This window comes from Pelagimonas sp. KU-00592-HH (assembly GCF_040369695.1).
Classification (GTDB): Bacteria; Pseudomonadota; Alphaproteobacteria; order Rhodobacterales; family Rhodobacteraceae; genus Shimia.
The window spans coordinates 1230924-1287474 of sequence record NZ_BAABWM010000001.1 but is presented as its reverse complement, the minus strand read 5'-3'; the positions used below and the strand labels follow the sequence as shown (position 1 = coordinate 1287474).

The following is a 56551-nucleotide window of genomic DNA, read 5'->3' as shown; positions in this document are numbered from 1 at the left end:
TCCGGGGTTCGGGACGCAGGGCAAGTTGCATGGCAAGCTGGTGCGCCTTGGACGGGCGGCCTGGGTCGGGGCGCAGCCTCTGGCGCAGACCTCGGCTTTCCTGTCGATGGGTGAAGATGCATCGCGGGCCTTTACCTTCTCGGATGCGCTGCGCGATGGCGCGGAAGAGTCGGTTCGCGCGTTGCTGGAGGATGGCAAGGACGTGATGCTGATCTCGGGCGACAGCACCGGGGCGGTTGAAGCCTTGGCCAATCGTCTGGGCATCCAGAAGTGGGTGGCAGAGGCGCTGCCGGAAGACAAGGCCGCGAAGGTGCAGGCACTGGCGGAGCAGGGCAAGCATGTGCTGATGGTGGGCGATGGTCTGAACGATACGGCGGCCCTTGCGGCGGCGCATGTGTCGATCTCGCCGGCATCGGCGCTGGATGCGGCGCGGGTGGCATCGGATATCGTGTTGCTGGGCAGTGACCTGAGCCCGATTGCCGATGCGCTCAACACCGCGCGCAAGGCGACCAAGCGGATCCGGGAGAACTTCCAGATCGCGACGGTTTACAACGTGATTGCCGTGCCGCTGGCGATTGCCGGTCTGGCGACGCCGCTGATTGCCGCCTTGGCCATGTCGTCCTCTTCGATTACAGTCTCTCTCAACGCGTTGCGCCTGAGGTAATCCATGTCTGTGCTGTCCTATCTGATCCCGATCTCGCTAATACTTGGGGGCGTGGGCCTTCTGGCCTTTCTCTACACGGTGCGGTCGGACCAGTATGAAGACCCCGAAGGGGATGCGCAGCGTATCCTGAGCGGCGAGTGGGACGACCGCCCGAAACCGTGAGGAATGGCCGCGGGGGCGGGATGCCTCCGGCGGGAGTATTTCTGTGTGCATTGAAGCAGGGCTGGTTTTGTGACCGGCCCTTTTCTTATGGCTTGAAGATGACTGTCGCGGGGGAGAGGCCCGCGATTTCGACGCGGCAGGTTTGGCCGGGGGTGATGGGGCCGACGCCTGCGGGGGTGCCTGTCATGATCAGGTCGCCGGGGGCGAGGGTGACGAGGCGTGAGAGGAAGGCGATCACGTCACTGGTGGGCCAGATCATTTCCGAGAGATCGCCGGTCTGGCGCAGGTCGTCATCGACATGGGCGGTGATCGCGCCCGAGGTCAGTGGTCCGGTTTCGGTGATCGGGTGCAGCGGGCCGATGATGGCGGAGGCGTCAAAGCCCTTGGCCATGTCCCAGGGGCGGCGCATCTCCTTGGCGCGGGCCTGCATGTCGCGGCGGGTGAGATCGTTGCCGGTGGCATAGCCCCAGATGTGGCGGTCTGCGTCTTTTGCCGCAATATCGCGGCCGCCGGTGCCGATGGCGACGACCAGTTCCGCCTCGTGGTGGAGGTTTTCGGTGGCGGGTGGGAAGGGCAGGGTCAGGCCGGAGGGCACGGCTGCATCGCCGGGTTTGGTGAAGAAGAAGGGCGGCTCGCGGTCCGGGTCGTGCCCCATTTCTCGGGCGTGTTCGGAGTAGTTGCGGCCCACGCAGAAGATGCGGCGGACAGGGAACAGCGCGTCGCTGCCGTGGACCGGCAGCAGCGTCGGGGCGGGGGCGGGGATGATCGTTTTGCTCATGTCGCCAGTCTTGTCTCAGACGGGCGGCGGGGGCAAGCGATCAGGACGGGCCGATGGTGAAACAGGCGATCTGGCGGGCCTGAAGGCGGCGGCAGGCGAGGTCGGCGGTTTCGCGGGTCATGCCGACGAAGTTGGCCTCGAAGCCGCGCGAATTCTTGACCACCTTGCGCAGGGTGCCGTCGAGCGTGCTCATCTCGGTGAGCGCGGTTTTCAGGAGCACCTTTTCGGCGGCGTAGCGGCTGGCGTAGCGACCGACGTTGATGCCCCAGTGACGCCCGCCGGAGGTGGAGATACGTGTCACGACCTGCGGGGTGTCGATGTCTTCCTCGGGGAGGGCGGCGGCAGGTTTGTCGCCCTGGGCTTCGATGAGGGCGGTCTGGATGTCGAACTCGATGCTGCTGGCGCTGGCGACAACCGTATCCTGTGTTTCGGGCGTCTCGGGCTCGGTGCGGAACAGGGTTTTGGGGCGCAGTTGTGGGCGCAGGCTTTTCTTGACGGCGGTGGCGACGCGGATGGTTTTGCCGGCTGGCGCGCTGGTGCCGTAGTTCGGCAGTTTCGGTTTGCGCAGGGCGACGCGGCTGGGCGCGCGGCGGAAGCCGAGGTCGAGGAGTTCGGCGACCTTGGCGTTGCGCGAGGCGGTGGAGCGACCGCCGAAGACGGTAGCGATCACCCGTTCGCGGCCACGTTCGGCGGATGCCACGAGGTTGAAGCCCGCGGCGCGGGTATAGCCGGTCTTGATGCCGTCGGCGCCGCGATAGGCGTTCAGCAGGCGGCGGTTGGTGTTGTTGACGGTTTTCACGCCGGCGTGGGTCGAGCGGCGCGAGAACAGGTTGTAATACTGCGGGTAATCATAGAGCAGGTGCCGCCCGAGCGTTGTCATGTCGCGGGCGGTAGACAGGTGCCCCGATTCGGTCAGGCCGTGGGCGTTCTTGAAGGTGGTGTTGGTCATCCCGAGTGCCCGCGCGGTGCGGTTCATGCGGCGGGCGAACTTGGCCTCGGAGCCGGAGATGGCTTCGCCGATGGCGGTGGCGGCATCATTGGCGGACTTCACGGCGGCGGCGCGGATTAGGTAACGCAGGGCGATGCGTTGACCGGAGCGCAGGCCGAGTTTCGATGGCGGTTCGGCGGCGGCGTTCTTGGAGATGCGGACCTTGGTATCAAGGGAGATTTCGCCGTTTTTCACCGCCTCGAAAGCGATGTAGAGCGTCATCATCTTGGTCAGGGAGGCCGGGTGCAGACGGGTGTCGGCATTGCGGGAATGGAGGACTTCGCCCGAGCGCGCATCCACGACCATCGCGGCATAGGGTGCTGCGATTGCCGATAGGGGGAGGGTTGCCAGGCTCATCAGGAGCACTAGCGCAACGACACCGAAACGAGCCGGCGAACTGAGCCGAACCTTCACGATAAACTGCCTTCTCTGCCTCAAGCCGCCGGTTCTCCGGTTCGGCCTTATTATTTGACGTCACGCTAACACAGGGTGTCTTTTCGATAAAGCCTTTGTTTTCAGCAGGTTTGGCAGCGTGACCGGAAAAACAACCAAGATGTGGGGTATTTTTTCGGGGCGACCACTAGAGCGGGGGGAATGTGGCGGGAATAAGGCAGGTCAGCCGATGTCGTTTACGAGGTCGGCAAGCCCGGCCAGTGATTCCAGTTCGGCAAAGCGGGGCGCGTCGTTGGGGGCTTCGGCATGTTCGAGGGCCCAGACCAGACCGTGCGGGACGTAGACGCCCCAGCCGCCGGCCTCGATTGCCGGGACAACGTCGGAGCGCATGGAGTTGCCGACCATCATGGCGCGGTCAGGGCCGTCGCCGTGGCGGTCAAAGAGCGTGCGGTAGATGTCGGGTGTCTTGTTGGAGACGATTTCGACCCAGTCAAAGAGATCGCCAAGGCCGGATTGCGCCAGTTTGCGTTCCTGATCCAGAAGATCGCCCTTTGTAATCAACACGATACGGTGGCTTCCGGCCAGTGCTTCGACGGCCTCGCGGGCGTGCGGCAGGAGTTCGATGGGGTGTTGCAGCATGTCGCGTCCGGCGGCCATCAATTCGGCGATGACGCTGGCGGGAACCTGTTCTTCGGTGACCTCGATGGCGGTTTCGATCATCGACAGGACGAAGCCCTTGATGCCAAAGCCGTAGTGGCCGATGTTGCGCTTTTCGGCTTCGAGAAGGCGTTCCTCGAGATGGTCCTTGTGGGTGTAGTCGGCCAGCAATTCGGCAAAGCGATCCTGGGTGATGCGGAAGAATCGCTCGTTGTGCCAGAGGGTGTCATCGGCGTCGAAACCGACAGTGGTGAGGGTTCTGGACATGTTTCGCCTTGATTTCGTGGCCTGAAGCTCTTTTCTAGAACTAAAGACAGGTTATATAAACCCGCTAAGGCGACACCCTTAAACCAGACGCGGATACCCATGCACGATTATGCTTTGCACATGAGCGCCGATAACGGCGATGACGACGGCGATTTCGGCGTCGCGCTGCAGACGCGTACGCGCACGCGGCGTCCGCCTTTGTACAAGGTGCTTTTGCTGAACGACGACTATACCCCGATGGAATTCGTGGTTCACATCCTTGAGCGGTTCTTTGGCATGACCCACGCGCAGGCGTTCGAGATCATGTTGACCGTGCACAAGAAGGGTGTGGCGGTTGTTGGCGTGTTCAGCCACGAAATCGCGGAAACCAAGGTGACACAGGTGATGGATTTCGCCCGTCGTCACCAGCATCCGCTGCAATGCACAATGGAAAAGGAATGATCGGCGACGCGCCGGTTATCTGACCTCTGAATGTCCCATTCCCGTCTGACCCTGGCCATTGAGGACAATGGCCTGACCCTGCCCGAGGCGGGGGAGATCGCAGTTTTTGCCCCGCGTGCGGGGTTTGACCTATCGGCCCTGCCGCGCGAGCGGTGTCGGGTGATCCAGCCCCTGCGGCCCGACTATGAGGCCTATGAGCGGGCGGGATATGCCTGTGATGTTGCCGAGAACGGGCGCTATGCGGCTGCGCTGGTGTGCCTGCCGCGCGCCAAGAAACAGGCTCATGACCTGATCGCGCGGGCGGTGGCCTGTGCGGATGTGGTGATCGTGGACGGCCAGAAGACGGACGGGTCGGACAGTATCCTCAAGGAATGCCGCAAACGTGCAGAGGTGGCCGGTGTGGTCGCCAAGGCGCATGGCAAGCTGTTCTGGTTCTCGGGTGGCGATTTTGCCGATTGGGCCGCGCCCGAGTGGCAGGAGGTGGATGGTTTCCTGACCCGTGCCGGCGTGTTTTCGGCGGACGGGATTGATCCGGCGTCGAAGATGCTGGCGGCGGCCCTGCCTGCCAAGCTGGGGCGCAATGTTGCGGACCTTGGGGCCGGATGGGGATACCTGTCGCGTGACATCCTGAGCCGCGAGAGTGTCGAAACGCTTTACCTCGTGGAAGCGGATCATGTGGCCCTGGACTGCGCGCGAAAGAATGTCGAGGACGCGCGGGCCGCGTTTCACTGGGCGGATGTGACCCGGTGGGAGGCGCGGGCGCGGATGGATTCGGTGGTGATGAACCCGCCGTTCCACACCGGGCGGTCGGCCGAACCTGCGCTGGGCGTGGCCTTTATCGAGGCCGCGGCGCGGATGCTTGCACCGTCCGGTCAGTTGTGGATGGTGGCAAACCGTCATCTTCCCTATGAAACCGCGTTGAATGCGGCCTTTGGGCAGGTCGAGGAAATTGCGGGCGATGGTCGCTTCAAGGTGCTTCATGCGTCGCGTCCGTCTCGCGCGAGGCGGTAAAACCGCGTAAGGTCGCGCAGAATCATCGGAGGCGCAGATGTCTTTTTCGATTGCAGGCAAGACCGCGATTGTTACCGGAGCGGCAAACGGCATTGGATTGGCCGTGGCGCGTCACTTTGCGGATCACGGGGCCAACGTGATGTTTGCCGACATGGATGAGAGCGGTCTCATCGAAGAGGTTGGCGAAAACCGTGAAGAGGGCAATATCCGCTACTTTGCGGGTGATCTTCGCGAAAAGCTGACGATTGCGAACCTGTTGTCGGCGACGATCGACGCCTTTGATACGGTCGATATTCTTGTGAATGGCTGTCGGCAGGTGGTGCATTCCAATGCGCTTGATCCCGAGGACGAGTCGGTGATCACCATGCTGAATCAGAACCTCATGACCTCGCTGCGGCTCTCGCAGTATGTGGCCAAGCGGATGGTCAAGCAGGCCGAGGGCAAGGAAGAGGGCATGGCAGGGTCGATCATCAACCTGTCGTCGATTGCCTCGCGCCGGTCGCACCCCAACCTGTTGGCTTACTCGGTGTCGACGGCGGCGCTTGACCAGATGACCCGATCCCTTGCGGTTGCGCTTGCGCCGCATCGTATCCGGGTCAACGCGGTGGCGTTTGGATCGGTGATGTCGGCCAGCCTTCAGAGCACGCTGAAGGACAATCGCGATTATCGCAATCTTATCGAGGATAACACGCCCTTGGGCCGGATTGCCGGGCCGGGCGAGTTGGCGGATGCGGTGCAGTACCTTGCGTCGGAAGGGTCGGGTTTCATGACCGGGCAGATCCTGACGGTGGATGGTGGGCGCACCCTTGTTGATCCGGTGCCTGCTCCGGCGCACTAGATGCGTTGATCTGGCGCTGGCCCTTGTGGGGCGGCCCTGATAGTTGATCAGTCAAGACTGTTCAGGGAGAGACCGGATGACCGATCAGATGGAAAGCCAGAAGGCACGCGCGTCGGCGTGGTTCCGCGAGTTGCGCGATCAGATCGTGGCGGCGTTCGAGGGGCTGGAAGACAGCCATGCCGAGGGGCCGTTTGCCGATCAGGCCGCGGGCCGTTTCGACGTGAGCGAAACCAAACGCGCCAGTGCGGACGGATCGGATGCCGGTGGCGGATTGATGTCGGTGATGCGCGGTGGTCGCGTGTTCGAAAAGGTCGGCGTGAATATCTCGACCGTTTACGGCGAATTGGGTGAACGTGCGCAGGCGGCGATGGCGGCGCGCAAGGGCATTCCCGGCATGAAGGACGATCCGAGGTTCTGGGCCAGTGGCATTTCCCTCGTGGCGCATATGCAGAACCCGCATTGTCCCGCGGTGCACATGAACACGCGGATGTTCTGGACGCCGCATGCGTGGTGGTTTGGCGGCGGGTCCGACCTGAACCCCTGTCTTGAGTATGATGAGGACACCGCGCATTTCCACGCGGTTCAGAAGGAACACTGTGATCGCCACGACGAAGCGCATTACCCGCGCCTCAAGGAATGGGCGGACGAGTATTTCTATGTGCCGCACCGGGGCCGCGCGCGGGGTGTTGGCGGTATTTTCCTTGATGACCACAACAGCGGCGACTGGGAGGCGGATTTCGCCTTTATCCAGGATGTGGGCAAGGCGTTCCTGCCGGCCTTTGTGCCGCTGGTCGAGAAACGTCGGGTGGATGGATTTGGCGAGGCCGAGAAGGATGCGCAGTTGGTGCACCGTGGTCTCTATGCCGAGTACAATCTTGTTTATGACCGTGGCACCAAGTTCGGGCTTGAGACCGGGCATGACGCCAACGCGGTTCTGATGAGCCTGCCGCCGATGGCGAAGTGGGTGTAGGGGCAGATAGACCTGCCCCTCGCGGTTACTTGTTCTGAAGAATGTGGATGTGCCGGCAGAGGGTGCGGTGCATCATCTCGACCTCTTCATAGGGGCCGCGGATCGCCGTGATCTCGTTGCTGCTGTTGATCAGGCGCAGTTGCATGCGGGCAGGTGCGCCGGGCACTTCCGGTTTCTTGACGTAGATGCTCTTGATCTGGGTGAGCGGGAAGCTCTTGCTGCTGCGGACATTGTCGCGGCGATCAAGGCGGGTGAGGGTGAGGTCGCGGCGGCTTGGGTCGAGACGCAGTTCATGGCGCGAGCCGCGCAGGGCCGAGGTGTAGATCGCGATCCCGATGAGCGAAAAGGCCACGGCCAGCCCGGTCTTGGTCATCAACGACGGGAAGCCATCGGCGTTTTCCGGTACGAGCCACTGGATGAAGGCACCGAGGATCAGCACGATGCCGATAAAGCGAATGATTGCCTCGCCATGCGAGGTGTGGCGGAAGTATCCATCCATTTCCCGCGCCGTATAGGCATAGGCTTTCTGCACTTTGACTCGGGTAGGGGTCGCGGTTACTGCCAGTGATCCCGTCATTGCGTTCATAAGGTTATCTCCATTCGCCATGTTTCCAGCATGGGTTGTGAAGATGGCGGAAATGGGGAAGGCAGCGTTCCGAAATGGGGTTCTTGAAACGAGAAACGGCGGGTAATCCCCGCCGTTTTCGTGAATTGTTTCGAGATTGGAAACTTACTGGCGCCAGTCGAAGAAACCTTCGCCTGCCTTGGCCAGAAGGCTGGCCGCCATTTCGCGGCCAAGTTCGGCACCGTCTTCGATGGCGCAGGTCTTGTCTTCGCTGAGGCTCTCGGAGCCGTCGGGGCGCAGGACTTCACCGCGCAGGCGCAGGGTGGTGCCATCCAGTTCGGCAAGGGCCGCGATCGGGGTTTCGCAGGAGCCGTCCAGTGCCGCCAGAAAGGCGCGTTCGGCGGCGAGGCGCTGGCCGGTGGCGGTGTCGTGCAGGGCGGCGAGCATGTCGGCGGTGCGGCTGTCGTTGGCGCGGCGTTCGATGCCGATGGCCCCTTGCGCCACGGCGGGCAGCATTTCTTCGGGCTGAATGGCAGAGGAGGCCACGTCATTCATGCCGAGGCGGTTGAGACCAGCCATGGCAAGGAAGGTACAGTCGGCCACGCCGTCACCCAGTTTCTTGAGCCGGGTCTGTACGTTGCCGCGGAATTCGACGACCTTGAGGTCTGGCCGGTAGTTCAGCAGCTGGGCGCGGCGGCGCAGGGACGAGGTGCCGACAACGGCGCCTGCGGGCAGGTCTGCCAGGGTTTTCACGTTGGGCGAGACAAAGGCATCGCGGGTGTCTTCGCGCGGCAGGTAGGTATCGAGCAGGAGACCTTCGGGTTGCAGGACCGGCATATCCTTCATCGAGTGAACGGCGATGTCGATGGCACCGGACAGGAGGTCTTCTTCGATCTCCTTGGTGAACAGGCCCTTGCCGCCCAGTTCCTTGAGCGGGCGATCCTTGGCGATCAGCGCGGCATCGTCACCGGTGGTCTTGATGATGACGATCTCGAAGGCGGCTTCGGGCAGGTCGAAAGCGGCCATCAGGCGGCTGCGGGTCTCGTAGGCCTGTGCGAGGGCCAGCGGAGAGCCACGGGTGCCGATCTTGAGGGGCGAGTCGGGGGAAGGCAGGTTCAGTGTCATATTTACGGGTCTAATCCTGACGGTTTGGCCTGACAAGCGCAGAAGGGTTGACATCCTGCCGCTTGCACGCGACCTAGCTTGTGGCAAATGGCCTGGCTGTCGTGGAACAATCGGGGCCTTGTGGTTCCCGCTGAAAAGGCATGGATCGCCACATGGTTTCCTTGACCCATGTCAACGCTGAGCCAAATGGGCAGAGCTAAGAGGTGCATCATGACTGAGAAGAAGAAAATCCTGCGGGCTCTGGCCGGCGAAACGCTCGACACCCCCCCGATCTGGATGATGCGCCAAGCTGGGCGCTATCTGCCGGAATACCGTGCAACCCGCGCCGAGGCCGGGGATTTCCTGTCGCTTTGCTATAACAGCGAGCTGGCAGCGGAAGTGACCCTGCAACCGATCCGGCGCTATGGCTTTGATGCGGCGATCCTGTTTGCAGACATCCTGCTGTTGCCGCAGGCGCTTGGTGCCGACCTCTGGTTCGTGACCGGGGAAGGGCCGCGTCTGTCGACCATCGAAAGCCAGGAAGATTTCGACAAGCTGAAACCTGTGACCGAGATCGACGAGGTGTTGAACCCGGTTTACGAGACCGTGCGCATCCTGTCGCGCGAGTTGCCGAGCGAGACCACGCTGATTGGTTTTGCGGGGATGCCCTGGACGGTGGTGACTTATATGATTGCAGGCCGTGGCACGCCGGATCAGGGTCCGGCACATGCGTTGAAGGATTCCAATCCGGCGTTGTTTGATCAGGTGATTGACCTGCTGACTGCGGGCACCATCGAATACCTGTCGAAACAGATCGAGGCCGGGGCCGAAGTGGTCAAGCTGTTCGACAGCTGGGCCGGATCGCTCAAGGGCGCGGATTTCGACAAATATGCGCTTGAACCGGCCAAGAAGATCATTGCCGCGCTGAAAGAGCGCCATCCGGATGTGCCGATCATTGCCTTCCCGCGTGGTGCGGGCGAACGCTATGCCGGTTTTGCCGAGGCAACCGGTGCGGATTGCGTTGCGCTGGATGATGGTGTGACGCCGGAATGGGCCGCGGCCAACGTTCAGAAAGACGGCTGTGTGCAGGGCAACCTGAAGTCGTCGCATATGGTGACGGGTGGTGAGGATCTGGTGCGCGAGACCCGCAAGATCGTGGAGGCCTTTGGCAAGGGGCCGCATATCTTTAACCTGGGCCACGGTATCACGCCGGACGCCGATCCCGAGAACGTGCAGCTGATGATCGACACGGTGCGCGGCAAGTAATTCCGCGTGCCATGCGCAAAGTTTAACGGCGTGGGTCTGCACCCACGCCGTTTTTTGTTTCCTGATGTGTGGCGACGCCGTCAGAGCGGCCAGATGACCGGGATCAGGGCCGAGGCCAGGAGGCCGATGCTGAGGTTCAGGGGGATGCCGACCTTGAGGAAATCGGTGAACTTGTAGCCGCCGGGGCCATAGACCATCATGTTGGTCTGGTAGCCGATGGGGGTGGCGAAGCTGGCCGAGGCGGCGACCATGACGGCAATCACCAGCGGGCGGGGGTCAATGCCCAGCGAGGTGCCGAGGCTGATGGCCAGCGGGGCGATGACCACGGCGACGGCGTTGTTGGAGATCAGTTCGGTCAGGATCGAGGTCAGCAGGTAGAGCGACCAGATGATCAGGAAGGGCGGCATTGTCTTGAGAAAGGGGGCGGCGGCCTCGACCACGAGGGTGACGGCGCCCGCGGCTTCGAGACCGGTGCCGACGGCGAGCATCGAGAAGATCAGCACGAGGAGACGGCCGTCGACAAAGGAAAAGGCCTCTTCGGCTTCGATGCAGCGGGTGAAGAGGACAAAGGCCACGGCGAGGATGGCCAGAAAGAGGATCGGCGCGATGCCGAAGGCCGCCAGAAGCACGATCCCGGCGAGCGCGAGCGCGGCGAGGGGGGCATGAGAGCGGCGATAGGGGCGCACGGCGGGTTGGTTGACGCTGACTGCGCCAACATCCGAGGCCATGCGCGAAATATCTTCGGGTGCGCCTTCCAAAAGCAGCGTGTCACCGATTTGCAGGACCAGCTGGTCAAGTTGGCCCGAGATGTTCTGATTGCGGCGGTGGACGGCCAGCGGATATACGCCATAGCGCCGCCGCAGGCGCAGTTGCCCAAGCGATTTGCCGACCATCGTGGTGGTGGGGGTGATCAGGATTTCGACGGTGGCGGTGCCGCGCGAGGTGAGTTTGTCGACGCTGCGGATGTCGTTGTTGTCCTGCAGGCCGAGAAGTTCTTCCATCTGCGAGCGCAGGACGACCCTGTCGCCGGCCTGAAGCGTGACGGTCTTGAGGTCACGCCGCAGCGAGGCTTCGCCGCGCAGGACGTCGACAAGGCGCACGCCGCTGCGTTTGAAGAGATCGACCTCGGTTGCGGGTAGGCCGATCAGACGGCTGTCTTCGGGGATGGCGACCTCGGTCAGGAACTTTTTCTTCGCACCATCGGACAGAAGGGCGGCCATGCTTGCGCGTTCGGGCAGCAGGCGGGGGGCGACAAGGCGCAGGTAGAGCGTGCCCCAGATCACGATGAAGATCGCCAGGGGGGTGACTTCGAAAATCGAAAACGGGGCGAGGCCGTGGGTTTGCGCTACCCCGGCCACCAAGAGGTTGGTGGATGTTCCGAGGAGCGTGAGCGTGCCGCCGAGGATGGAGGCATAGGAGAGCGGGATCAGCAGTTTGCTGGTGGGGATATTCAGCTTGCGCGACAGCTGAACGAACACGGGGATCAGGATCAGGACAACGGGGGTGTTGTTGACAAAGGCAGAGGCGATGACGGCAAAGCCGATGAGGCCGGCGACGGCGCGTGCGGGGGAGGCTTCGGCCCAGGCCTCGGCGAGGCGGGTGAAACGATCCAGCGCGCCGGTGCGGACCATAGCCCCGGCGACGATGAACATGGCGGCGATGGTCCAGGGCGCAGGGTTGGACAGGGCCAGGAGCGCGGCCTCGTAGGGCAGGATGCCGGTGGCCAGCATCGTGGCCGCCGCGCCAAGGGCGACCACCTCGGGCGGCCAGCGTTCAGAGACAAACAGCGCGAACATCAGCGCGAGGATGCCGAGGGCAATCAGGGCATCAAGCGTGGCTGGTTGGGCTAGGTCGGTCATCTGGTCTCCCACGGGCAGAATGGCAGGGGGCGTTGGTGGGGGTCCAGCTTAACATGGGGCCGAAGCAGGCCTCAAAGGCTGATTGCAGGGATATGTCTGAAAATAGGGCGGAAAACTTTTCGGTAAAAGTTTTCTGCCTGCAATTTTTCTAGAAAAATTGGTTGGTTGCGAGGGGGTCAGAGTTCCGCGCGCAGCTCTTCGGTATGTTCGCCGCGTTTGCAGGGGGCGTTCACCCTGCCGACCTTGCCGTCAAATCGCGGGGCAGGGGCGGGTTGGAGGGTGCCACCCGGAGTTTGCCAGATGTGGCGGGCCGAGACATGTGGCGCGTTGGCGGCTTCGCCCGGGGACAGGACGGGGGCGACACAGGCGTCGGAGCCATCAAACAGGGCATCCCAGTGGCTGCGTGGTTCGGCGAGGAAGATGTCTTCGAGGCGGGCTGTCAGCTTGGTCCAGAGGCTCTGGTCGTGCTGTTTCTGGAATTCCGGATCGTCGGAGAGGCCGAGGCGGGACAGGAACTCGGCATAGAACTGGGGTTCGAGGCATTGCACCGAGACAAACCCGCCGTCGGCGCAGGCATAGGTGCGGGACCAGTGCGGGCCGTCGAGCAAGCCCTGACCGCGGGTGTCGGGCATCATGCCGGTCTGGCGGATCGCCATCAGGAGCGACATCATGTGCGCCGAGCCATCGACGATGGCGGCGTCGACCACGGTGCCGCGTCCGGTGGTGCGGGCGTTGAGGATGCCGGACAGGAGGCCCACCACGAGGTAAAGCGCACCGCCGCCGATGTCGCCGACCAGCGTGGCCGGGGTGATCGGTGGCGCGCCGGGTTCGGAGGCATAGTGCAGGGCGCCGGAGGTGGCGATGTAGTTGAGGTCGTGGCCTGCGGTTTCGGCGCGGGGGCCGGACTGGCCCCAGCCGGTCATGCGTCCGAAGACAAGTGCGGGGTTGTCTGCGTGGCAGACCTCGGGGCCGAGGCCAAGGCGTTCCATCACACCGGGGCGGAAGCCTTCGATCAGCGCATCCGCCGTGGCGATGAGCTTGCGGGCGGTGGCGAGGTCGTCCGGGTCTTTCAGGTCAAGCGCGATGGAGCGTTTGCCGCGATCCAGAACCGAGCCGTCGGCAGTGACCTGCCCGCCCTTGCCCTTGCGGTGGATGGTGATGACATCCGCGCCCAGATCGGCCAGCAGCATGGCGGCGAAGGGCCCCGGGCCAAGGCCCTCGATTTCGATGATGCGAATGCCGTTCAGCATGGGGATCTCCTTGGTCTGCGTTGTCCGCATTGGCGGGGTGTCGGGTGGTTTAGCCGAGGGTGAAACCGCCGCCGACTGTCAGTACCTGACCCGAGACATAATTGGATTCGGGGATGCAGAACAGGTAGACGCCGCCCGCGGCTTCTTCGGGGGTGCCGCCGCGCCCCATGGGAACCATCGAGGCAAAGCCGCCCGCGACCTTCGTGGGGATGCCGATGCCGACTTCGTTGCCATCAACCGTGATGGTTTTCTTTTCATCGGTGGCTTCGGTCAGGCGGGTTTCGATATAGCCGAAGGCGACGCAGTTGACGCAGACCTTGGAGCGGCCCCATTCCTTGGCCATGGTCTTGGTAAGGCCGACGACGGCGGCCTTGGCCGAGGAATAGTTGGCCTGGCCGATATTGCCGCCAAGGCCCGCGACCGAGGAGATGTTGACCACCTTGCGGAAGACTTCGCGGCCTTCTTCGGCCTCCTGCTTGGCGGCGCCCTTGATGAAGCCGCTGGCGGCGCGCAGGATCTGGAAGGGGGCTTTGACGTGTACGGCCATCATGGCGTCGAACATGTCATCGGTCATGTGGCCGATCATCGAATCCCAAGTGTAGCCAGCGTTGTTGACGATGATGTCGACGCCCTTGAAGGTTTCGATGCCGGTGCCGATGAAGCGTTCGGCAAAGCCGTCTTCGGTGACTGAGCCGGGCACGGCGACGGCGTTGCCGCCCATGGCCTTGATCTCGTTCACCACGCTGATCGCGGGATCGACTTCGAGGTCATTGACCACGACATTGGCGCCGTCGGAGGCGAGTTTCAGGGCGACGGCGCGGCCGATGCCGTTGCCTGCGCCGGTGACATAGGCGGTTTTGCCTTCGAGTTTCATGTGACTGTCCTTCCTCAATCCGCGTCGAGCGATCGCGCGATTATTTCCTTCATGATTTCGTTGGTGCCGCCGTAGATCTTTTGCACGCGGGCGTCGGTGTAGAGTTCCGAAATCAGGTATTCGTTCATGTAGCCGTAGCCGCCGTGCAGTTGCAGGCAGTTGTCGACGATCTCGCATTGCACGTCGGTGGACCACCATTTCGCCATCGCGGCCTTTTCCGGGGTCAGGAGGCCCTGATCCAGTTCGGCGAGGCACTGGTCGACGAAGGCCGCGAGGATTTCGATCTTGGAGGCGGCTTCGGCGAGTTTGAAGCGGCTGTTCTGGAAATCCATGATGCGCTGGCCAAAGGCCTTGCGTTCCTTGACATAGGCGAGGGTGGTATCGAGGGCGCATTGTGCAGCGCCCAGTGCCGAGTAGGCGAGGATCAGGCGTTCCCACGGCAGCTGTTTCATCAGCTGGTAGAAGCCCTGGCCTTCGTCCTGCCCCAGAAGGTGGGTTTGCGGCACGCGCACGTCCTGGAACGAGAGTTCGGCGGTGTCGTTGCGCTTCATGCCCATCTTGTCGAGGCGGCGGCCGACGGAGAAGCCTTCGAAGCCTTCGGTTTCGATGATGATCAGCGACACGCCTTTGGAACGCGAGGTGGGATCGGTTTTGGCCACCAGCACGATCAGGTCGGCGCTGCCACCGTTGGTGATGAAGGTCTTGGAGCCATTGATCAGGTATTCGTTGCCGTCCTTGATGGCGGTGGTCTTGACCGCCTGAAGGTCCGAGCCGGTGCCGGGTTCGGTCATGGCGATGGCGGCTACCTTTTCTCCGCTGGCGAGGTCGGGCAGCCACTTTTCCTTTTGCTGGTCGGTGCCAAAGGCGGTGATGTAGTGGGTCGCGATATTGTGGACCGAGAAGCCCCAGCCGCTGTCGCCGATCTTGGCCTGTTCAAGGAAGGTGACGGCGTCGAAGTGGCGCGAGAGGCCAAGGCCGCCGAAGTCTTCGGGGATGGTGGCGCCGAGGATTCCGATCTCCGCGGATTTTTTCCAGAACTCCTTGGGGACGAGACCGTCTTTCTTCCATTGATCGCGGTTGGGTTGGAATTCGTCTTCGAGGAAGCGGCGAACGGAGCCTGCGAAGGCGTGATGCTCTTCCTGCATCCAGAGATGTGTTGGCATGTGGGGGTCCTTTGGGATCAGGCGGCGGAGATCAGGGCTTCGCCGCGCAGGGTCTGGGTGCCGTCGTCGATGGTTGCGGTCAGGGCAACGCGCAGCAGCGGTTCGCCCTCTTTCTCAAGGCGTTCGGCAATCCGGCCTTCGCAGGTGACTGTCGCGCCGACGGGTGTGATGGCGGTGAAGCGGCTGGAGAGGCCGCGCAGGCGGTCGATCCCCGCCCAATCGGTTGCGACACGGCCAAGTTGCGCCATCGACAGCATGCCATGGGCAAAGACATCGTCGAGACCGGCCTTGGCGGCGAAATCGGTGTCGATGTGGATCGGATTGTGATCGCCCGAGGCCCCGGCATAAAGCGCCAGTGTGGTGCGGGTGATCGGGCCGAAGGTGACGGGGGGCAGCGTGTCGCCCACTTGTGCGGTTTGCGGAGTCATTTGCCCCCTCCCAGACGGTGGATCAGATCACGACGCGCAACAGAGAGCGTGCCGCGGTCGGGGTGGCGCACTTCCATTTCGAGATGGGCGATTTCCAGCGCGCCGCCCTTGGCGTCGGTGAAACCCTTGACACGGCTGATGATCTCGACGGTTTCGCCCGCGAAGATCGGGCCGTGATAGTCATAGGTTTCGGTGCCGTGCAGGAGCACGCGCATGTCGGCGTTGATGCGCTCAAGAAGCGGGGCGATGCCCTTGCGGGCACCGGCCTTGGCGGCGGCCATGTCGAGGACCACGGGGTATGTTGCCGGGGCCATCACGTCAGGGTGGCCGGCGGAGCGGGCGGCATCGACATCGCTGTGGATCGGGTTGGTCTCGCCGATGGTTTCGGCAAAGAACGCCACCGCGCCACGTTCGACAGTGATCTCGATCGGCGGGCTTTCATAGCCTTCGGAGCTGCGGTCGAAAATTCCCATGTCATGCCGCCTGATAGAGGGTGACGACACAGGCGCCGCCAAGGCCGAGGTTGTGTTGCAGGGCGGTTTTCGCACCCTCCACCTGTCGGCGTTCAGCGGTGCCGCGCAGTTGGTGGGTGAGTTCATAGCATTGGGCAAGGCCGGTGGCCCCGAGGGGGTGGCCCTTGGACAGAAGACCGCCGGAAGGGTTGGTCACTAACCTGCCGCCGTAGGTGTTGTCGCCATCGGCGATGAACTGTTGCGCGCCGCCTTCGGGGCAGAGGCCAAGGCCTTCGTAGGTGATGAGTTCGTTGTGGGCGAAACAGTCGTGCAGTTCCACGACGTCGACGTCTTCAATGCCGATGCCGGATTGCTCTTGTACCTGTTTGGCGGCCTCGGCGGTCATGTCGTAGCCAACAACCTGCATCATATCGTGGGCCTCGAAGGTCGAGGTGAAATCCGTGGTCATGGACTGCGCCTTGATGGTGACGGTTGTCGGGATGTTGTGTTTGCGTGCGAAATCTTCGGAGCAGAGGATTGCCGCCGCGCCGCCACAGGTGGGCGGGCAGGCCATCAGGCGGGTCATCACGCCCTCCCACATCATCGGGGCGTCCATGACCTGATCTTCGGTCACTTCGGTGTTGAACAGGGCCAGTGGGTTGTTGACCGCGTGGCGCGAGGCCTTGGCGCGGATCCTGGCGAAGTCGTTCAGAGTGGTGCCGTGTTTTTCCATGTGCGATTTGCCCGCGCCGCCAAAGTAGCGCAGCGCCAGCGGCACCTGACCGTTGCCGACAAGCGCATCGGTTTCCGCGTCGAAATCATCGAAGGGGGTGGGGCGGTCTGTCCAGTGACTGGTGAGCGCGCCGGGCTGCATCTGTTCGAAGCCGACGGCAAGGACACAGTCGGCAACGCCGTGTTCGATGGCCTGACGAGCAAGGAACAGGGCGGTTGAGCCGGTCGAACAGTTGTTGTTGACGTTGACCACCGGGATGCCGGTCATGCCAACGTGATAGAGGGCTTTCTGACCACAGGTGGAATCGCCGTAGACATATCCGGCGTAGGCCTGCTGGATGTCATCATAGGACAGGCCCGCATCTGCAAGCGCGTCGCGGATTGCGGCTGCGCCCATCTGGTCATAGCTGTCAGAGGCGCCGGGCTTGGCGAATTTGATCATGCCGACGCCGGCAACGATGGTGGATGTCTTGCTCATGGTGTCCTCCCCGAATCCCAATCACTTTACTTGCTTTGGACGAAGTATGGGATTGACGCAGGCCATTAGGCAAATTCAATATTATCCAAAGGTATTCCTTGGGGGAATGGGTGAATCTGATCAAGCTGAGATATGTTGTGGCGGTGGATCGCGAGGGATCGATCTCGGGCGCGGCGCGGGGGCTGCATATCACGCAGTCGGCGGTGACCAAGGCGGTTGCCGACATGGAGACCGAGTTGGGGGTTGCCCTGTTTGACCGGCGGGCGCGCGGTGTTGTAGCGACGGCGGCGGGGCGGGATTTCATTGACCGCGCGGCGCGCATCCTTTCGGACATGGATCAGTTGGTGATGGACGCCAAGAGCGGGCGCGATTCCCGCGACAGGGTGCTGCGGATCGGTATTGCGCCGCCCTCTCTGGAGGGGGTGATGAACCGGGCCGTGCGCCATCTTGTGGTGAACCATCCGGAGGTGCGGGTGCAGTTGCGTGGCACGCCTTATGAGGCGGGGGTGCAGCTTTTGCGGCAGGGTGATCTCGATACGATGATCGCGCCGGAACATACGCTGTTCGGCGAGGCTGGGTTCGTGACCGAACCCCTGCCGCCCCTGAAGGCGCGGATGTTCGCGCGCAAGGGGCATCCGCTGAGCGGACGACGGGTGGTGGCGGCCGAGCTGGCGCAATTTCCGATCATTTCGCCTGATATTACCGGGCCGCACGTGATGCCCCTGATGGGGGTTCTGGATCACCTTGAGGGGGATCCGGCGCGGGGGCTGCATATTCTTGAGAACTTCCCGATGGCCTCGGGGATCATCGAGCGGACGGATACGGTGGGTGTGGTTGTCGAAACCTATACCCACAGCCAGGCCTTCCAGAGCCGGTTCGAGGTGATTGACTTCGATATGGGAGCGCCCTTGCCGATGGTCTTTGCCTATCGGGCCGAACGGGTTCCGGCGCGGGCGATGCGGTGGTTGCGCGAGGCGTTGAAGGCCTTTCCGCCGACGGCGTCCTGACGGGTGCGCTGATTTGCGGCGAAAAACCGTCGCAGTCTGGTTGTGAGGGGCGCATCGGGCCGGTTATATTGGCGTATCCAGATATGTAGAGGAACGAGATGAGCGAAGGACTGGTCCCCAAAGGCGTGGCCCATGTGGATCTTGGCGTGACTGCCGAGCCTGAGCATTTCGTGTTCCTGCTGTTGCCCAACCTGTCCATGCTGGCCTTTAGCGCGGCGATCGAACCGTTGCGGATTGCCAACCAGCTGACGGGGCAGGTATTGTATCGCTGGACGATGATGTCCGAGGACGGGCAAAGCGTGCGGGCCTCGAACGGGGTTGAGCTTGGGGTGGATTGCGCGATGGGGGATACCCCCGCAGGTGCCAAGGTGTTTGTCTGTTCCGGGGTGGAGCCCGAAAAGGCCGTTTCCAAGAAGGTTGCGGACTGGGTGCGTTACCAGTGGCGCACCGGGCGCACGGTGGGCGGGCTGTGTACCGGGGCCTATGCGCTGGCGCGTGCGGGTATCCTCAAGGGGCGGGGATTGACGCTGCACTGGGAGAACCAGTTGCCGTTCCGCGAGACCTATCCCGATCTGGACGTGCGCGAGCAGCTGTATGTGATCGACGACCGGATCATGACCTGTGGTGGCGGGGCGGCGGCGACCGATCTGTTTCTCAAGATGATCTACGAAAAGCACGGGCCGATGCTGAGCCAGGCGGTGCTGAACATGTGCCTGCATTTCGTGCATCGTTCGGAGGTGGACAGCCAGCAGTCGTCAAAATCGGCGTCGCTGGGGATCAGAAACCAGAAGCTCTTGCAGATCATCAGCATCTTCGACGAGGAGATTGATCAGGAAATCCTTCTGGATGACATTGCTGATCGGGTCGGGGTGTCGCGGCGGCAGATGGAACGGCTGTTTTCGCATCACCTTGGGCGCACGCCGAAGCGGTATCTGATGGACCTGAGATTGCAACGGGCGCGGGCGCTGATGGCGGAAACCGATCTGCCAGTGAGCGAGGTGGCCGTGGCCTGTGGGTTCGAGTCGACCTCGCATTTTTCCAAGCGCTTTCGCGAGCGTTTCGGTGTCTCGCCCTACTCGTTCTCGGTGACGACGGGGTAGATCACAAAATCTGCATGGGCCGCGCATTTCCCTCTTGACCATCACCGGCGAGTCCCATAAATCCCCCCTCACTCAAGGCGGTATAGCTCAGTTGGTTAGAGCAGCGGAATCATAATCCGCGTGTCCGGGGTTCAAGTCCCTGTACCGCCACCAAGAATTCAGGCCCTGAAAGCACCCGCTTTCAGGGCCGTTTTCTTTTTGGCGCTAGTGAAAGCTGTCCCAGTGAAGATCGGCGAAGCAGGGGCCCTGAATGCCCTCGGCAAAGCTGACGACGCCACCTTCCCATTCGAGAAACTGCGGGCGCTCTTCGCGGTCGATGGCGAAATCCCAACAGATGAACCGCGCCAGTGGCATCTTGTCGTGCAGGCTAAGGGCCATCTGGGCGGCCTTGTCGAAGCCGGGGATGGGCTTGCCTGCGAAGTCTGTGTGTGAGTCTGGATGACGGTCCACGCGGGTCCAGTTGGAGAGGTATCCCAGATCGGACAGGTGGCCGGAGTGCAGGTCGATCGCGATGCGCAGCTGGTTCTGGGCGACGACGTGTTTCTGGCCATGACGTCCGAGTTTCAGATAGGCCATGCGCAGTTGGGCCGGGCCGGTTGCGGGCAGGACGGTGCCGAGGCGGATGGTTGCCAGCGCGTCCGAGCCAAAGCGGGAGAAGTCCGAGTGGGGCATAATCCTTGGTTGGAAGACGCCATTGCCAAGGCGGATGAGATCGGGGGCCGTGAGGCTCTGGGTGGCGAGGATTTCGACACCGTTGCCAAAACCGGAGCCATCGGATTTGAAGACGATTTCAGCGTGGTCCTTCAGGCGGGTGAGCGCCTCGGTGGGCGAGAGGGGCTCAAGCCGTGCGGAGAGGAAGCGGCCGTTCAGGGCATAGGCGATGTCTGGCAGGTCGACGTTGGCCATGAACAACGGGTTGGTGGCGCGAATGCGGCCGAGGCGGTGGGCTTCGCCGTTCACATTGCGCATGGTGTGGGCAAGGTAGTAGCATTCCGGCAGCCAGCCTTCGCGGTATTCTCCGGCAAGCGCGGCAAAGGCGAGAAGCCAGTGGGCGTGGTAATCGTTCCCCAGCCGTTCAACCGCGTCTTCGCGTGCCCGTTTGCGCATGGCAGAGGTGAGCGGGCCGTCAGATTGTTCGACGGCGTCGACAATGCGCCGGGCCTCGCGGACGCTGAGCCACTGGCGGCGTCGGGCCTGAAGGTTGGCGATCCCCTGTTTTCCGAGAGTTTTGATCCGGTTCGACATCATGCTGCCTTTTGACTGATGGCGGCGATACGCCGGCAGGCGATCAGGGTAGAGCCGAGATAGGCCACGCTTGAGAGGACGAAGGTCCAGGCTGCGCCGAATGTTCCATAGACGGGGATCAGAAGCAAAGCCACGAGGCAGGCGGCCAGAAGGCTTGAGCCGGAGATGACAATCCGCCAGCGGAAGGCCTGGGCCGCGGTGACGGCGGTCACGAGGGGAGAGGCCGCGAGCGTTATGGAGGAGGCAAAGACGATGATGGTGAAGAGATTTCGATCCGCGTACTCTGCGCCGAAGAGCAGGGTGAGGAGTTGCGCGCCGAAGACCCATGCCAATGCGGTCGAGAGTGCGCCGAAGAGGGCGGCGTATTTCACGAGTGACCAGGAGAGGCGGGTGAAATCCTTGTGGCGGCCTTCGCGCAGGTAGCGTCTGAGGCGTGCGGCAGAGGCGCTGCCGAGGGTGTTGGCGAGCATCGACAGCGCGGTATGGACGTAGAACAACGCGCCGAAGAGGCCGACGGCCTGTAGCCCATAGTCGCGTTCCAGCATAAGGGCAGGCACGGAAGAAGAGGCCCGAAGCATCCAGAGGGCGATGCCCACCGGCAGGACCCAGAGGAAGAGTTTTCCGACCCGGCGCAGGCTGGCGTTCAGCGCGCTTTCGAGCGAGACATCGGATTGCAGGCGGCCCAGGAGATTACGGTCGACGATCCAGAAGCTGAGCGCCCAAGCGAGGGCCTCGCAGGCGAGGGCGGCAGGCAGGTTGCGGGTTTGCCAGAAGATCAGTGTAAAGGCGATGATCCCGGCAGAGCCGCGCACCAGAAGCGACAGCGCGACATAGTCGAGCCGTTCGGCGCGCTGGAACATGGCGTGGTTCATGCTGGCCTGGGCGCCAAAGAATTTCACAAAGGCAAAGGCGGTGACGCTGAGCAGAAGGAAGGCGCCGTCGGAGCGATAAAGGAGAAAGGCGGCAAGGATGCTGAGGACCACGGCGAGACAGCCGCCCAGCAGGCGGAGCGCCACATAGTCCTCGCGTTTGAAATGATCGAGGTCGTCGACGGTCAGCACGTCGCGCGTGCCCATTGTGGCGAGAAAGAACAGCGGCGTCACGATTGCAGCGGCAAGGGTGAGGGCACCGACGTCTTCGGGGCTGCCAAGGCGGGCGGCGATGGCGACGACGAGAAACTGTGTGAGGGCGTAGTATCCGCGTCCGGCAATCGCAAAGCCGATGTTCCTGCGTAGCGATGGTGGCCGGGATATCTGGGGCGGGGCAGAGGTCGTCACGGCGCGGCCTCGTATATCGCTATGTCCGGGGCGCAGAGGTCCTGAACCTTTTGAAGCTGTGCTGTGGTCAGGCTGGATCGCTGTATGCCTGATCTCGGTGCGCTGGCGCGGTTTTCGTGGCCGATGCGAACGCGGAAGCCCAGCTTATCCGAGATGTTGCGTTCGAAGCGCGCCATGTCGTCAAGGCGGCCGACGACGTCGAACTTGTTCAGGTTGCAGATGGCCTTGGCAATGGCCTTTGGGGTGGCGATGTCCGAGATCGGTGGGCGCCCTGCGAAGTATTCCACGTAGGTTGCCCCCATGCGTTTTGCCCGCTCGGTTTCCAGAAAGGTGTCGAAATCCTCTTCGATACGGGCGTGTGCGCCGTCGCGTGCGTAGCTCCAGTTGAAGTGCGACAGGAAACGGGACACCGGCTCGCGCAGGATGGTGACGAATTTGTAGATGTCCGAGAAGCCGCTGTAGGCGATGTCGGAAAAGGCGACATGTGCAGACACGCAGCGGGTATCTGAATACAGGTGGTAAAGCAGCATCTGTTCGCGCAGATCCAGCACATCGACCAGCATCTGTTCGCGGTCCCGCCGCCCGGTGAAGGCCTGATAGGCCCTGAAGCTGGCTTCGGGCGAGATTGTGGCCTGGCTGAGCAGGTAGCGTTTCCGGAAGGCGCGCCCGACCGAGGTGCCGCCGCATTTCGGGACGTGGTGAAACACGAAACGCTGGGGCAGGGTTGCGTTCAGAATACGACCGCGCAGACCTTTGGCCCGGTCGACAAAGGCGGTGCCGGTTGCCTTGCCTTCAAATCTGTCGTTCGTCCTGTTCAATGGGCGGCTCTCAGGGTCTGGCTCGTCGTCCAAGCCGTCCGGTTGCCTTGCGCCAGACGGTTGAGGAGCAGGATGGTGAAAAACGAAAAGAGCGCAATCCATTCCGGAAAGCCCGGATGGCCTGCGTCACCGCCGATCCAGACACGGAACAGGGGCAGGACCGGCAGCATGGCCACCCATTCGGGGCGCAGGGGAAGGGCGAAGTTTGCGCCATTTCGCGCGATGGTGATCAGGAAGTTGATCCATGTGGCGAGAACGGCAAGGTAGAAAGAGGCGACCAGCAGGAAGGCGAGCAATCCGGAGTGGAGCCACGCGCCGAGGAACAGGTTGTGCACCAGTTGTCCGTTGATCTCTTGCAGGCCTGTGCCCGACCAGATGGCGTGTTCGATCCGGGACAGGGCGAAGGCAAGCTGATCCAGGCGGCCCTGGGTTGAGGCGTCATCAAAAGCGAAACGATCGCCGAAGAGGGACACGGCGGCACCGCCGGAAGTGAGGAAGAGGAGGGCGCAGGCGATGGCGAAGACAGTCACGAGGGTCTTCACGATGAGGCTGGTGCGGTTGAAGCGGGGTTGGTTGAGCTTTGCGATGAATGCGGTGACCGGCAGCGTTACCACGGCGACGAGCACAACCGAACGCGTGTTGAGAACCAGCAGGATGGCGATAATGAAGAGGGTCATGGCCTGGCCGATCCGATCCGGTTTCTTCGCGGTATGTGCGGCGCGAAACAGGACGAGGGCCGTGAACAGGGCGATTGCGATAATGTTCTTTTCGGAGGCCGCAGCATCGGCGCCGCTGGGGCCGGCAATGCGGAAGAGTTCACGCAGGAATCCGTAGACGACAAAGTCCAGATCGCCGTGCAGGAGCAGGCGTTCGATGGCGATCAGCCAGCTAAGCCCATTGTTGCGGGCGACGACTTCGGAAATGACAAGAAAGCTCAGGATCGCGAAGAGGGCGCCGCGCCGCAGGAGGCGGGGGGCTGCGCCCGTGACCATCAGGGCGGCACCGAAGGTCAGGCCGCACAGAAGAAAAAAGACCTGCCGCACGACGATGCCATTGTCGGGCAGGCCGGCGAGGCTGATGGCGAGAACCATGAGGTAGAAGAAGTAGGGCAGAAGGATGAGGGCACACCAGCCGGGCAACTGCCAGGTTCGGGAGGGCAGCTTTGGCAGCAGGCAGAACAGGACCAACCCCAAGAGAAGGGTGGCGACGTAGGCGAGGTTCAGTTTGAAACCGCCGATTGTCGCGATGTGAACCCATGTCAGCGGCAGCGCGGCCAGCGCGAGAACCAGAAGGGATGCGACGAGCCTTTCGGAGAGGGAGGTTTCCTTGCTGGCGGGCATGGGATCAGCTCTTTTCCCGACGATCCGGAGTCTGGAGGTCATCACCCGTGTTGTGCAGTTGGTAGAGTTTGGCCGATTGCTTGTAGGTCGCGGCATAGACACCTGCGTTTGACCAGATGCCGGCCTTGTCCGAGGGCGAGACGGCATTCACGATGGCACCCGCGATGCGGCGTCGTGGCAGGCGTTGAATGGTGGAGCGCACCGCTTCGACAGAGGTGGAATTCAGTTGCAGAACCAGCGCGATGTCGGTGCTGCGGTCTGCGAGAATGGCCGTGTCGGCCAGGTGCGCGACGGGCGGGCTGTCGAGGACAACCAGATCATAGTGCGCGCGGGCGGTTGCGATGAAGTTGCGCAATTGCGGTCCGGACAGGAGATCGGAAGGTTGCCGCCCGTTCAGTTTGCCTGCCGGAACGATGTCGAGGATGCTGCTGTCATCGGCCTTGACCGGCGTCCAGCTCTGGCCCTGCAGGATTTCGCAGAGACCTTCCTGATCATCGAGTTTGTAGATCTCTGAAAGGCCCGCGTAGCGCAGGTCGGTATCGACCAGCAGGACCTTCTGTCCGCTGGAGCTTGCCGAGGTTGCAAGGGCCGCCGCGATCGAGGTTTTGCCCTCGGTTTCGCAGGCGGAGGTGATCAGGACAACCGGGGTTTCTCCGCTGCGACGTGCGACGGATTTGCTCCAGAGGTTCTGACGCAGAACGGACGTTGCGTCGGTGAATAGCGAGAAGGGTTCCTCGTTGATCACGTTCTGAGCTTTCTGGCCCTCTTCGAGAGTGGGCAGTACGGAAAGCACTTTCATGCCAAGGTCGCGTTCGACCTGTGCGATGGACGTGAACCTGGGGCGCAGGATGTCGCGCAGCAGCGACTGGACAACGGCAATGGCGGCCCCGAGCAGGAAGCTCAGAATGACCAGAACCTTGGTCGGTGGGTAGAACGGCAGAAGGGGCCAGGTTGCCGCGCTTATGATCTGGGTGCCGCTGGAGGCGAAAGTGCTGAGTTCCGTGGCGATCCCGGCGTTGTTGAGGTAACGCTCGTGGCGTTGCCGGTAGGCTTCGGCGATGCGTTCAAGATCGCGCAGTTCCGCCTGCGAACGGGTCTCGACTTCGGACTGCTGGCTTGCCTTGGCGACTTCGGCCTGCAACAGGCGAATCCGGCTTTGCAGGGTTTCGGTTTCATTGGCCAAAACTTCGGTAATACGGGCGATTTCCCCGGTCATCTGGTCTTCGATCGCCGCGAGGCGACGCAGGATCTGGTTGACCCTCGGGTTGTCGGAGGAACTTAGAAGCGTCGCCTCCTGCGCGCGTCGTTGCTGTTCAAGCTGCTGTTCGCGCAGGGCGGTGTAGATAACCGAGGTCTGCACCTCGGGAATGCTGCTGGCGTCGGTGTTTCCGGCCAGAACGCCCTTGGCCAATTCGAAAGAGGCCATCTTTTGTGCGAGTTCCGCGCGCGAGCGGATCAGTTCGGCATTCAGTTCGACAAGCCTTTGATCGCCAAGCGTCGGGCCGTCAAATTCGCCGATGAGATTGTTGTCGATCCTGAACTGTGTAACGGCGGCTTCGGCCTGTGTGACCTGCGCGCGCAGTTCCCCGGCGCGGGCATCAATCCATCCGCTCAACTCGCGGGCCTGGGACTGTCGCTGTTCGAGACGGATCTCGGTGTAGACACCGGCAAGGGTGTCCGCGATCGTGTGTGCCAGACGCGGAGAGACGGTGCGGACGTCGATGCTGACGACGTTGGTGTCCCCTTCGCGGGAGACGAAAACGGCTTCGCGCAGGATCTTGAGGGCCGAGAGGGTTTTCTTGTCGGGCACATTTGCCGGCAGGGGCGTGTTTGTCTGCGGCGTGGCGGACAGGGTGCTTTTGACCCAGCGGACGGATTGCGTGAACAGGCCGGGCTGTTGCGACTGGAAGCCGGGTTCGTCCAGCAGGTCCAGCTTGGTGATGACGCGTGACAGGGTGTCGTCGGATTCAATCAGGAGGATCTGGCCGTCCACATAGCCGGTGTCGGGCAGAACCAGACCGGATTTCCCGATTTCAATCGGGCTGGTTGCTGGCCGTTCGATCATCAGCTGGACCGAGCTTTTGTAGAGGCGGTCCATGCGCGTTGTCATGTAAAACGCGATGCTTGCAAACAGGAAGCCATAGGCAAGGATGCGCCAGCGGCTTTTCCAGAGGAAACGGGTGGTTTCCCGCAGAACTTCGGCGAAGGTTTGTGCGTTGCTGTCAGCGGATTGGTTTAAGCCAGTCTGTTCGTTCATGTGCCGGTCCTTTTCACAATGACCGAGGCGGTTTGGAGAGCCAGTTTCAAATCGACCCAAAAGCAGACGCTGTCGGCGTAGGAGCTGTCCATCCAGATGCGCTCATCATAGGTGGTCGTGCCGCGCCCGTGGACCTGCCAGAAACCGGTGAGGCCGGGTTTGAGGGACAGGTATGCGGGCAAGTGCGGGCCGTAGAATTTGAGCTCGTCTTCGGTGACCGGACGGGGGCCGACGAGGCTCATTTCACCGCTAAGGATGTTCAGAAGCTGGGGGAGTTCGTCGATGCTGGATTTCCTCAGGAAACGGCCAAGGCGGGTGATCCTCGGGTCGTGGCTGAGTTTTTGCTGGGTTTCCCATTCCTCGGCGGCAAGCACATTCGTGCGTACGATGTGGCGCAACAGGCGCTTGCTTTCGCTGCGCATGGTCTGAAGTTTGAAGCAGGGGAAGGGCCGGCCGTTCTGGCCAACGCGGCTGTGCGAGAAAAACGGTTTTTCCCCCGTGAGCGCGATCAACAGGGCGGCGATCACGATTATCGGTGTCGTCAGGACCAGCAACATTGTTGCCCCAACGATGTCAAAGATGCGCTTACCATACCTCTGGTAAAAGCCATGCGAGCGGCCATCTTGGGACCACTCGGTCAGTTGCACGTTGTCTATAAATCGTGCCGAAAACTCATGACGCTTCATCGGTACCCCCCGCTTCCATCCCTACGAGTGCCCAAATTCGGCATAGGAAAGATTGACATAAATTTGACACAATTCCTAGTAGAAGGGACATAATCCCTTGTTTCCCTTGGTTTTACGCATTCAAAAGAAACAATCTATCGAGCCAATGGCCTATTGGTTCGCGGGAGGATACGGTGAGGACGAAAAAGCCCGGCGCATTGATGGAAAACTCGGCAGGTCGTCTTGGAAATGAGGCGAAAATGAGACGTGGCAATGCGGGGTGTTCAACGGATTCCCGGAAAACGATTCTCAGTATCTGTGAAACCGCTCAGGGTGGTGTGGGGCGGTATCAAGAGAGTTTGCGGGCGTTGGGGGCGCAGGGTTTTGATTTTCATATCCTGTTGCCGGATGCCCATCGCGAGATTTTGGAAGACCGGCGAAACGTCGTGACATTCTCACGCGATCGCAGGGGGCCTGGGGCGATCTATCGGCTGATCCGCGCGGTTTTTGAACAGAAGAGGCGGCTGGGGCCGGATGTTCTGTTCTTCAACAGCACGTTCTCTTTGCTACCGCTATTTGCCCTGCGACTTGCGAGGGATCGGACACCCGCCGTTTATTGTGCGCATTGCTGGGCCGTGTCGAATTATGAGCCGACGAGCCTGAAGGGGCGTTTGGTTCGGTTCCTGGAAGGGCGGCTATGTGGGCTGGCCGATCTTGTGGTGAATGTCTCGGAAGGGGATGCGCAGCTGGCCCGCACCTTTGGCTACCGGGGACGGCATGTGGTGGTGGCCAATGCCACGCCGGATGTGGCGGAGGTGCAGCCCGTCGCGTTGACCCGGACAAATGACGACGAGGTTCAGCTGTTGTTCGTTGGGCGGTTTGACCGGCAGAAGGGGTTAGACATTCTGCTGGACGCCTTTGGCAAGGCCCGCCAGCGCGGCGCGAATGTACGGTTGCACCTTGTTGGCGCGCCGGTTCGCGGGAGCGATTTGCCGGTGATCCCCGAAGGGGTTGAGCAGCATGGTTGGGTGGAGCCCGGCCAGATCGACCGGTTCTTCAAGGCCGCAGACGCGGTTATTGTGCCTTCGCGGTGGGAAGGCTTGCCGCTCACGATTCCGGAGGCGCTTCGAAACGGGACGCCGGTTTTCGTCTCGGACAGGAGCGCGATGCCCGATCTGATCGAAGACGGCGTGAGTGGGGGGAGTTTCGATCTGTCCGTGGAGGCCCTGGTAGACTGTCTTGGCAGGATGGAGCGAGGTGAGCTGGTGGAGATGCGCGCGGGCGCGCGGGCCACTTATGAAGCGCGATTTACGATGGATCGGTTTTCGGATGCGCTGGCGCGGCATTTGCGGCAGGTTTTGAAGGATTGATCATGGCAGGCCCTCTTCCGAATTTCTTCATTGCTGGGGTTCCAAAGGCCGGAACGACCGCCTTGTTCAACTGGCTTGCAGCGCACCCTCAGATGAATGGGGCCTATGAAAAGGAAACCTGTTTCTTTGCCGATCCGGACAGTCATGCCTATCGGGCAGATTTCTGTGTTGCGCAGGGGCTTGATACCTATTCGTCGGCTTTTCCCGCGCCCACGCCGTCAACGCGGGTGACCTTCGAGGCGACGCCGTTCTACATCTACAGCCGTGCCGCGCTGGAGCATATTCCCGGCTTGGAAACTTGCCCGAAGGTGTTGTTCATCCTGCGTGATCCTGCGGATCAGATTGCATCGGTTTTTGACTACTTTCAGAACAATTTTTCCCATATTCCCGCCGGGCTGACGTTTGAGGCGTTCGTGTCGGCGGTTCATCAGGGCAACGGGGATTTCAAAGGCAACGAACTTGCGCGTAATGCGCTGGGCTATGCGGATTATCTTCCGTGGTTGATGGCGTGGCGCGAGCGGGTTGGCGAGGCACGTATGATGGTGCGCACCTTTGATCAGTTGCGGGACAATCCACGTGCGATCTGCAAGGAGATCGCGGGGTGGCTGGATGTCTCGGCAGAGTTCTTTGATGACTTTGTTTTTACAAAAGAAAATGAAAGCTATCGCCCGCGGAACAGGGCGCTGCAGACCCTAAATATTGCGGTGCGTGAGCGTCTTCCGAAAGGCAGGGTCTATGACATGGCGCGGCGTTTGTACCGGAAGGTGAACACGAGGCCGGTCGACAGGGCGGGCAAGGCAGAGACCAAGGCGCAGCTGCGGGCGGAGTTTGCAGCACGCAACCAATTGTTGGCCGAGACGTTTGATCTTGATCTGACGAACTGGGGTGGCTGAGGGCTATCCGGGTGTCGGAGCGAGCATCTCGCGATAGATTTCCAGAAGGCGCGCGACGTGGTTTCGAGGCGACACCAGTTCGGCGAGTTCGGGCGTTTCGAAAGGGGGAATCCGGGTAACGTCGAGCAGCGCCTGTGTCAGGGCATCCACGGTCGGGGCGTCAAAGATCACGCCATTTGTGCCATGCGACACAGATTCGCTTGCGGCGCACCATGATCCGCAGATCACGGGCACGCCACGCAGCAGGGCTTCGATCGGGACGAGGGGCTGGCCCTCGTACCAAAGGCTTGGGAAGACGACGGCACGGGCCGTGGAGATGTGGTGCTGAACTTGTTCCGGGCTGACCCATCCGGTGATCACCGCGTCGGGGTTGACGGCGCGGATGTTGTCGGCCTCGGGGCCGTCGCCGACGAATATGGCGGGGATATTGGCCTTTCGCGCGGCCTTGGCAAAGAGCGTGCAGCCCTTTTCGGGCGCGAGCCTGCCGATGAAAACGTATTCGCTATTGCGGGAGGCATCGACCTTTTCGCCGCCCGTGGCCACAGGATTGGGAAGGGCGTGAAGGCGGGTCGATGCGGGAAGATAGGGGGCCATGGCCGCGCGCTGGGTTTCGGAAATATAGGCGATGTGTTCGAGCTTGCCCGGCATCCGGCCAAGCGTGTTTGCGATCAGGGTTCTTAAGGACCGCCAGGCCTTGTGCGCGGGGTGGCGGGCGTCACAATTCGTGGACAGGCAGGCCGCTGACAGGGGCGATCGGTGGCAGATTTCCTGCTTGCGAAAGTCGAAGAAACCACCGTTGGGGCAGGCGAGAAAATACTCGTGCATCGTGTAGAGGGTTGGAATGGGGCTGGCGCCTAGCACGCGTCCGATGGATGGCGAAAGTGCCTTGGCCCAGCCGTGGCAGTGAATGACGGTGTGGGCGGGGTCGCAGGCGCCCAGCGTGTCTGCAAGTGCCCGGGCGGCAGAGGCGTTCCACAGGCCGGTCAGCATCGCGTTTACGCGGCTGGGGTTGTCCAGAAGGGTGTGCTGATCAAGGCAGACCGTTTCGATCCCTGTCGCGTTAAGAAGGGGATGAACTGGGCCGGTTGCCGCGAAGAAGGTGACTTTGATCCCCGCGTCGGCCAGCAGGCGGGCGCTGTCTATGGCAACCTTTGCTTGTCCGCCGTTGATGTCGGCGAAGTCGCTGACGATGACAACATGCCGGACTTGCATGTGTTGTATGTCGTCGGCATTTTTCATCTGGTTTCCAAGTATCTGAGGGTCGCCAGACCCGATCAGGATGGAACGTCGATACGGACTGTTCCGCCCCCGAGGTGCTGGATTTCGCTTGGGACTTGAGGCTAAGCTGTAGGGTAAAGCCTTGCAACCGGGCAGGGAACAAATTTTGGGATCGGCATATGAGTCCGCATATTTTGTTTGTTGCCAATGAGGTGTTGGGCTGGCGGACCTATGCGGACCAATTTGAAGCGGCGGCGTTGGACAGGACAGACGTCAAAGTGACGGTGTATCGCAGGCGTCCTGCCAAGATGCTCATGAGATTGGCGCGTCGCCATGCGGATACGGCTGTATCGCGGTGGTTTCGGCCATTTGATCCGATCACCTTGCATGGGGGGCGTCTTGGAAAGGACATTCGCCAGCAAGTGATGCTGCATCGGCCAGACCTGGTGCATTTTGCGGCACATTGGCCGGCGGGGGCGTTGCCGCGCGGTGATGGCGCGCCGCCCTTTACCCTCGCACTGGATGCAACACGCGCCTCGATCAGCAGGGACTTGCCTTTGGCGGGGTGGCGCGCGGGTGAAATCGAGACAGAGGCGAATGTGTGCCGCCGCGCCCGTCGGGTCTTTCCGATGAGCCGGTGGGCGGCGCGGTCGCTGGAGGCGGATTATGGGGTGCCGTCTGACCGCGTCGTCGTTGCGCCGCCTTCTTTGGGCCGGTCGCGGTGGCCCAAGCCCGCCGCATGTGACGGCGCGCCGGCGCAGATCCTGTTTGTCGGAAATGATCTGGCGCGAAAGGGGGCGCATCGTCTGGCGGAATGGGTTGAGGGGCCGTTGGCAGGCCGCTGTCATCTGACGATTGTATCGGGCGACACGGCCACGCCACCAGACGGGCCGAACATCACGTTCCTCGGGCGGGTGGACCATCAGAAGATCATCGAGAATATCTTTCCAAAGATGGATGTGTTCTGTCTGCCAACGCGGCTCGATATGTCGCCGTTTGTCGTTGTCGAAGCTGCGGCGGCTGGGCTTCCTGTGGTCGCGAGCAGGATCGGGGGCATGGAGGATCTGGTGCTTGACGGGCAGACGGGGTTTCTGCCGGATGCGGGAGATGACCAAGGATTTCTGGAGGCGTTGACGACTTTGATCGGGGATGGGGCAAGACGGCGTCAAATGGGAAGGGCGGCGGCAGAACACGCCGAGCGGCATTTCAACGGAACGCGAAATTTTCACGCGCTTCTGGATCAGCTGGCAGAGATCGCCACGAGGGAGGCGCGCGCGTGAGCACTTCCGAGACGGTTTCGCGTGAAGAGCTTCGGGGGCGGGTGGAGCCGTTTCTGATCGAGCGGCTGAACCCGCACGCCACAGCCTTTGACGTGCACCGTTTCATCCCAGAACCGACGTGGAACCGTTTCGACCTTGGTTTCAAGCTGCTTTACCTTGATGCGCTTGAGCACGGGGGGAGCGCCTATGCCGATGAGGTCTATCAGGCGCATATCGCGGCGTTTTCTCTGGGCGACATGGTGGAACCGGGCAATGAGGGCAAACTGGGGTTCGACAGGTTCAGGGCGGATTTCCAGAAGCTAAACACCGAGATTGCGATCAAGGGGTTTGACGCATCGGTCAGCCTTGTGCCTCTGGCCGAAGACGGGAGCATCCTGAACGCGGCGCATCGTGTGGCCTGTGCGATCAGGGCCGGGAAGGAGATTGCGGCGGTGGAGACCGGCCTTGATCCGATGGTGTTCGACTATCGGTTTTTTGCCAAGCGGGGGATGGACGAAGGAGATCTGGATGCCTGTGCCGTTCGCATGGTTGAGGCCATGCCGAATGCGGCGGTGGCCTTGTTGTGGCCTGCCGCGCAAGGACAGGACAAGGCGGTGGATCAGCTGATTGGGCCGCTTGTCTATCGTCGGCGTGTCGAGTTGACGATGGCGGGGGGGCACAACTTGTTGGCGCGGGTCTATCAGGGGGAGCCGTGGCTGGGTGAGGCGGAGGCGCATTTCCCCGGGGTTCGCCGCAAGCTGATGGCCTGTTTTTCGGGGCGCGATCCCCTAAGGGTTCTTGTCTTTGATGCCCCGCCCGAGCGGGACCGTGTGGCCCTGAAGGACGACATTCGCGGGATCTATGGCATCGGCAAGAGTTCGATTCATATCACGGATACCCACGCGGAGGCGGTCGAGCTGGCGCGGTTGCTGTTCAACGCGAATGCCCGCCATTTTCTGGATCACGCAAAGCCGACGGCGTTTGCCGAAACCGGGGCCAACGTGCAGGTGGTGCGGGATTATCTGCGAGATGTTGGAGGGGCGGCAGGAGAGGTCGCCTTTGACACGGGGATGGTGATGGGGGTCTATGGACTGCGGGCGCCGGGGGACATTGATGTGGTGACCGCCCTAGATGAGGCCGGTGCGCCGTTTGAGGCGCATGACGCCGCGTATCGCGATGTCGGGACGCAAGACCTGCTCAATGACCCGAGGCACCATTTTTATTTCCGTGGGTTCAAGTTCCTTAGTCTCGATGTGGTGCGCGATCTCAAGAAGCGTCGTTTGGCGGGGCGTGACAGGGAAGACCTGTTGCTGATCGAGCCGCTGTTGAAAGGGCAATCCGGCAAGCGGGGGGGATTGTCGCTTTCCCTGCGTGTGCGCATGGCCTTGCTCAAGGTGAGGCGGCGGGCGATCAAGATCTTGTTCCGGCTTGGGGTGGGCGAGACGCTGCGGCGCTGGTACCGGGCGGTTCTGCGGAAGTAGTGCCGTGTTTGGCGGCCTGATGTTCTGGCCGCCAGATTTCGTGTCTCAGGCCGCTTTGAGGCCAAGGATTTCACGGGCTTGTGCCGGCGTGGCGACGGGCCGGTCGTATTTGGCGCAGAGGTCGGCGGCGCGTTGGATCAGGGCGGCGTTCGAGGGGGCAAGGGTGTCTTTATCGAGGCGCACGTTGTCTTCGAGACCGGCGCGGGTGTGGCCGCCTGCGGCGATGGCCCATTCATTGACCACGATCTGGTTTGCACCGATGCCCGCGGCACACCATTCGGCATCGGGCGCGCGGGTCTGCATGGTGTGGACGTAGAAATCGAAGATTTCCTTGTCGCAGGGCATGGCGTTTTTCACGCCCATTACGAATTGCACGTAGAGCTTGCCGAACAAAAGCCCTGCTTCGCTGCGTTTGATGGCATGCAGGATGTGGGACATGTCGAAGGCTTCGATTTCCGGGGTGATCTCGTATTTGATCATCTCGGAGGACAGCCAGTCGATCAGTTCGGGCGGGTTTTCATAGACACGTGTCGGGAAGTTGTTGGAGCCGACCGAAAGCGAGGCCATATCGGGGCGCAGGGGCAGCATGCCACCGCGCTCGGCCCCGGCGCCAGAGCGGCCACCGGTCGAGAACTGGATGATGACGCCAGGGCAGTGTTTTTCGAGACCTTCCTTGAGCAGCGCGAACTTGTCGGGGTCGGAGGTCGGCGTGCCGTCGTCCATGCGGACGTGGGCGTGGATGATGCTGGCCCCGGCCTCGACGGCGGCGTGGCTGCTTTCGATCTGTTCCGACACCGTGATCGGGACGGCGGGGTTGTCCGACTTGCGCGGTACCGAACCGGTGATCGCGCAGCAGAGAATGCAGGGTTTGGTCATTGTGGGTCCTCGTTGCCACGCCCCGGTGGGGCGGGCGCTCAGATGTCGAAGAAGACGGTCTCGTCCTCGCCTTGGATCTTGATATCGAAGCGGTAGACGATTTGTCCATCGCGTTCGCCGCGCTTGGCCAGAAGGGTGGCGCGGCGGCGTTCCCACTCGATCAGGTTGATGACGGGATCGGCGGCGTTGGCCTCGGTTTCGTCGTCGAAATAGAGGCGGGTGTTCAGGCCGAGATTGATGCCGCGTGCGACGATCCAGAGGGTGATGTGGGGGGCCTGTGTGGTGCCATTGCGCCCCGGTGTGGCGCCGGGTTTCACGGTGTCGAAGCCCCATTTGCCGGTGTCGAAGTCGGTAATGACGCGACCCCAGCCGCGAAAGCCTTCCTCAACGTCACCAGCGTGTTCGGGGTGGGCGTAGATGCCTTCGCTGTTGGCCTGCCATGCCTCAAGAAGCACGTCCTTGATGGGAGAGCCGGTGCCGTCGATGACACGGCCTTCGACGCGGATACGTTCGCCCCTGGCATTGGGGCCTGCGATGTCCCAGCCGAGTTCTTCGCGGTAGATGTCAAAACCCGCCGCGCCGGGGGCGAGGCCGATGTGGACATAGGGGCCTGCGGTCTGGGAGGGGGTTTCTTTCAGATAATTCAGGTCTTGAGCCATTGGATCAGTTCCCCTCCAGACGGTTTTCAAACAGGGTCGAGCGGCGACCGCGCAGGACGATGTCGAACTTGTAGGCGATGGTATCCAGCGGGATGGTTGCGTTCATGTCGAGGGCGGCGATCAGTTGGTCGATGGCCTTGGGGTCGGGGATAGTGTTGACGATGGGGCACTTGGCAATCAGCGGATCGCCTTCGAAATAGAGCTGGGTGATCAGGCGCTGTGCAAAGCCGGAGCCGAAGACCGAGATGTGGATATGGGCGGGACGCCAATCGTTGACCCAGTTGCGCCAGGGATAAGCGCCGGGTTTCACGGTTCGGAAGTAATAGTAGCCGTTTTCGTCTGTCAGCGTGCGTCCGCAGCCGCCGAAGTTCGGATCGATCGGGGCAAGGTAGGTGTCTTTCTTGTGGCGGTAGCGGCCGCCTGCGTTGGCCTGCCAGATTTCCACCAGGGTATTCGGCACGGGGCGGGCGTTTTCGTCGAGCACGCGGCCATGGACGATGATGCGCTCGCCAATCGGGCTTTGGCCCGGTTGGGCGTAGTTCGACAGCAGGTCATTGTCGATGGCGTCGATGTCATTGTGGCCGAAGACCGGGCCGGTGATCTCGCTTAGCGAGTTTTCAAGCGAGATCGGCGCGTATTGCGGGGAACGGGCGACAGAGGTCTTGTAGCGTTCATCAAGGGCAGGGGGATGCCAGCGCCTGTCGCGTTGATAGAATTCCGCAGGTTGGGTCATGGCTGTGTCTCCTGTTCGGGTAGGGCGGCGTCTGCGTCCATTTCGGCAAAGGTCTGCTTGGCGAGTTTGAGCGCGTGGTTGGCGCGCGGGACACCGGCGTAGATGGCGACGTGCTGAAAGGCTTCGAGGACGTCCTGTTTGCTGGCGCCCGTGCGGGCCGTGGCGCGGATGTGCATGGGGATTTCCTCGAAGTTGCCAAGGGCGGCGAGGAGGGCGAGGGTGAGCATGGAACGCTCCCGGTCGCTGATGCCGTCTGAGGCCCAGACCGTGCCCCATGCCCCTTCGGTGATGAGGTCCTGAAAGGGCGTGTCGAAGTCCGTCTTTTCGGTTTCGGCCCGATTGACGTGGGCATCGCCAAGGATGTTGCGGCGAACCTGCATACCTGTTGCGAAGCGGTCGGTCATCTTGGTGTCTCCTTCGGCCTTAGTAGGGCAGGCCGACATAGTTCTGTGCAAGCACTGTTTGCGCGGCGCGGTTGTCGCGCAGGAAGGCGATGTCGGCGGCCTGCATCTTGAGATCGAACTCGGATTGGTCGGGGAAGCGGTGCAGCAGGTTGGTCATCCACCAGCTGAAACGCTCGGCTTTCCAGATGCGGGCGAGGGCCTTTTCGGAATAGGTGTCGATGCCGGTGTCATCGCCGTCGAGGTAGTGCAGGATCAGCCCGTTGTAGAGGTAGTGAATGTCGCTGGCGGCGGTATTGAGGCCCTTGGCACCTGTCGGGGGCACGATGTGGGCCGCGTCGCCGCAGAGGAACAGGCGACCCCAGCGCATCGGTTCGGTTACGAAAGAGCGCAGGGGCGCGATGGATTTCTCGATCGAGGGGCCGGTCACCAGTTTGTCGGCATATTCCGACGGGATGCGGCGCTTGAGTTCCTGCCAGAAGGCATCGTCGCTCCAGTCTTCGGGGCTGTCGGACAGGGAGCATTGAATGTAGTAGCGGCTGAGGTTTTCGTTGCGCATCGAGCAGAGGGCAAAGCCGCGGCTTGAGCAGGAGTAGATCAGTTCTTCGTGGACGGGCGGCGTTTCGGAGAGAATGCCGAGCCATCCGAAGGGATAGAGCTTTTCGTATTCGCGGCGCACGGTGAGCGGAATGGTCTGGCGGCTGACGCCATGGAACCCGTCGCAGCCCGCCACGAAATCGCAGTCGATCCGGTGTTCGACGCCATCGGTGGTGTAGGTGACGTGCGGCGTGTCGCTGTCGGCGCCATGTATCTGAACGTTTTCGGCGTTGAAGATGACCGTGCCGTCCATCGCTTCGCGCGCATCGTAGAGATCGCGTGTGACTTCGGTCTGGCCATAGACCACGACGGAGGTGTCAGTGAGGTCTTTGAAGTCGATGGTGAATTGGGTGTCGCCGTGCGAAATCACCGTGCCGTCGTGGACGAAGCACTCCTTGTCCATGCGATCGGCAACGCCCGCTTCGCGCATCAGGTTCACGAAGCCGGTCTCTAGGATGCCGGCGCGGATGCGGCCAAGCACGTAGTCCCTTGTTTTGCGTTCAAGCACGACGGTGTCGATGCCCTTGCGGTGCAGAAGTTGGCTTAACAACAGGCCGGATGGACCACCGCCGATGATGGCTACTTGGGTGCGCATGAATTCTCCTCCTGTGGGCATACTGCTTTCCAAATTTCTGGATGTAAAATGATGATGCGTGCTAGTTTGTTGCCAAAACGGATAAGTAAATGATCGATCGACGCATCAAGTTTCGCCACATCCAGTGTTTTGTCGAAATCTGCCGGGAGAAAAGCCTGAAGCAGGCGGCGGAGAAGCTGTTCCTTACGCAGCCCGCGATTTCCAAAACGTTGAAAGAGCTGGAAGAGATCCTTGGGGCGGCGCTATTGGTGCGCAATCGTGCGGGCGTTGCATTGACCAAAGAGGGCGAGGTGTTCCTGCATTTCGCCGAACAATCGCTGGCTGCGTTGCAACAGGGTCTGGCGGGGGTCGAGCAGGTTGGTGCAGAGGGCAAGGTGCGCCTCGCCGTCGGGGCGTTGCCCTCTGTGGCGGCGCGGTTGATGCCCGAAGTGGTGCGCGAAATGGCCGAGATCGCGCCGGATGTGGAAATCCAGATCATGGACGGGCCGCATGCCTATCTGGTGGATCGACTGCGGCTGGGGATGCTGGACGTTGTGATCGGACGACTGGGGCAGCCGGAAACCATGCAGGGGCTTTCGTTCACGCAGCTTTACGAAGAGCGGGTCGAGTTCATCGTTCGGGCAGGGCACCCATTGCTGGACTCGCCCGATCTCAAGCGAATCGGAGAGTGGCAAGTGATCTATCCGCCGGCGGGGGCCGCGATTCGGCCGCTTGTGGAACGCTTTCTGATCGCGCATGGCGTGGGGGAAATACCGGACCGATTGGAGAGCGTTTCGGGCGCTTTCGGGCGGGTTTATACGCGGCGGTCGGATGCGATCTGGATCATCTCGGCCGGGGTGGTGGCGAATGAAATTGCCGATGGCTTCCTTGTTCCCTTGCCTTTTGAGACAGGCATTACCCGCGGTCCGGTGGGGTTGATGTCACGCCCTGATGAAACGCTTTCCCCGCAGGAACAGCTTTTCCGGCTGGCGCTGGGGCGGGCGATTGCGCGCAGCGGGTTGAAAGAAAATATATCCGATTAAAAAAGTCGGAATTGACATTGCTGATAAAAAGAGTCAGAAATAAATCCGTGAACAGGAATCTGGCAACTCAGGATGTGACTATGTTTATGAATGCGAATATCTCGACGGCTGACGCTTACCCGGTGCATGACGCGAAGGAACTGACCGGTGGTCAGGTGCAGGCACGTATCGTTCTGGATGGTCAGGTCTACACGCTGCGCATTACCCGCGCGAACAAACTTATTCTTACAAAATAACACGGTGATGGGTCGCGTGTTCGCGGCCCATTGAGGGACAAAGGAAACCCGCAATGAACACGATGAAGCTTGGCGTGGCGGTTGCTGCGCTGTGCGCGGCGCAGATGGCGTTCGCGGATGAACGCGCTGTGCTGGAACACTATGCCGACATCGCTGCCGCGAAATATGCAGACAGCCTGACCACGGCGCAGGCGTTGCAGGCGGCGGTTGATGCGCTGCTCGCAGACCCGAATGAGGCCTCGCTGGCGGCGGCCAAGGATGCCTGGCTGGCGTCGCGCGTGCCCTATCAGCAGACCGAGGTTTACCGTTTCGGCAACGCGATCGTTGATGACTGGGAGGGCAAGGTCAACGCATGGCCGCTGGATGAAGGCCTGATCGACTATGTTGATGCGTCCTATGGCGAGAGTGATGAGAACCCGCTGTCGCTGGCCAATGTGATCGCCAACCCGAAGTTCAACATGTCGGGCGCGATGGTGGATGCTTCGGCCATTACCCCGGCGCTTCTGGAAGAGACCCTGCACGAGGCGGATGGCGTGGAAGCCAACGTTGCAACGGGGTATCACGCGATTGAGTTCCTGCTGTGGGGCCAAGACCTGAACGGCACGGATGCGGGCGCGGGCAGCCGTCCGGCGACCGACTATGCGTCGGGGGATGCCTGTACCGGTGGCAACTGTGATCGTCGTGGCGAATACCTGAAGGCGGCGACCGAGCTGCTGGTTTCCGATCTTGAATTCATGGCGGCGCAGTGGGCCGATGGTGGTGAAGCGCGCGAGACGGTTCTGGCGGACGAGACTGCTGGTCTGACCGCGATCCTGACCGGTATGGGCTCTTTGTCCTATGGTGAGCAGGCGGGTGAGCGGATGCGTCTTGGCCTGATGCTGAACGATCCGGAAGAAGAGCACGATTGCTTTTCGGACAATACCCACAACAGCCACTACTATGACGGGCAAGGTATCCAGAACGTCTATCTTGGCACCTATACCCGCATTGACGGCACGGTCCTGAGCGGCGCGTCGCTGTCGGATCTGGTTGCTGCGAAGGATGCGGCGCTGGATGCGGAAATGAAAGGCAAGCTTGACGTGACCATGGCGGCGCTGGGCGAAATGAAGGCCGCTGCGGATGCAGGCTTTGCCTATGACCAGATGCTGGCCGCGGGCAGCGAGAAGGGTGAGGCGCTGATCATGGGCGGGGTGAACGGCCTTGTCGATCAGACCAAAACCATCGAGCGCGTTGTTTCGGCCCTTGGTCTGAACGGCATTGCGGTCGAAGGGTCGGACAGCCTCGATAACCCGAACGCCGTCTTCCAATAAGATCTCGCACCCAGCCCATTTAGCCAATGGGAGGACAGCCGCTGGGCTGGGTGCTTAGACCTCCTCAACAAAAAGACTTCAGGAAAACAAAATGAACTATCTTGCGATGGGTGCTGCGGCAGCATCCGTTTCTCTTGCCGCGTCCGCAGGTCTGGCGGAAAGCCGTTTTACTTGGGACGGCGAAGTTGAACTCGGTGTCGACTCGGTTGTGAATTCGGATGTGGCGGCCAATGAACTCAGTGATTTCTATGGCACTCTCGAACTGAACGGGGAATTCGCGCTGACCGATAACCTCTCGGTTTTTGGCGGGATCACGGGCGAGTCGGTGACTGACCCGACCGGGGATCGCGTCTTTGGCGATCTGGGATTCTACTTTCACGAATTGGGTTTGCGGTATTCTATCGGCGAAAGCGCGGTGAGCTTCGGTAAGATCACGCCAAGCTTTGGGTCAACCTGGGATTCCGCTGCCGGGTTTTATGGTGACGCGCTGGCCGGAGATTACGAGCTGACCGAAATGATCGGTGCGACCGCGGACTTTGCCGTTGCAGGCGGTACGCTGTCGTTCGGGGTGTTCCACGCCGACGATACCTATCTGTCGCAATCGGCCGGTTTCAACCGTGGCCGCAACCGGGCCTCGGACGGTGGGGCAGGCAACACCGGCAAGTTCGACAACTTTGCGGTGCAGTGGTCGCAGGAGCTTGGCGATACCTTCTATCATGTCGGCGCGCGTCGGCTTTCGGCCAGTGCGGGTGATTTGAAGGACGAGACCGGTTATGTGGCGGGTATTGGTCATCAGGTGAACGACCAGCTTGGCTTGTTTGCCGAGGTGGCGCATTTCGACGGGTTCGGCGGGACTGCGGATGACGCGACCTTCGTGACGCTGAACGCGGCCTATACCGTTGGTCAGATCACCTATTCGGGTCTGATTTCGCAACGTGATGTGGATAGCGCGGGCCAGACAAACCTGTATTCGGTTGGTCTGGACTATGAGCTTGCCAACGGCATGGTGCTGGGCGCGGCGCTGGCCCATGTTGACGATGCAGGAACCAACAGCCAGCAAATCGGTCTGAACCTGGTCATCCCATTGGGCGGGTGATCCGAATTCCCTCGAAAGGCGCGTGTTAAAGGTGCCTTTCCGCCCGGATCGTCCCCAGCGGTCCGGGCAAAATTGCAAGCCGAGGCGAATTGCGCCAGACAGGTGCGTGCCTCATGCCAACAAGGATTGACCATGAAAGTGGTACGCTTACTGCCTGTTCTGATCGGGGCTGCGAGTGTTGCAGCTGCGGAAGGATCGTTCGAACCCCATCTTGATATCGTGCCACGCACTCAGAGCGAGGAGGCGCGGGTTGTGTCGGTTCTTGAGGCCGACCCGGGCACGTTGTCGCCTTTTGAACACCTACCGCTTGGGGCGGCGACGGTTCTGGATACCGAAGGGGATGAGGCCTTTACGCGGGCGTTTGCCAATCTGCCGGAAGACAGGGAGCTTGATTTCCTTGTCGGGCGCAGCCTGTTTCGCAAACTTTGGGTGTCGTCGCCGAGTTCGACAAAAGCCTCGGATGGCCTTGGGCCGCTTTACAACGCGCGATCCTGTCTGGCGTGTCATCCGGGCAACGGGCGCGGCGTTGTTCCAGAACCCGGAGAGCGGCCACTGTCGCTGGTTCTCAAGATGACCGATGGGGCGGGGGGCAAAGATCCGATCTATGGTTTGCAGTTGCAGACAAATTCGGTGTCTGGTTTGGCCGCAGAGGCGGTGATGCGGGTGGAAGCCCGGCAGGAGATCGTGACGCTCGCGGACGGTACAGAGGTGGTGATGCACCATCCGACCTATCAGGTGAGCGATATGGCGCAGGGGGATTTGGCCGCGCCTGACCGGATCAGCCCGCGCATTGCCCCGCAGGTGCCGGGGCTGGGAATGGTCGAGGTTATCCGGGCAGAGGATATTCTGGCACTGGCCGATCCGGAGGATACGGATGGCGACGGTATTTCTGGGCGGGCGCGGATCGTGCACTCGCTTGAGTACGACCAGCCAATGATCGGGCGGTTCGGGCGTAAGGCAGGCACGCCAACCATCAAGCAACAGACGGCGGATGCGTTTTCGCATGATATCGGGATCAGCACGCCGATGTTTCCCGCGGCTTGGGGCGATTGCACGGCGGCGCAGGCAGACTGTCGCGGGCTGCCGCATGGCGACAAGGATGTGCGGGGCTTTGAAGTGGATGGCAGGGCGCTGGACCTCGTGACGCTTTATGGCGTGCGTCTGGGGATGCCGTCGCGCAGGGATGCGGGCGATGCACGGGTTCTGGCGGGTAAGGCGCTTTTCTCCGAGATCGGCTGTGCGGATTGTCACCAGCCGGCGTTTGTGACGCATCGGCTGAAAGATGACCCAAGCCGGAGTTTTCAACTGATCTGGCCCTATTCCGATTTTCTGTTGCACGACATGGGCGCGGCCCTGGCGGATGGCGGTATCGAAGCGGATGTGGATGCCCGAGAATGGAAGACACCGCCCCTTTGGGGCATCGGGCGCACTGCCGAGGTGAGCGGCAGGGCGAGCTATTTACACGACGGGCGGGCGCGGTCCCTGCTGGAAGCTGTGCTTTGGCATGGCGGCGAAGCGCAGGCTGTGCGAGACAGGGTTGTTGCCTTGTCGACGAAAGACCGCGAGGCCCTGATCCGTTTCCTGGAGAGTTTGTAAGATGAACCGGCTTCTGGCTGTTGTTGCCCTTGTTTTGATGATGTTTGCAGGCGTGTCCGCGTCGGCTTTGGAAAAGACCGATCTCGTGGCGCGGGTGGTGGATGACCATGTCCTGCCCCGCATGGCGGAGCTTGCCGAGACGGCGGTGGCGCTGAACGACGTGGCCGAGGGCGCGTGTGCGGGCGACTCGGACGCCCTTCGCACTGCGTGGGGCGCGGCGTTTGATGCCTGGATTGCCGTCAGCCATTTGCGGTTCGGTCCGAGCGAGGTGGACAATCGCGCCTTCGCACTGGCGTTCTGGCCGGATACGCGGGGCAAGACGCCCAAGGCGTTGATGCAACTGATTGGGAAGAGTGACCCGGTGGTGCGGGATGCCGAAGGATTTGCCGAGGTGTCCATCGCCGCGCAGGGGTATTACGCGCTTGAGTTCCTGTTGTTTGATCCGAAGGTGTCGATGGCGGGTGACGCAGAGTATCGCTGTGATCTTGTGCAAGCGATTGCCCGTAATATCGCGCTCAATGCCACGGCGATCCATGCCGATTGGCAGGCCTATGCCGATGTGCTGAAGGTGCCGGGCAACGACATTTACCGCAGCGAGGACGAAGCGGTTCAGGAGGTATTCAAGGCGCTTGGCACCGGGCTTCAGTTCACGGCCGATACCCGGCTTGGCCGCCCCTTGGGGACGTTTGAGCGCCCGCGCCCACGGAGGGCCGAGGCGTGGCGGTCGCAGCGGTCCCTGCGGCATGTTCTGGTGGCGAGCGAGTCTCTGGCCGAGCTTGCCGATATCCTGTCGGAAGGCGGGACCGAAGGTCTGCAACAACGGCTCCGGGATGGGTTTGCCTATGTGCAGGAACACGGCGCTGGGCTGGATGATCCGGCGTTTCAGGGTGTGTCTGATCCGGTTGGCCGCCTGAAGGTGGAAATCCTGAAGCTAAGCCTTGATGACATGCGCGAAATTGCGGCGTTGGAATTGAGCGTGCATCTTGGCGTGACTGCCGGGTTCAACGCACTGGATGGGGATTGAGCTGGTGGTTTCGCGACGGGGATTCATGGCAGGCGCGTTGGCCTTGGCGACACCGGATTTTGGCTGGGCCGGATTGGGGAGCGTGCGGTTTCTGAATGCGGCGCAACGACCGGATGGGGCCTATGCGCTGTTCGGGATTTCGGCGTCGGGAGAAGCGCTGTTTTCGGTTCCCTTGCCCGAGCGCGGCCATGCGGCGGCGGCCCATCCCGAGGTGCCGGAAGCCGTTGGCTTTGCCCGCCGGCCCGGCGTGTTTGCTTTTGTCCTCGATTGCGTGAGCGGGCGGGTGCTGCATCGTCTGGATGCGCCGGAGGGGCGGCACTTTTACGGGCATGGCGTGTTTTCGATGGATGGCCGTTTCCTGTTCACCACGGAAAACGACTATGAGGCCGGAGAGGGTGTGATCGGCATCTGGGATCGCTCGCTCGGGTATGTGCGGGTTGGCGAGATGCCGTCAGGGGGCGTGGGGCCGCATGACATCCGACGCCTGCCGGGAACGGATGTTCTGGTGGTGGCCAATGGCGGTATCGAGACCCATCCCGACAGCGGGCGTGCCAAGCTGAACATCCCGATGATGGAGCCGAATCTGGCCTATTTACGCGGTGATGGCGTTGAAGAGATCGTGGAATTGCCGCGTGCGATGCACAAGAATTCGATCCGGCATATGGCGGTGCGGGAAGATGGGCTCGTCGCCTTTGGTATGCAGTGGCAAGGCGATGTCGCACAAGCGCCGGTCTTGTTCGGGGTTCACATGCGAGGAGAGGCGCCGCGCCTGCTTTGGCCTACCGAACAGGAGAAGGATGCGCTTCGGGGCTATGTCGGGAGCGTGACGTTTTCGCAGGACGGCGCGCAGGTGGCGATCTCGTCACCGCGCGGTGGTGTCGTGCAGGTGATCGATGTGGCAGAGATGCGCGTGGCGCGCAGCGTCGAGATGCCGGATGTCTGCGGTATTGGAGCGGATGAGAGTGGGTTTGTCCTGACCTCCGGGGATGGCCGCGTGGCACGTGTTGATGAGAATCGGTTTGTCGACCTTGGTCGCCAAGACCTTCGCTGGGACAATCATATGGTTGCGCTCTAGGGGGCAGTTCATCCAGTCGCGCGGAAAAAGGTGCAGTTTTCCAAATGTTTGAGAAATCCTGAGAGCGATCTTAGGGGAAGCCTAATCACGGCTGAACGAGAGACTTCTTTTCCAAACCGTCAATTCGGCGGAATTCTTTTGTCATGGATGCGCGAAAGACGGTTTCACCGAAGCCGGAGTCTTTCCTGCCTCCCTGATGAAATTGACGTATCCCGCGCGCGCGATGCGGGTTCCTGGAAAAGGAGGATATCATGGCAAAAGACGGTGTGGAGATGTCTGCCGTAGATGCCCTGCGGGCCAATACGAGCGTGCCGTTCGAACAGGCGCGGGCGATGCCGCCGGAGGTGTATACTTCGGATGAGTTCCTTCAGGAGGAATTGAATCAGATCTTCGCCAAGGAGTGGTACTGCATTGGCCGAGCCAGTGCGCTGGCCAATCCGGGCGACTATGTGAGTGCGGAGCTGGCCGGGCAACCGATTGCGGTGATCCGGGATCGGGATGGCACGCTTCGGGCGGTTTCGAATGTCTGTATGCACCGTATGTCGACCCTTTTGCACGGACGCGGCAACACGCGGGCGATTGTCTGTCCCTACCATGCCTGGACCTACAACCTTGACGGCACGTTGCGCGGCGCCCCGGCGATGACGCTGAACGAGGGGTTCTGCAAGGAAGCCTATTCGCTGCCGAAGGTGCGTTGCGAAGAATGGCTGGGGTGGGTGTTCGTGACGCTTAACGCGGATGCCAAGCCGGTGACCGAGGTGCTCTCGCAGGTTGAAGAGCTGATCGGTGGCTATGACATGGCCAACTATACCGAGGCTTTCTATGAAGAGCATGTCTGGGACACCAACTGGAAGGTGTTGGCCGAGAACTTCATGGAGAGCTATCACCTGCCGGTATGCCACGCGGGCACCATTGGCGGGTTGTCGAAGCTGGAAGACATGATCTGTCCGCCGGGCCTTCCGGCGTTCAACTATCATACGATCCTCAAGGAAGAGTCGCTCAGGATTGCCATGGCGCATCCGGATAACACCCGGCTTGAGGGGGATGAGCGGCGCACGACGTTCCTGCTGGCGATCTATCCCTCGCTGCTGATCACGCTGACGCCGGGGTATTTCTGGTATCTGAGCCTGCATCCGAAAGGTCCGGGGCAAGTGCACATCCGCTTTGGTGGCGGGATGTCGAATGACTTTGCCGACGATGCCGACCTTGACCAGAACTTTGCCGATCTGAAGGCGCTTCTGGACGATGTGAACGTCGAGGATCGCGGGTGCACGGAGAAGGTGTTCAAGGGGCTGAGTTCGCGGCTTGCCGAGCCGGGGCACCTCTCGCATCTGGAGCGTCCGAACTACGACTTTGCACAGTACCTGATTGCAAAGATCGACGAGGGGCGGGCCTAGAAAGGGCCACACATCAACGGCCGTGTCTGGCGCATGAAGGCTTGGCGCGGCGCTTGTTCTTATGGCGTGTTTGGAGGTGTTTGATGGACATGCGTCAGAAATTGCAGGAGTTGGCGGCGCTGCCCGCGGATCGTCCGATGTGTATGCCGGGGGCGTTCTATACGTCGCAGGCGCAGTTCGAACACGAGGCCGCCGGCGTGCTGCGTCGGGGCTGGCACTGTCTGGGGCGCGAAGACGAAATCCCGGAGGCGGGTGATTTCTTTACCGTGCAATTGCTGAATGAACCGCTGATCGTTGTGCGCGGCGATGACGGTGATATTCGCGTGCTGGCCAATGTGTGCCGTCACCGCGGGATGCCGCTTGCCGAGGGGCGTGGCAAGGTGAAACGCTTTGTGTGTTCCTATCACGCCTGGGCCTATGGTCTCGACGGTGGCCTTTTGCGGGCCGCGCGTATGGAGAATGCCGGGTTTGACGCCAAGAACTGCCGCCTGCATGGGCACAACGTGCAGCTTTGGAAAGGGTTCATCTATGTGAACCTCGATGTGGATGCGGCCCCGTTTGAACATCCGGAACTTGATGCGCTTCTGGAGCCATACGAGAGCGAGAAGCTGCGGCTGGTCCATGTTGCGGAGGAAAACTGGCAGACCAACTGGAAGTGTCTGGTTGAGAACTTCATGGAAGGATATCACCTTTCGGTCGTGCATCCGCAGACTCTGCATGGCTATACGCCCACCGGATTGGCGCGCAAGCTGATCACCGGAGAGGGGTATACGTCATATGCTGCAAACTATCCGCAGGACATTCCCTCGCGTGGGCTTGGGGCGCCGAACCTGAGCAAGGAAGAACGGGAACGGTCCACGCTGTTTTCAAAGTTCCCGTGCCAGGTGGCCAGCCAGGCCGCGAGCCTTCTTGTGTCGATTTCGATTTTCCCGCTGAGCGCCGGTGAAATCCGTGTGAAATGGACGATGTCGGTCTATGGCGATGATCTGGACGACGAGACCATCCAGCAGCGCATTGGCCTGTGGGAAGAGGTGAACCGCGAGGACCGCGAGAAGCTCGAGAAGATGCAGGTTGCCCTGTCGTCTGCCCATGCGCTGGAAGGGCCTTTGGCGGGGGATGACTATGAAGGCACGATCCGCGACTTCCAGCTGTGGCTGGCCGCGCAGGACCGTCAGGAGATGGCGGCGGAATAATGCGTTGGACCGATGTCGGTTCGCGACATCGGTCCGGTCGTATCGGGCTTGAACCTGTTTCAACGGCGGTGAATAGTCGTTGGATGGCAACGCGTTTCACTCTTCGACAACTGGAGTATTTCATCGCAGTGGGTGAGGCCGGGTCTATTGCCCAGGCCTCGGACAGGGTGAATGTGTCTTCGCCTTCGATTTCGACTGCCGTTGCGCAGTTGGAGGACGAGTTCGGCCTGCCGCTGTTCGTGCGCAAGCACGCGCATGGGCTGTCGCTTACGCAGGCGGGCAAGCGGTTCATGGAGCAGGCCAAGAAGGTGTTGGCCGAGGCGGACGCGCTGAACCACCTTGCCGGGGATATTTCCGGGAACGTGCGCGGGCCTTTGGCGATTGGCTGTCTGCTGACCTTTGCGCAGGTCGTTTTGCCCGCGATGCGGCGGCTGTTTGAGGCCAACTATCCCGACGTGCGCGTATCGCAGTATGAGCTTCACCAACTGGAGATTTTCGAAAAGCTGCGGCGGGCGGAGATCGATGTGGCGATCAGCTACGATCTCGATATTCCCGCTGACCTCAAGTTCATCCCTCTGAGGGAGTTGCCGCCCTTTGCCATGCTGGACGAGGAACATCCTCTTGCGGGCGAGGCCGTGGTGTCGGTCGAGGAGTTGCAAAAGCACCCAATGGTGCTTTTGGACCTGCCGCATAGCAGCGAATACTTTCTGTCCTTCTTCACGAAAATCGGTGTGAAGCCGAATATCGCCGAGAGGACCCGGGACATGGCTGTTTTGCGCAGTCTTGTGGCGAACGGGTTTGGCTATGCGATTGCCAACCTTCGGCCGCAGATCGACCAGTCACCTGACGGTCGGCGGTTGCGGTTTGTGCCGCTGGTCGGGAGCGTCCGGCGGTTGCGCATGGGGCTGGTGGTGCCGGAAGGGGCGACCAATGTGCTGACGGTGCAGACCTTTGTCGAACACTGCCGCAACGTGGTGGATGACTGGGGGTTTCCCGGCCTGCCCTTGCCCAAGGACGAGACCTAACCCCTTTTCAGGCAGTTGTGTCGCTGCTCTGACATGACGGACCTGTCCTTTGTGGAGCAGGCCCCATTATTCATATTTCTGTTTCAAAATGTTCAGTTGGACGTTTCATTTTGCGACTAGGCCTGCTTCGGAATTTCTAGAGTTGGACCTGTTGTTGCGGAAACTGTTCGTGATCTCCCTGCGTTTTCATACCCTTCGGCGGGCCAGCATCACGCTTTCGCTGCGTGATCCCAATGCCTCATCTCATGGCTGACACGAAAACCGCCTTTCTCCGTTCGGAGGGGGGCTTTGCGCCTTTGCTCGTCCGGGGCTGTCCCGTGTGAGCGCAAAAAAACTGAACAAGGATGATTTGACATGACACCTCTCACGACAACACGGCTGAATACCCTTGGCTTTGAGGAGGCCGTGACTTTTGACAGCGGCGCAGGCGAAGGCGGCTCGGAGGTCGTGTCGTTCCATGACGGCAAGCTTTATGTGACCAACGGCGAACAGGACCGTGTCGACATCATCAACGCGACGACCGGCGTTCTGATCAGCTCGATCGACCTGTCGACCATCCCGGGCTTTGATGGCATCAACTCGGTTGCAGCTTCGGCGGCTGGGGTTGCGGTTGCCGTTGAGCGTGACATCGCAAGCTTTGACAATGGTGTGGTCGCCCTGTTTGCGCTGGACGGCACGCCGAATGGTACCGTGGAAGCCGGCAACCTGCCGGACATGGTGACCTTTTCGAAAGATGGCACCAAGATCTTTGTCGCCAACGAAGGTGAGCCGACCGACAGTGTTGATCCCGCCGGTTCGATCTCGATCATCGACGTGGCGACCAAGCAGGTTCAGACCTTTGATTTTTCCGCCTTCGACACGCAAGTTGCTGCGCTGAAGGCTGCCGGTGTGCGTATCTTCCCGGGCAAGCTGCCGTCGACCGATTTTGAGCCGGAGTACATTGCCGAGGGCGACAACGGCAAGCTGTACGTGACCTTGCAGGAGGCCAATGCCGTTGCCGTGTTTGATCTTACCACCATGCAGTGGGACGAGATCCTGCCGCTCGGCACCGTGGATCACTCGGTTGAGGGGTTCGGTATGGATGCCAATGACAAGGATGACGCGATCGACATTAAGGTTGTGAACACCCTTGGCCTGCGTATGCCCGACGCCCTTGCGACGGCGGAGATCGGGGGCAAGACCTATTTCCTGACGGCCAACGAAGGCGATGATCGCGGTGATTTTGACGAAGGTGGCGATGCGGCCCGCGTCAAGGATATCCTGGACGGCGATGTTGCGGGTGTGTCGGTTGACGCTTCGGTGGACACCACCGGCCTGGAGCGTCTGAACGTGTCGATCATCGATGGTGACACCGACAATGATGGCGATATCGACGTCCTGCATTCCTACGGATCGCGTTCGTTCACCATCTATGATGCGGACGGCAATGTCGTCTTTGACTCAGGCGATGATTTCGAACAGTGGATCGCCGCCAATCGTCCAGCAAACGCGTTCAACAACGACGATTATCCGTCGGATGACGCAGGCACCGTTGACGAGAACCGTTCCGACAACAAGGGCCCCGAGCCGGAAGCCATCGCGGTGGGTGAAGTCGAGGGTGTCACCCTTGCCTTTATCGGCCTCGAGCGTGACAGCGGCATCATGATCTATGACATTACCGATCCGGCGAACGCCTCGTTCCTGACCTATATCGAAGGCCAGGGCAACGGGAACCTCAGCCCCGAAGTCATCGATTTCATCCCCGCCAGCGAGAGCGCGACCGGGCTGGCGCAGATCGCGGTGTCCTATGAGGTTTCGGGCACCACCGCGGTGTTTGACCTGCAATTCGGCCAGAGTATTCTGGGCACCAATGCAGGCGAGATGATCAAGGGCGGTATCGGTGCCGACGAAATTCTTGCAGGGTTCGGGCACGATACTGTCGTGGCCGGCAGCGGTGACGACTTTGTGCGCGCGGGCTTTGGTCATGATGACATCAGCGGCCGGGCGGGCGATGACAACCTGCGTGGCTTCTGGGGACATGACACCATTCGCGGCGGTGCGGGTGACGATACCCTTGGCGGTGGTGTCGGCAAGGACCGCCTGATTGGTGGTACCGGCGACGATGTGATGAAGGGTTTCATCGGCAAGGACGTCTTTGTGTTCGATCTGGGCGCCGGTGACGACGTGATCCTTGACCTGACACGCAAGGACCGCATCGATCTGAGCGCGACCGGGCTTAGCTTTGCGGACCTGACCATCACCGACAACGGTTCGGAAAACTATACGGTTGAGTATGGTGTGCAGGGTGACAGCATTGATGTCACTCTGGCTGGCAACCTGACCGATCTGACCGAGGACAGCTTCCTGTTCTAGGAACCGCAGGCCGCGACAAGCGGTATGCGCATTAAGATTAAGGGCACCGGCCGTGTTTTTCGGCCGGTGCCTTTCGTTTGTCGGGGGGCGTATCCGGCAGGTCGAGACCGGGCCAGACGTGGGTGCTGGTCACAAAACATTCATTGAACTGACAAGAGTCTTTATCAGATGGCGCCTATCCCAACGGCTGACTGTGCCGGGGGAATACTGTGCTACAAATAACGAACCTGACCAAGAAATTCGGTCCAAACACGGCTGTTGATGCGACAAACATCGACGTCCAGAAATCCGCCATGATCGGCATCATCGGGCGTTCGGGGGCAGGCAAGTCGACCCTGCTGCGCATGCTGAACCGTCTGAGCGATGCGACGTCTGGCAAGATTGAGTTTGAAGGCCGTGATGTGACCGGGCTGACAGGGGCAGAGAAGCGCCGCTGGCAGTCTGAATGCGCGATGATCTTCCAGCAGTTCAACCTTGTTCCCCGTATGGACGTGGTTTCGAACGTTTTGCACGGCACGCTGAACCGCCGTTCGACGCTGGCGACGGTGTTCAACCTTTATCCGAACGAAGACATCCACCGCGCGATTGATATTCTTGACCGTCTCGGCATTGCCGAGCATGGCCCCAAACGCGCCGAGGCGCTTTCGGGTGGTCAGCAGCAGCGAGTGGCGATTGCCCGTGCGCTGATGCAGGACCCGCGTATTATCCTCGCGGACGAGCCGATTGCCTCGCTTGATCCGATGAATGCGCAGGTGGTGATGCAATCGCTGCGCCGTATTCATGAAGAAGACGGCCGCATGGTCATTGCCAACTTGCACACACTGGATACCGCGCGCCGCTATTGTGACCGCGTGATCGGTATGCGCGACGGCCGCATCGTCTTTGACGGTACGCCGGAGCAACTGACGACTGGTGTGGCGCGCGACATCTACGGTGCGGATGACAGCTTTAACGAAGCCTACACATCCACCGAGATCCAGACGCTTACCCGCGTTCCTGCCTGAATTTCATCTGCCCCGTCCTGATCCGACGGGGCTTTATCAACTGGAGAGAAAGAAGATGAAAAAACTGATCGCTGCCGTCCTGGCAACCACCGCTCTGACCGCACCGGTCATGGCTGAAGACATCAAAGAGTTCCGTATCGGCCTGCTGGGTGGTGAAAACGCCCAAGACCGTCTGAACAACAACGAGTGCCTGCGCGCCAAAACCGAAGAGCTGCTGGGTGTTCCGACCAAGCTGTTCGCGCCGGCCGACTATAACGGCGTTATCCAGGGCCTGCTGGGCGGTACCATCGACATGGCGTGGCTGGGTGCCTCGGGTTACGCGAAGACCTATCTGTCGGACCCGGAAGCGGTTGAGCCGATCCTCGTGAAAGTGAACACCGATGGCGGCTATGGCTACTATTCGGTTGGTTTCGCCCGCAAGGACAGCGGCATTAAATCGCTGGAAGACATGAAGGGCAAAGTCTTTGGTTTCGGCGATCCGAACTCGACCTCGGGCTTCCTGATCCCGTCGATCGAAATCCCGGAAGCAACCGGTTCGACCATGACTTCGGGTGACTACTTTGGTGAAGTCAAGTTCACCGGTGGCCACGAGCAGACCATCGTTGCCGTGAACGCGGGTGACGTTGATGGCGGCGTGACCTGGGCCGACGGCCTTGGCAACTGGGAAGACGGTTACAACTCGGGCGCGCTGCGTCGTGCGGTTGATGCCGGTCTGATCGACATGAACGACATGGTCAAAATCTGGCAGTCGAAGCCGATCCCGGAAGGCCCGATCGTTCTGCGCAAAGCTCTGCCGGAAGACGTGAAAGTCAAGTTCACCGCGCTGATGGCTTCGATGCCGTCGATTGACCCGGATTGCGCCTATGGCGTTCTGGCCGGTGAAGCAAAAGGCCTGCAGCCGATTGGTCACGACGCCTACGAAGTGATCGTCGAAGCACGCAAACTGAAGTCGAACTAAGGTTCTCTTCACCCTTTTTGGCAGGCCCCGCGACATTTGCGGGGCCTGTTTTTCAGAACGAGAGGCAGCAATGGCAGAACTCACGGGCGGTATCGCCGAGATGCGCAGCGACTACATGGCGCAGGTGCGGCGCAAGCGCATGATGGATGGCATTCTTCTGGTCATTTTCATCGCGTTGATGGTTTCGGGTTTCATGATCGCCGATGATCGCAACGCCGGTGGTTTCTGGGAAGGGCTGCATCGTTTCTTTGATTTCCCGAAGGAAGTTCTGGGCGAGGCCGTTGAGAAGATTTCTGAGCTTCCCGCGCATTTCGTGACCTTCCTTCCCTCGTTGATCGAGACGATCAACATTGCGGCGGCCTCGACGCTGATCGGTGCGATGCTGGCGATTGTGCTGTCGTTGCTGTCGACCCGTGGCATGGCCCGCTGGCCGCGCCTTATTCCGCTGTTCCGCCGCATCATGGATATCATGCGTGCGATGCCGGAAATCGTGATCGCGCTGGTGCTGATCTTTATCATGGGCGGTGGCCCGGTGCCCGCGATGGTGGCGATTGCCTTCCACACGGCGGGCGCGCTGGGCAAGCTGTTCTCGGAAGTGAACGAGAACGCATCCTTGAAGCCGGTTGAGGGCCTGCAATCTGTAGGTGCGAGTTGGGCGCAGCGGATGGTTCTGGGCGTGATGCCGCAGGTCGCGCCGAACTATCTGAGCTATGCCCTTCTGCGTTTCGAGATCAACATTCGCGCCTCGGCCATCCTTGGCTTCGTTGGCGCTGGCGGTATCGGCTACGAGCTGAAGAACGCTATGAGCTGGGGCAAGGGGCAGTACGACGAAGCTGCCGCGATCTTTATCCTGCTGTTCCTGTCGATTGTCGTGGTTGACCAGGTGTCGAGTGTTTACCGCGACCGCCTGACCCATGGCAAAAAAGAGAAAGTGAAGGTGTCGGCATGACCATGACCGCGACCGATGTGACCACGCTGAGAAGCGGCGCGAACACGCTTTTTCGCCGCAAACGGATGATGGCCTTTGGCCTGCCGCTGATGGTGCTGGCCTATCTGACTTACATCTTCTTTGCCTTCGATATTCTTGGGCTGGCCAAGCGTTTCGATGTCGACAATGCCCGCGCTCTGGTGGCGGACAGCTATAGCTACAAGACGCATGTGACCCGCGACAATCGTTCGGGTGACGTGGTCATCGCCATCGAAGGCGAGCGCAAGGGCACCTATGCGCCGGGCACCTCGCCCGATTGGGTTGCTCTGGGCAGCGATACGGTGATTGACCTTGAAGGCGGATATCTGGTGACCTTCGGGGCCGAGAATTTCGTGTCGTTCGATATTCCTGGCTACGGGGTGATCACCGCACAGCCGGATCGGCGGAAGGGCGTTCAGGCGCAGTTGCCGACGGATGAGGTTCCGGAGTGGATCAACCTGTCGAAGAACCGTCTGGCGATCACGACGGACGCGGGCCGCCTGACCGTGACTCGGAACCGGACCGAGGTGTTCCGCTATTTCACCGGTTGGGAGCTGTTCTTCTTTACCCTCGACAGCCCCTATCACGGCATGGGCGTTGGCGAGGTCATGGCGCGCGCCTTTGACGGTGAGGCCGGTGCGATTTTCAATGACATCTGGACCAACAAGATGTGGCGTCACCAAGAGGTGGTCTGGGCGATCTTTGAAACGATCCTGATGGCCTTCCTTGGCACCATGGGGGCCGCGATTGTCGCCCTGCCGCTGGCGTTTCTGGCGGCAAAGAACTTTTCGCCACTGGTTACGGTGCGTCAGGTGACCCGTCGTTTCTTTGACTTTTTCCGCGGCGTGGATGCGCTGATCTGGACCATCGTATTGGCGCGGGCGTTCGGGCCGGGGCCGCTTACCGGTGCCTTGGCGATCCTGATCACCGACACCGGCAGCTTCGGCAAGATGTTCTCTGAGGCTTTGGAGAACGTGGACAAGAAGCAGATCGAAGGTATCCAGTCGACAGGGGCGAACCCGATCCAGCGGTATCGTTTTGGCGTGATCCCGCAGGTGACGCCGGTGCTTTTGAGCCAGATCCTGTACTATCTGGAATCCAACACCCGCAGCGCGACCATTATCGGTGCGATCACGGGCGGTGGTATTGGCCTGATGCTGACGCAGGCGATGATCACCCAGAAGGACTGGGAAGAGGTGAGCTACTATATCGTGCTGATCATCCTGATGGTGATGCTGATGGACTGGTTCTCGGGCTGGCTGCGTCGGCGTCTGATCGCCGGCGATGAAAGTGGCCGCTGATGCATAATCCGTTGAAAGCCGATGGTCCCGTGATTGCGGATGACTGTATTGTCGTCGACAGCGATTTCGGGGCCTATACATGGATCAACAGCGGCACGCGGGTGCAGCATTCGGTCTTTGGTGACTACTCCTACTGTGACCGAAACTGCGACGTGGCGAATGCCCAGATTGGCAAGTTCGCCAATATCGCAAGCGGCGTGCGGATCGGGGCGACAGACCATCCGCTTGAGCGGGCGAGCCTCCATCACTTCATGTACCGGTCGTCGGACTACTGGCCCGATGCCGAACCCGATGCGGCGTTCTTTGAACACCGCCGGTCACGGTTGGCGGTCGTGGGGCATGACACCTGGATCGGCCACAACGCGCAGATCAAGCCCGAAGTCACGGTGGGGCATGGTGCGGTTGTTGCCGCGGGTGCCGTGGTGACCAAGGACGTTGAGCCCTATACGATTGTCGCGGGGATGCCAGCAAAGGTGCTGCGCCTCCGCCAGCCAGAACCAATCGCCGAGCGCCTGATGGCGCTTGCGTGGTGGGATTGGGATCACGATAGGATCAGAGATGCGCTTGAGGATTTCCGCAATCTGGACGCGGATGCTTTTCTTGAGAAATACGAATGACAAGGGCGCCGGTTGGCGCCCTACTTTTTCATTCTGCGGCCAGTTGCATCGACGCGCTTGAATAGAAGAACCGGTGCGCGGCTTCGCCCACCAGGTGGGTGATACGCCCCCCGGAAATGGTGCCTTCGATTGCGCGGGTCTTGGCGTTGACGATGGCAACGTCGGCGCGACGCCCGAAATCGAAATGACCGCGATCCGCCAGACCCATGATGCGGGCCGGGGTTTCGGAAATCATCTTCCACGCCTTGGGCAGGGTCATGATGCCGTCGTCGACGAGGCGGAATGCCGACTGGGCCAGCGCCGGATAGTAGTAGTCGGACACCAGCGCATCGCAGAGGCGGGCCTCGACCAGGTCCGAGGCCGCGATGTTGCCCGACTGGGACCCGCCGCGCACGATGTTTGGCGCGCCCATGACAACGTGATCGCCCACGGCCTTGGCCAAGGCAGCCGCAGGGCGGGCCGTGGGAAATTCGCAGATCTTGGCGCCGATCATCGAGAAGCGTTCGCGGGTGTCGCCGTCGGGATCGTCATGCGATCCGTAGCGGACCCCCAACTGATCAAAGCGTTCGGCCAGTTTGCAAAGATAGCGCGGAACCCGCGAAGTTTGTCCCTGCGCACCATGCACAAGCGCCATGTGCTCTTCGGGGGTGCGGCCTGCCTTTTTGGCCCAGAGGGTGATTTCCTCGGGTCGCAGGCGGGCGAGGTGCAGGGCCTCGTCGAGGTGGTTGTTGAAGACAACGTAGTCGATCTTGTGGCGTTCGACAGCCGACAAGAGCCGCTCGGCCGTGTCAACGGTATGGGTTTCGCAGCGGATCTGGATTCGCAGATCGCTGAGGGCGTGGCTGCGATAGTGGTCGAGACCGGTCAGTAGTTTCTCGGCAAAATCCGGGCCGCGATGGCCGCCTTCCCAGCTCCAGCTCTGGGCGAGCCAGGCGGTTGTGACCCCGTTGACGGCTGCGTCACGATCGGTGGCGCGCAGGCCGGTTTCCAGAGGGAAGGGTGCTGATGGGCGCGGTGCGATATGGCGTTCAAACGCATCGCCGTGCATGTCGATGATACCGGGCAGCAGCAGGTAGCCCGTGAGGTCAACTTCGGGGAGCGGGCCTTTGGAAATGCGACCCTGTTGGATCACGAGGGACCGCTTTTGCATTTCGCCGTCGCGCAGGACAGTAGCGCCTTTGAGGCGAAGGGAGAGGGGGCGTCTGGGCATCGATCTGCTCATTTCCGAGGTTTTCGATATGTCTAGC

54 protein-coding genes and 1 tRNA gene (1 of these 55 running past the window's edge) are annotated in these 56551 nt (G+C 61.2%); 30 read left to right on the top strand and 25 right to left on the bottom strand.

From position 1 onward, the window contains the following. Both ABWV42_RS06240 and ccoS read left to right on the top strand, forming a co-directional pair. Nucleotides 1-664, top strand: partial view of a heavy metal translocating P-type ATPase gene (locus tag ABWV42_RS06240; RefSeq protein ID WP_353339344.1) — the end only. It extends 1523 nt beyond the left edge of the window; the window shows 664 of its 2187 coding nt (coding positions 1524-2187); its start codon lies beyond the left edge, outside the window; its stop codon occupies nt 662-664. A 3-nt stretch (nt 665-667) separates the two neighbouring features. Next, nucleotides 668-826, top strand: a complete 159-nt coding sequence (ccoS, locus tag ABWV42_RS06235; protein WP_255107607.1) for a cbb3-type cytochrome oxidase assembly protein CcoS — start codon at nt 668-670, stop codon at nt 824-826. Nucleotides 827-911: 85 nt separating this feature from the next. Here ccoS and ABWV42_RS06230 read toward each other — a convergent pair whose 3' ends face one another. The 3 genes from ABWV42_RS06230 to ABWV42_RS06220 form a co-directional block, all read right to left on the bottom strand. Then, nucleotides 912-1604, bottom strand: a complete 693-nt coding sequence (locus ABWV42_RS06230; RefSeq protein ID WP_353339343.1) for a fumarylacetoacetate hydrolase family protein — start codon at nt 1602-1604, stop codon at nt 912-914. Between the two features lie 40 nt (nt 1605-1644). Then, entirely contained in the window at nt 1645-2949 is a 1305-nt protein-coding gene (locus ABWV42_RS06225; protein WP_353339342.1) for a D-alanyl-D-alanine carboxypeptidase family protein, read from the bottom strand. A gap of 258 nt (nt 2950-3207) precedes the next feature. Next, nucleotides 3208-3909: an HAD family hydrolase gene (locus ABWV42_RS06220; protein WP_353339341.1), complete on the bottom strand. Its 702-nt coding sequence runs from the start codon at nt 3907-3909 to the stop codon at nt 3208-3210. 120 nt (nt 3910-4029) lie between these two features. Here ABWV42_RS06220 and clpS point away from each other — a divergent pair, with 120 nt between their 5' ends. From clpS to hemF, 4 genes are all read left to right on the top strand, one after another. Beyond that, a complete protein-coding gene (gene clpS / locus ABWV42_RS06215) occupies nt 4030-4350 on the top strand; it encodes an ATP-dependent Clp protease adapter ClpS (protein ID WP_255107862.1) in 321 nt (106 codons plus the stop codon). A 30-nt stretch (nt 4351-4380) separates the two neighbouring features. Then, the gene (locus ABWV42_RS06210; RefSeq protein ID WP_353339340.1) at nt 4381-5361 is read left to right on the top strand and encodes a class I SAM-dependent methyltransferase; all 981 of its coding nucleotides are present in this window, start codon (nt 4381-4383) and stop codon (nt 5359-5361) included. Between the two features lie 37 nt (nt 5362-5398). Further along, nucleotides 5399-6199, top strand: coding sequence for an SDR family NAD(P)-dependent oxidoreductase (locus tag ABWV42_RS06205; RefSeq protein WP_255107597.1), 801 nt, complete (start codon nt 5399-5401; stop codon nt 6197-6199). Nucleotides 6200-6275: 76 nt separating this feature from the next. Further along, nucleotides 6276-7169: an oxygen-dependent coproporphyrinogen oxidase gene (gene hemF / locus ABWV42_RS06200; RefSeq protein WP_353339339.1), complete on the top strand. Its 894-nt coding sequence runs from the start codon at nt 6276-6278 to the stop codon at nt 7167-7169. A 25-nt stretch (nt 7170-7194) separates the two neighbouring features. Here the strand turns inward: hemF and ABWV42_RS06195 are convergent, their stop codons facing one another. Continuing rightward, the gene (locus ABWV42_RS06195) at nt 7195-7755 is read right to left on the bottom strand and encodes a hypothetical protein (protein WP_353339338.1); all 561 of its coding nucleotides are present in this window, start codon (nt 7753-7755) and stop codon (nt 7195-7197) included. 144 nt (nt 7756-7899) lie between these two features. Next, entirely contained in the window at nt 7900-8859 is a 960-nt protein-coding gene (hemC, locus tag ABWV42_RS06190; protein WP_353339337.1) for a hydroxymethylbilane synthase, read from the bottom strand. A 210-nt stretch (nt 8860-9069) separates the two neighbouring features. Here hemC and hemE point away from each other — a divergent pair, with 210 nt between their 5' ends. Further along, a complete protein-coding gene (gene hemE, locus ABWV42_RS06185) occupies nt 9070-10104 on the top strand; it encodes a uroporphyrinogen decarboxylase (protein WP_353339336.1) in 1035 nt (344 codons plus the stop codon). Between the two features lie 80 nt (nt 10105-10184). Here the strand turns inward: hemE and ABWV42_RS06180 are convergent, their stop codons facing one another. The 7 genes from ABWV42_RS06180 to ABWV42_RS06150 form a co-directional block, all read right to left on the bottom strand. Continuing rightward, nucleotides 10185-11963, bottom strand: coding sequence for an SLC13 family permease (locus ABWV42_RS06180; protein WP_353339335.1), 1779 nt, complete (start codon nt 11961-11963; stop codon nt 10185-10187). Between the two features lie 176 nt (nt 11964-12139). Continuing rightward, on the bottom strand, nt 12140-13213 hold the full coding sequence (locus ABWV42_RS06175) for a CaiB/BaiF CoA transferase family protein (RefSeq protein ID WP_255107582.1): 1074 nt from the start codon (nt 13211-13213) through the stop codon (nt 12140-12142). 49 nt (nt 13214-13262) lie between these two features. Next, nucleotides 13263-14087 (bottom strand): SDR family NAD(P)-dependent oxidoreductase, encoded by an 825-nt coding sequence (locus tag ABWV42_RS06170; RefSeq protein WP_353339334.1) that lies wholly within the window; start codon nt 14085-14087, stop codon nt 13263-13265. A gap of 14 nt (nt 14088-14101) precedes the next feature. Further along, on the bottom strand, nt 14102-15250 hold the full coding sequence (locus ABWV42_RS06165; RefSeq protein WP_353339333.1) for an acyl-CoA dehydrogenase family protein: 1149 nt from the start codon (nt 15248-15250) through the stop codon (nt 14102-14104). 17 nt (nt 15251-15267) lie between these two features. Continuing rightward, nucleotides 15268-15678, bottom strand: a complete 411-nt coding sequence (locus ABWV42_RS06160; RefSeq protein ID WP_353339332.1) for a MaoC family dehydratase — start codon at nt 15676-15678, stop codon at nt 15268-15270. Further along, nucleotides 15675-16151, bottom strand: coding sequence for an FAS1-like dehydratase domain-containing protein (locus ABWV42_RS06155; RefSeq protein WP_353339331.1), 477 nt, complete (start codon nt 16149-16151; stop codon nt 15675-15677). Before ABWV42_RS06155 ends, ABWV42_RS06160 begins: the two co-directional genes overlap by 4 nt. Nucleotide 16152: 1 nt before the next feature. Beyond that, nucleotides 16153-17340 carry a lipid-transfer protein gene (locus ABWV42_RS06150; RefSeq protein WP_353339330.1) on the bottom strand — a complete coding sequence of 396 codons (1188 nt, stop codon included), beginning with the start codon at nt 17338-17340 and terminating at the stop codon, nt 16153-16155. Between the two features lie 110 nt (nt 17341-17450). On the opposite strand from ABWV42_RS06150, the gene ABWV42_RS06145 reads away from it, so the two are divergent. From ABWV42_RS06145 to ABWV42_RS06135, 3 genes are all read left to right on the top strand, one after another. Continuing rightward, nucleotides 17451-18347 carry a LysR family transcriptional regulator gene (locus ABWV42_RS06145; protein ID WP_353339329.1) on the top strand — a complete coding sequence of 299 codons (897 nt, stop codon included), beginning with the start codon at nt 17451-17453 and terminating at the stop codon, nt 18345-18347. Nucleotides 18348-18445: 98 nt separating this feature from the next. Beyond that, nucleotides 18446-19447: a GlxA family transcriptional regulator gene (locus ABWV42_RS06140; RefSeq protein ID WP_255107568.1), complete on the top strand. Its 1002-nt coding sequence runs from the start codon at nt 18446-18448 to the stop codon at nt 19445-19447. A 76-nt stretch (nt 19448-19523) separates the two neighbouring features. Continuing rightward, nucleotides 19524-19600 (top strand) — tRNA-Met (locus tag ABWV42_RS06135). 51 nt (nt 19601-19651) lie between these two features. Here ABWV42_RS06135 and ABWV42_RS06130 read toward each other — a convergent pair. From ABWV42_RS06130 to ABWV42_RS06105, 6 genes are read right to left on the bottom strand one after another with little or no spacing between them, the layout of a single operon-like run. After that, the gene (locus ABWV42_RS06130) at nt 19652-20692 is read right to left on the bottom strand and encodes a sugar-transfer associated ATP-grasp domain-containing protein (protein WP_353339328.1); all 1041 of its coding nucleotides are present in this window, start codon (nt 20690-20692) and stop codon (nt 19652-19654) included. Then, nucleotides 20692-21969: a lipopolysaccharide biosynthesis protein gene (locus ABWV42_RS06125; protein WP_353339327.1), complete on the bottom strand. Its 1278-nt coding sequence runs from the start codon at nt 21967-21969 to the stop codon at nt 20692-20694. Before ABWV42_RS06125 ends, ABWV42_RS06130 begins: the two co-directional genes overlap by 1 nt. Next, on the bottom strand, nt 21966-22787 hold the full coding sequence (locus ABWV42_RS06120) for a sulfotransferase family 2 domain-containing protein (protein ID WP_353339326.1): 822 nt from the start codon (nt 22785-22787) through the stop codon (nt 21966-21968). Before ABWV42_RS06120 ends, ABWV42_RS06125 begins: the two co-directional genes overlap by 4 nt. After that, nucleotides 22784-24127 carry an O-antigen ligase family protein gene (locus ABWV42_RS06115; protein WP_353339324.1) on the bottom strand — a complete coding sequence of 448 codons (1344 nt, stop codon included), beginning with the start codon at nt 24125-24127 and terminating at the stop codon, nt 22784-22786. Before ABWV42_RS06115 ends, ABWV42_RS06120 begins: the two co-directional genes overlap by 4 nt. A 4-nt stretch (nt 24128-24131) precedes the next feature. Then, entirely contained in the window at nt 24132-26384 is a 2253-nt protein-coding gene (locus ABWV42_RS06110; RefSeq protein ID WP_353339323.1) for a GumC family protein, read from the bottom strand. After that, nucleotides 26381-27070: a sugar transferase gene (locus ABWV42_RS06105; protein ID WP_353339321.1), complete on the bottom strand. Its 690-nt coding sequence runs from the start codon at nt 27068-27070 to the stop codon at nt 26381-26383. The genes ABWV42_RS06110 and ABWV42_RS06105 overlap by 4 nt, the downstream gene beginning before the upstream one ends. Before the next feature lie 200 nt (nt 27071-27270). Here ABWV42_RS06105 and ABWV42_RS06100 point away from each other — a divergent pair, with 200 nt between their 5' ends. Both ABWV42_RS06100 and ABWV42_RS06095 read left to right on the top strand, forming a co-directional pair. Then, nucleotides 27271-28419 carry a glycosyltransferase family 4 protein gene (locus ABWV42_RS06100; RefSeq protein ID WP_353339522.1) on the top strand — a complete coding sequence of 383 codons (1149 nt, stop codon included), beginning with the start codon at nt 27271-27273 and terminating at the stop codon, nt 28417-28419. A gap of 2 nt (nt 28420-28421) precedes the next feature. After that, nucleotides 28422-29312 carry a sulfotransferase family protein gene (locus ABWV42_RS06095; protein ID WP_353339320.1) on the top strand — a complete coding sequence of 297 codons (891 nt, stop codon included), beginning with the start codon at nt 28422-28424 and terminating at the stop codon, nt 29310-29312. A gap of 3 nt (nt 29313-29315) precedes the next feature. Here ABWV42_RS06095 and ABWV42_RS06090 read toward each other — a convergent pair whose 3' ends face one another. Next, the gene (locus ABWV42_RS06090) at nt 29316-30551 is read right to left on the bottom strand and encodes a glycosyltransferase family 4 protein (RefSeq protein ID WP_353339318.1); all 1236 of its coding nucleotides are present in this window, start codon (nt 30549-30551) and stop codon (nt 29316-29318) included. 158 nt (nt 30552-30709) lie between these two features. Here ABWV42_RS06090 and ABWV42_RS06085 point away from each other — a divergent pair, with 158 nt between their 5' ends. Together ABWV42_RS06085 and ABWV42_RS06080 are read left to right on the top strand one after the other, a co-directional pair. Beyond that, nucleotides 30710-31810 (top strand): glycosyltransferase family 4 protein, encoded by a 1101-nt coding sequence (locus ABWV42_RS06085; protein WP_353339317.1) that lies wholly within the window; start codon nt 30710-30712, stop codon nt 31808-31810. Beyond that, complete coding sequence (locus tag ABWV42_RS06080; RefSeq protein WP_353339316.1) at nt 31807-33270, top strand: hypothetical protein; 1464 nt, start codon at nt 31807-31809, stop codon at nt 33268-33270. Before ABWV42_RS06085 ends, ABWV42_RS06080 begins: the two co-directional genes overlap by 4 nt. A gap of 45 nt (nt 33271-33315) precedes the next feature. On the opposite strand, the gene ABWV42_RS06075 is transcribed toward ABWV42_RS06080, so the two are convergent. From ABWV42_RS06075 to pobA, 5 genes are read right to left on the bottom strand one after another with little or no spacing between them, the layout of a single operon-like run. Further along, on the bottom strand, nt 33316-34146 hold the full coding sequence (locus tag ABWV42_RS06075) for a 3-oxoadipate:acetyl-CoA acetyltransferase (protein WP_353339315.1): 831 nt from the start codon (nt 34144-34146) through the stop codon (nt 33316-33318). A 38-nt stretch (nt 34147-34184) separates the two neighbouring features. Beyond that, complete coding sequence (gene pcaG / locus ABWV42_RS06070; protein ID WP_353339313.1) at nt 34185-34805, bottom strand: protocatechuate 3,4-dioxygenase subunit alpha; 621 nt, start codon at nt 34803-34805, stop codon at nt 34185-34187. Between the two features lie 4 nt (nt 34806-34809). Beyond that, nucleotides 34810-35538 (bottom strand): protocatechuate 3,4-dioxygenase subunit beta, encoded by a 729-nt coding sequence (gene pcaH / locus ABWV42_RS06065; RefSeq protein ID WP_353339312.1) that lies wholly within the window; start codon nt 35536-35538, stop codon nt 34810-34812. Next, nucleotides 35535-35942: a 4-carboxymuconolactone decarboxylase gene (gene pcaC / locus ABWV42_RS06060; protein ID WP_353339311.1), complete on the bottom strand. Its 408-nt coding sequence runs from the start codon at nt 35940-35942 to the stop codon at nt 35535-35537. Before pcaC ends, pcaH begins: the two co-directional genes overlap by 4 nt. A gap of 19 nt (nt 35943-35961) precedes the next feature. Further along, nucleotides 35962-37131, bottom strand: a complete 1170-nt coding sequence (pobA, locus tag ABWV42_RS06055; RefSeq protein ID WP_353339310.1) for a 4-hydroxybenzoate 3-monooxygenase — start codon at nt 37129-37131, stop codon at nt 35962-35964. A gap of 89 nt (nt 37132-37220) precedes the next feature. Here pobA and pcaQ point away from each other — a divergent pair, with 89 nt between their 5' ends. From pcaQ to ABWV42_RS05975, 16 genes are all read left to right on the top strand, one after another. Beyond that, entirely contained in the window at nt 37221-38153 is a 933-nt protein-coding gene (gene pcaQ, locus ABWV42_RS06050; protein WP_353339309.1) for a pca operon transcription factor PcaQ, read from the top strand. Between the two features lie 86 nt (nt 38154-38239). Beyond that, nucleotides 38240-38389, top strand: a complete 150-nt coding sequence (hemP, locus tag ABWV42_RS06045) for a hemin uptake protein HemP (RefSeq protein WP_502930950.1) — start codon at nt 38240-38242, stop codon at nt 38387-38389. 53 nt (nt 38390-38442) lie between these two features. After that, nucleotides 38443-39699, top strand: a complete 1257-nt coding sequence (locus tag ABWV42_RS06040; protein WP_353339308.1) for an imelysin family protein — start codon at nt 38443-38445, stop codon at nt 39697-39699. Between the two features lie 91 nt (nt 39700-39790). Next, a complete protein-coding gene (locus ABWV42_RS06035; protein WP_353339307.1) occupies nt 39791-40795 on the top strand; it encodes a porin in 1005 nt (334 codons plus the stop codon). A gap of 132 nt (nt 40796-40927) precedes the next feature. Then, nucleotides 40928-42391 carry a di-heme oxidoreductase family protein gene (locus tag ABWV42_RS06030; protein WP_353339306.1) on the top strand — a complete coding sequence of 488 codons (1464 nt, stop codon included), beginning with the start codon at nt 40928-40930 and terminating at the stop codon, nt 42389-42391. Nucleotide 42392: 1 nt separating this feature from the next. Then, nucleotides 42393-43415, top strand: coding sequence for an imelysin family protein (locus ABWV42_RS06025; protein WP_353339305.1), 1023 nt, complete (start codon nt 42393-42395; stop codon nt 43413-43415). Nucleotides 43416-43440: 25 nt separating this feature from the next. Further along, on the top strand, nt 43441-44490 hold the full coding sequence (locus tag ABWV42_RS06020) for a DUF1513 domain-containing protein (protein ID WP_353339304.1): 1050 nt from the start codon (nt 43441-43443) through the stop codon (nt 44488-44490). A gap of 251 nt (nt 44491-44741) precedes the next feature. Continuing rightward, nucleotides 44742-45887 carry an aromatic ring-hydroxylating oxygenase subunit alpha gene (locus ABWV42_RS06015; protein WP_255107515.1) on the top strand — a complete coding sequence of 382 codons (1146 nt, stop codon included), beginning with the start codon at nt 44742-44744 and terminating at the stop codon, nt 45885-45887. An 89-nt stretch (nt 45888-45976) separates the two neighbouring features. Further along, nucleotides 45977-47080, top strand: coding sequence for an aromatic ring-hydroxylating oxygenase subunit alpha (locus ABWV42_RS06010; protein ID WP_353339303.1), 1104 nt, complete (start codon nt 45977-45979; stop codon nt 47078-47080). A gap of 83 nt (nt 47081-47163) precedes the next feature. Further along, nucleotides 47164-48105, top strand: a complete 942-nt coding sequence (locus tag ABWV42_RS06005) for a LysR family transcriptional regulator (protein WP_353339302.1) — start codon at nt 47164-47166, stop codon at nt 48103-48105. A 354-nt stretch (nt 48106-48459) separates the two neighbouring features. Next, entirely contained in the window at nt 48460-50457 is a 1998-nt protein-coding gene (locus ABWV42_RS06000; RefSeq protein WP_353339301.1) for a choice-of-anchor I family protein, read from the top strand. Nucleotides 50458-50666: 209 nt separating this feature from the next. Beyond that, nucleotides 50667-51461, top strand: coding sequence for a phosphonate ABC transporter ATP-binding protein (phnC, locus tag ABWV42_RS05995; RefSeq protein WP_353339300.1), 795 nt, complete (start codon nt 50667-50669; stop codon nt 51459-51461). Nucleotides 51462-51516: 55 nt separating this feature from the next. Continuing rightward, nucleotides 51517-52419: a phosphonate ABC transporter substrate-binding protein gene (gene phnD, locus ABWV42_RS05990; protein ID WP_255107506.1), complete on the top strand. Its 903-nt coding sequence runs from the start codon at nt 51517-51519 to the stop codon at nt 52417-52419. Between the two features lie 70 nt (nt 52420-52489). After that, nucleotides 52490-53368, top strand: coding sequence for a phosphonate ABC transporter, permease protein PhnE (gene phnE, locus ABWV42_RS05985; RefSeq protein WP_255107504.1), 879 nt, complete (start codon nt 52490-52492; stop codon nt 53366-53368). After that, nucleotides 53365-54687, top strand: a complete 1323-nt coding sequence (phnE, locus tag ABWV42_RS05980) for a phosphonate ABC transporter, permease protein PhnE (RefSeq protein WP_353339299.1) — start codon at nt 53365-53367, stop codon at nt 54685-54687. The genes phnE (ABWV42_RS05985) and phnE (ABWV42_RS05980) overlap by 4 nt, the downstream gene beginning before the upstream one ends. Further along, nucleotides 54687-55304: an LbetaH domain-containing protein gene (locus ABWV42_RS05975; RefSeq protein WP_353339298.1), complete on the top strand. Its 618-nt coding sequence runs from the start codon at nt 54687-54689 to the stop codon at nt 55302-55304. Before phnE (ABWV42_RS05980) ends, ABWV42_RS05975 begins: the two co-directional genes overlap by 1 nt. A gap of 28 nt (nt 55305-55332) precedes the next feature. Here the strand turns inward: ABWV42_RS05975 and ABWV42_RS05970 are convergent, their stop codons facing one another. Next, on the bottom strand, nt 55333-56514 hold the full coding sequence (locus ABWV42_RS05970; RefSeq protein ID WP_353339297.1) for an alpha-D-ribose 1-methylphosphonate 5-triphosphate diphosphatase: 1182 nt from the start codon (nt 56512-56514) through the stop codon (nt 55333-55335). Between the last annotated feature and the right edge of the window lie 37 nt (nt 56515-56551).

Coding starts and splice junctions, on each gene's coding strand:
- ccoS (WP_255107607.1), top strand. CDS start 668: ATGTCTGTGCTGTCCTATCTGATCCCGATCTCGCTAATACTTGGGGGC.
- ABWV42_RS06230 (WP_353339343.1), bottom strand. CDS start 1,604: ATGAGCAAAACGATCATCCCCGCCCCCGCCCCGACGCTGCTGCCGGTC.
- ABWV42_RS06225 (WP_353339342.1), bottom strand. CDS start 2,949: ATGAGCCTGGCAACCCTCCCCCTATCGGCAATCGCAGCACCCTATGCC.
- ABWV42_RS06220 (WP_353339341.1), bottom strand. CDS start 3,909: ATGTCCAGAACCCTCACCACTGTCGGTTTCGACGCCGATGACACCCTC.
- clpS (WP_255107862.1), top strand. CDS start 4,030: ATGAGCGCCGATAACGGCGATGACGACGGCGATTTCGGCGTCGCGCTG.
- ABWV42_RS06210 (WP_353339340.1), top strand. CDS start 4,381: ATGTCCCATTCCCGTCTGACCCTGGCCATTGAGGACAATGGCCTGACC.
- ABWV42_RS06205 (WP_255107597.1), top strand. CDS start 5,399: ATGTCTTTTTCGATTGCAGGCAAGACCGCGATTGTTACCGGAGCGGCA.
- hemF (WP_353339339.1), top strand. CDS start 6,276: ATGACCGATCAGATGGAAAGCCAGAAGGCACGCGCGTCGGCGTGGTTC.
- ABWV42_RS06195 (WP_353339338.1), bottom strand. CDS start 7,755: ATGAACGCAATGACGGGATCACTGGCAGTAACCGCGACCCCTACCCGA.
- hemC (WP_353339337.1), bottom strand. CDS start 8,859: ATGACACTGAACCTGCCTTCCCCCGACTCGCCCCTCAAGATCGGCACC.
- hemE (WP_353339336.1), top strand. CDS start 9,070: ATGACTGAGAAGAAGAAAATCCTGCGGGCTCTGGCCGGCGAAACGCTC.
- ABWV42_RS06180 (WP_353339335.1), bottom strand. CDS start 11,963: ATGACCGACCTAGCCCAACCAGCCACGCTTGATGCCCTGATTGCCCTC.
- ABWV42_RS06175 (WP_255107582.1), bottom strand. CDS start 13,213: ATGCTGAACGGCATTCGCATCATCGAAATCGAGGGCCTTGGCCCGGGG.
- ABWV42_RS06170 (WP_353339334.1), bottom strand. CDS start 14,087: ATGAAACTCGAAGGCAAAACCGCCTATGTCACCGGCGCAGGCAACGGC.
- ABWV42_RS06165 (WP_353339333.1), bottom strand. CDS start 15,250: ATGCCAACACATCTCTGGATGCAGGAAGAGCATCACGCCTTCGCAGGC.
- ABWV42_RS06160 (WP_353339332.1), bottom strand. CDS start 15,678: ATGACTCCGCAAACCGCACAAGTGGGCGACACGCTGCCCCCCGTCACC.
- ABWV42_RS06155 (WP_353339331.1), bottom strand. CDS start 16,151: ATGGGAATTTTCGACCGCAGCTCCGAAGGCTATGAAAGCCCGCCGATC.
- ABWV42_RS06150 (WP_353339330.1), bottom strand. CDS start 17,340: ATGAGCAAGACATCCACCATCGTTGCCGGCGTCGGCATGATCAAATTC.
- ABWV42_RS06140 (WP_255107568.1), top strand. CDS start 18,446: ATGAGCGAAGGACTGGTCCCCAAAGGCGTGGCCCATGTGGATCTTGGC.
- ABWV42_RS06130 (WP_353339328.1), bottom strand. CDS start 20,692: ATGTCGAACCGGATCAAAACTCTCGGAAAACAGGGGATCGCCAACCTT.
- ABWV42_RS06115 (WP_353339324.1), bottom strand. CDS start 24,127: ATGCCCGCCAGCAAGGAAACCTCCCTCTCCGAAAGGCTCGTCGCATCC.
- ABWV42_RS06110 (WP_353339323.1), bottom strand. CDS start 26,384: ATGAACGAACAGACTGGCTTAAACCAATCCGCTGACAGCAACGCACAA.
- ABWV42_RS06105 (WP_353339321.1), bottom strand. CDS start 27,070: ATGAAGCGTCATGAGTTTTCGGCACGATTTATAGACAACGTGCAACTG.
- ABWV42_RS06100 (WP_353339522.1), top strand. CDS start 27,271: ATGGAAAACTCGGCAGGTCGTCTTGGAAATGAGGCGAAAATGAGACGT.
- ABWV42_RS06095 (WP_353339320.1), top strand. CDS start 28,422: ATGGCAGGCCCTCTTCCGAATTTCTTCATTGCTGGGGTTCCAAAGGCC.
- ABWV42_RS06090 (WP_353339318.1), bottom strand. CDS start 30,551: ATGAAAAATGCCGACGACATACAACACATGCAAGTCCGGCATGTTGTC.
- ABWV42_RS06085 (WP_353339317.1), top strand. CDS start 30,710: ATGAGTCCGCATATTTTGTTTGTTGCCAATGAGGTGTTGGGCTGGCGG.
- ABWV42_RS06075 (WP_353339315.1), bottom strand. CDS start 34,146: ATGACCAAACCCTGCATTCTCTGCTGCGCGATCACCGGTTCGGTACCG.
- pcaG (WP_353339313.1), bottom strand. CDS start 34,805: ATGGCTCAAGACCTGAATTATCTGAAAGAAACCCCCTCCCAGACCGCA.
- pcaH (WP_353339312.1), bottom strand. CDS start 35,538: ATGACCCAACCTGCGGAATTCTATCAACGCGACAGGCGCTGGCATCCC.
- pcaC (WP_353339311.1), bottom strand. CDS start 35,942: ATGACCGACCGCTTCGCAACAGGTATGCAGGTTCGCCGCAACATCCTT.
- pobA (WP_353339310.1), bottom strand. CDS start 37,131: ATGCGCACCCAAGTAGCCATCATCGGCGGTGGTCCATCCGGCCTGTTG.
- pcaQ (WP_353339309.1), top strand. CDS start 37,221: ATGATCGATCGACGCATCAAGTTTCGCCACATCCAGTGTTTTGTCGAA.
- hemP (WP_502930950.1), top strand. CDS start 38,240: ATGAATGCGAATATCTCGACGGCTGACGCTTACCCGGTGCATGACGCG.
- ABWV42_RS06040 (WP_353339308.1), top strand. CDS start 38,443: ATGAACACGATGAAGCTTGGCGTGGCGGTTGCTGCGCTGTGCGCGGCG.
- ABWV42_RS06035 (WP_353339307.1), top strand. CDS start 39,791: ATGAACTATCTTGCGATGGGTGCTGCGGCAGCATCCGTTTCTCTTGCC.
- ABWV42_RS06030 (WP_353339306.1), top strand. CDS start 40,928: ATGAAAGTGGTACGCTTACTGCCTGTTCTGATCGGGGCTGCGAGTGTT.
- ABWV42_RS06025 (WP_353339305.1), top strand. CDS start 42,393: ATGAACCGGCTTCTGGCTGTTGTTGCCCTTGTTTTGATGATGTTTGCA.
- ABWV42_RS06020 (WP_353339304.1), top strand. CDS start 43,441: ATGGCAGGCGCGTTGGCCTTGGCGACACCGGATTTTGGCTGGGCCGGA.
- ABWV42_RS06015 (WP_255107515.1), top strand. CDS start 44,742: ATGGCAAAAGACGGTGTGGAGATGTCTGCCGTAGATGCCCTGCGGGCC.
- ABWV42_RS06010 (WP_353339303.1), top strand. CDS start 45,977: ATGCGTCAGAAATTGCAGGAGTTGGCGGCGCTGCCCGCGGATCGTCCG.
- ABWV42_RS06005 (WP_353339302.1), top strand. CDS start 47,164: ATGGCAACGCGTTTCACTCTTCGACAACTGGAGTATTTCATCGCAGTG.
- ABWV42_RS06000 (WP_353339301.1), top strand. CDS start 48,460: ATGACACCTCTCACGACAACACGGCTGAATACCCTTGGCTTTGAGGAG.
- phnD (WP_255107506.1), top strand. CDS start 51,517: ATGAAAAAACTGATCGCTGCCGTCCTGGCAACCACCGCTCTGACCGCA.
- phnE (WP_255107504.1), top strand. CDS start 52,490: ATGGCAGAACTCACGGGCGGTATCGCCGAGATGCGCAGCGACTACATG.
- phnE (WP_353339299.1), top strand. CDS start 53,365: ATGACCATGACCGCGACCGATGTGACCACGCTGAGAAGCGGCGCGAAC.
- ABWV42_RS05975 (WP_353339298.1), top strand. CDS start 54,687: ATGCATAATCCGTTGAAAGCCGATGGTCCCGTGATTGCGGATGACTGT.
- ABWV42_RS05970 (WP_353339297.1), bottom strand. CDS start 56,514: ATGCCCAGACGCCCCCTCTCCCTTCGCCTCAAAGGCGCTACTGTCCTG.